General features: G+C 56.8%; 48 protein-coding genes. 18 read left to right on the forward strand and 30 right to left on the reverse strand.

Annotation, left to right across the window (positions count from 1 at the left end; all coding sequences use genetic code 11):
- The 3 genes from EK23_RS17585 to EK23_RS24875 form a co-directional block, all read left to right on the forward strand.
- A partial coding sequence (locus EK23_RS17585) for a transposase (protein ID WP_045226718.1) occupies positions 1–197 on the forward strand: 197 nt, incomplete at its 5' end.
- Between the two features lie 90 nt (positions 198–287).
- A complete protein-coding gene (locus tag EK23_RS17590) occupies positions 288–1,199 on the forward strand; it encodes a hybrid sensor histidine kinase/response regulator (RefSeq protein ID WP_052808302.1) in 912 nt (303 codons plus the stop codon).
- Between the two features lie 393 nt (positions 1,200–1,592).
- On the forward strand, positions 1,593–1,841 hold the full coding sequence (locus EK23_RS24875) for a DDE-type integrase/transposase/recombinase (protein WP_145998721.1): 249 nt from the start codon (positions 1,593–1,595) through the stop codon (positions 1,839–1,841).
- On the opposite strand, the gene EK23_RS17600 is transcribed toward EK23_RS24875, so the two are convergent.
- The 5 genes from EK23_RS17600 to EK23_RS17620 form a co-directional block, all read right to left on the reverse strand.
- A complete protein-coding gene (locus tag EK23_RS17600; RefSeq protein WP_045226721.1) occupies positions 1,804–2,496 on the reverse strand; it encodes a hypothetical protein in 693 nt (230 codons plus the stop codon). The two genes, EK23_RS24875 and EK23_RS17600, sit on opposite strands and share 38 nt — an antisense overlap.
- Positions 2,497–2,681: 185 nt before the next feature.
- Positions 2,682–3,377, reverse strand: coding sequence for an IS66 family transposase (locus EK23_RS24880; RefSeq protein ID WP_235282181.1), 696 nt, complete (start codon positions 3,375–3,377; stop codon positions 2,682–2,684).
- Entirely contained in the window at positions 3,374–4,114 is a 741-nt protein-coding gene (locus EK23_RS24885) for an IS66 family transposase (RefSeq protein WP_052808304.1), read from the reverse strand. The genes EK23_RS24880 and EK23_RS24885 overlap by 4 nt, the downstream gene beginning before the upstream one ends.
- A gap of 397 nt (positions 4,115–4,511) precedes the next feature.
- Positions 4,512–5,105, reverse strand: a complete 594-nt coding sequence (locus EK23_RS17615; protein ID WP_052808305.1) for a DNA/RNA non-specific endonuclease — start codon at positions 5,103–5,105, stop codon at positions 4,512–4,514.
- Between the two features lie 26 nt (positions 5,106–5,131).
- Positions 5,132–5,842: a nuclease-related domain-containing protein gene (locus EK23_RS17620; RefSeq protein WP_268748193.1), complete on the reverse strand. Its 711-nt coding sequence runs from the start codon at positions 5,840–5,842 to the stop codon at positions 5,132–5,134.
- Positions 5,843–6,464: 622 nt separating this feature from the next.
- Between EK23_RS17620 and EK23_RS17625 the strand changes: the two genes are divergently transcribed.
- The 4 genes from EK23_RS17625 to EK23_RS17635 all read left to right on the forward strand — a co-directional run bounded on the left by EK23_RS17625 (position 6,465) and on the right by EK23_RS17635 (position 8,981).
- Positions 6,465–6,833 (forward strand): DUF6876 family protein, encoded by a 369-nt coding sequence (locus EK23_RS17625; RefSeq protein ID WP_045226723.1) that lies wholly within the window; start codon positions 6,465–6,467, stop codon positions 6,831–6,833.
- A 362-nt stretch (positions 6,834–7,195) separates the two neighbouring features.
- Complete coding sequence (locus tag EK23_RS17630; RefSeq protein WP_200892185.1) at positions 7,196–8,011, forward strand: ArdC family protein; 816 nt, start codon at positions 7,196–7,198, stop codon at positions 8,009–8,011.
- Positions 8,002–8,115, forward strand: coding sequence for a hypothetical protein (locus EK23_RS24745; protein ID WP_369112146.1), 114 nt, complete (start codon positions 8,002–8,004; stop codon positions 8,113–8,115). The genes EK23_RS17630 and EK23_RS24745 overlap by 10 nt, the downstream gene beginning before the upstream one ends.
- 686 nt (positions 8,116–8,801) lie before the next feature.
- Entirely contained in the window at positions 8,802–8,981 is a 180-nt protein-coding gene (locus EK23_RS17635; RefSeq protein WP_145998722.1) for a hypothetical protein, read from the forward strand.
- Positions 8,982–10,075: 1,094 nt separating this feature from the next.
- Here EK23_RS17635 and EK23_RS17650 read toward each other — a convergent pair.
- The 10 genes from EK23_RS17650 to EK23_RS17695 form a co-directional block, all read right to left on the reverse strand.
- Positions 10,076–10,483, reverse strand: a complete 408-nt coding sequence (locus EK23_RS17650; RefSeq protein WP_045226727.1) for an ExbD/TolR family protein — start codon at positions 10,481–10,483, stop codon at positions 10,076–10,078.
- Entirely contained in the window at positions 10,483–11,247 is a 765-nt protein-coding gene (locus tag EK23_RS17655; protein WP_045226728.1) for a MotA/TolQ/ExbB proton channel family protein, read from the reverse strand. The genes EK23_RS17650 and EK23_RS17655 overlap by 1 nt, the downstream gene beginning before the upstream one ends.
- A 21-nt stretch (positions 11,248–11,268) precedes the next feature.
- On the reverse strand, positions 11,269–11,889 hold the full coding sequence (locus EK23_RS22715) for an energy transducer TonB (RefSeq protein ID WP_158002538.1): 621 nt from the start codon (positions 11,887–11,889) through the stop codon (positions 11,269–11,271).
- Between the two features lie 618 nt (positions 11,890–12,507).
- On the reverse strand, positions 12,508–12,969 hold the full coding sequence (locus EK23_RS17665) for a c-type cytochrome (RefSeq protein WP_045226729.1): 462 nt from the start codon (positions 12,967–12,969) through the stop codon (positions 12,508–12,510).
- Between the two features lie 56 nt (positions 12,970–13,025).
- Complete coding sequence (locus EK23_RS17670) at positions 13,026–13,754, reverse strand: cytochrome b/b6 domain-containing protein (RefSeq protein ID WP_052808308.1); 729 nt, start codon at positions 13,752–13,754, stop codon at positions 13,026–13,028.
- A gap of 36 nt (positions 13,755–13,790) precedes the next feature.
- Complete coding sequence (locus EK23_RS17675) at positions 13,791–14,411, reverse strand: redoxin domain-containing protein (protein WP_045226730.1); 621 nt, start codon at positions 14,409–14,411, stop codon at positions 13,791–13,793.
- 35 nt (positions 14,412–14,446) lie between these two features.
- On the reverse strand, positions 14,447–16,615 hold the full coding sequence (locus EK23_RS17680; RefSeq protein WP_082054315.1) for a protein-disulfide reductase DsbD family protein: 2,169 nt from the start codon (positions 16,613–16,615) through the stop codon (positions 14,447–14,449).
- A 50-nt stretch (positions 16,616–16,665) separates the two neighbouring features.
- A complete protein-coding gene (locus EK23_RS17685; protein ID WP_045226731.1) occupies positions 16,666–17,181 on the reverse strand; it encodes a rhodanese-like domain-containing protein in 516 nt (171 codons plus the stop codon).
- A gap of 218 nt (positions 17,182–17,399) precedes the next feature.
- The gene (locus tag EK23_RS17690) at positions 17,400–18,485 is read right to left on the reverse strand and encodes a peptidoglycan -binding protein (RefSeq protein ID WP_045226732.1); all 1,086 of its coding nucleotides are present in this window, start codon (positions 18,483–18,485) and stop codon (positions 17,400–17,402) included.
- The gene (locus EK23_RS17695) at positions 18,482–19,531 is read right to left on the reverse strand and encodes a MotA/TolQ/ExbB proton channel family protein (RefSeq protein WP_045226733.1); all 1,050 of its coding nucleotides are present in this window, start codon (positions 19,529–19,531) and stop codon (positions 18,482–18,484) included. The genes EK23_RS17690 and EK23_RS17695 overlap by 4 nt, the downstream gene beginning before the upstream one ends.
- A 649-nt stretch (positions 19,532–20,180) precedes the next feature.
- On the opposite strand from EK23_RS17695, the gene EK23_RS17700 reads away from it, so the two are divergent.
- The 6 genes from EK23_RS17700 (at position 20,181) to EK23_RS17725 (ending at position 26,667) form a co-directional block, all read left to right on the forward strand.
- Positions 20,181–22,757 (forward strand): DUF1549 and DUF1553 domain-containing protein, encoded by a 2,577-nt coding sequence (locus tag EK23_RS17700; protein ID WP_082054316.1) that lies wholly within the window; start codon positions 20,181–20,183, stop codon positions 22,755–22,757.
- 34 nt (positions 22,758–22,791) lie between these two features.
- Positions 22,792–24,228 (forward strand): DUF1501 domain-containing protein, encoded by a 1,437-nt coding sequence (locus EK23_RS17705; protein WP_045226734.1) that lies wholly within the window; start codon positions 22,792–22,794, stop codon positions 24,226–24,228.
- Positions 24,229–24,461: 233 nt separating this feature from the next.
- Positions 24,462–24,842 (forward strand): hypothetical protein, encoded by a 381-nt coding sequence (locus EK23_RS17710; protein ID WP_045226735.1) that lies wholly within the window; start codon positions 24,462–24,464, stop codon positions 24,840–24,842.
- A 6-nt stretch (positions 24,843–24,848) separates the two neighbouring features.
- Positions 24,849–25,508, forward strand: coding sequence for a c-type cytochrome (locus EK23_RS17715; protein WP_235282190.1), 660 nt, complete (start codon positions 24,849–24,851; stop codon positions 25,506–25,508).
- Between the two features lie 47 nt (positions 25,509–25,555).
- Positions 25,556–26,137: a peroxiredoxin gene (locus EK23_RS17720; protein WP_045226736.1), complete on the forward strand. Its 582-nt coding sequence runs from the start codon at positions 25,556–25,558 to the stop codon at positions 26,135–26,137.
- 62 nt (positions 26,138–26,199) lie between these two features.
- The gene (locus EK23_RS17725) at positions 26,200–26,667 is read left to right on the forward strand and encodes a c-type cytochrome (protein ID WP_045226737.1); all 468 of its coding nucleotides are present in this window, start codon (positions 26,200–26,202) and stop codon (positions 26,665–26,667) included.
- Between the two features lie 80 nt (positions 26,668–26,747).
- Here EK23_RS17725 and EK23_RS17730 read toward each other — a convergent pair whose 3' ends face one another.
- Positions 26,748–26,987, reverse strand: coding sequence for a hypothetical protein (locus tag EK23_RS17730; protein WP_045226738.1), 240 nt, complete (start codon positions 26,985–26,987; stop codon positions 26,748–26,750).
- A 373-nt stretch (positions 26,988–27,360) separates the two neighbouring features.
- On the opposite strand from EK23_RS17730, the gene EK23_RS17735 reads away from it, so the two are divergent.
- The gene (locus EK23_RS17735) at positions 27,361–28,326 is read left to right on the forward strand and encodes an SMP-30/gluconolactonase/LRE family protein (RefSeq protein ID WP_045226739.1); all 966 of its coding nucleotides are present in this window, start codon (positions 27,361–27,363) and stop codon (positions 28,324–28,326) included.
- A 66-nt stretch (positions 28,327–28,392) separates the two neighbouring features.
- On the opposite strand, the gene EK23_RS17740 is transcribed toward EK23_RS17735, so the two are convergent.
- The 9 genes from EK23_RS17740 to EK23_RS17785 all read right to left on the reverse strand — a co-directional run bounded on the left by EK23_RS17740 (position 28,393) and on the right by EK23_RS17785 (position 43,795).
- Positions 28,393–29,553, reverse strand: a complete 1,161-nt coding sequence (locus tag EK23_RS17740; RefSeq protein WP_045226740.1) for a pyridoxal phosphate-dependent aminotransferase — start codon at positions 29,551–29,553, stop codon at positions 28,393–28,395.
- A 53-nt stretch (positions 29,554–29,606) separates the two neighbouring features.
- Positions 29,607–30,245 carry a hypothetical protein gene (locus tag EK23_RS17745; RefSeq protein ID WP_052808310.1) on the reverse strand — a complete coding sequence of 213 codons (639 nt, stop codon included), beginning with the start codon at positions 30,243–30,245 and terminating at the stop codon, positions 29,607–29,609.
- A 245-nt stretch (positions 30,246–30,490) separates the two neighbouring features.
- Positions 30,491–31,360, reverse strand: coding sequence for a phage tail protein (locus EK23_RS17750; protein WP_045226741.1), 870 nt, complete (start codon positions 31,358–31,360; stop codon positions 30,491–30,493).
- A gap of 173 nt (positions 31,361–31,533) precedes the next feature.
- Positions 31,534–34,794, reverse strand: coding sequence for a TonB-dependent receptor domain-containing protein (locus tag EK23_RS22045; RefSeq protein WP_158002539.1), 3,261 nt, complete (start codon positions 34,792–34,794; stop codon positions 31,534–31,536).
- 446 nt (positions 34,795–35,240) lie between these two features.
- A complete protein-coding gene (locus EK23_RS17765) occupies positions 35,241–36,005 on the reverse strand; it encodes a superoxide dismutase (protein WP_045226742.1) in 765 nt (254 codons plus the stop codon).
- Positions 36,006–36,038: 33 nt separating this feature from the next.
- The gene (locus EK23_RS17770) at positions 36,039–37,214 is read right to left on the reverse strand and encodes an efflux RND transporter periplasmic adaptor subunit (RefSeq protein ID WP_052808313.1); all 1,176 of its coding nucleotides are present in this window, start codon (positions 37,212–37,214) and stop codon (positions 36,039–36,041) included.
- Positions 37,198–40,407 carry an efflux RND transporter permease subunit gene (locus EK23_RS17775; RefSeq protein ID WP_045226743.1) on the reverse strand — a complete coding sequence of 1,070 codons (3,210 nt, stop codon included), beginning with the start codon at positions 40,405–40,407 and terminating at the stop codon, positions 37,198–37,200. The genes EK23_RS17770 and EK23_RS17775 overlap by 17 nt, the downstream gene beginning before the upstream one ends.
- 242 nt (positions 40,408–40,649) lie before the next feature.
- Positions 40,650–42,023 (reverse strand): MBL fold metallo-hydrolase, encoded by a 1,374-nt coding sequence (locus tag EK23_RS17780; protein WP_235282182.1) that lies wholly within the window; start codon positions 42,021–42,023, stop codon positions 40,650–40,652.
- A gap of 344 nt (positions 42,024–42,367) precedes the next feature.
- Positions 42,368–43,795 (reverse strand): aryl-sulfate sulfotransferase, encoded by a 1,428-nt coding sequence (locus tag EK23_RS17785; RefSeq protein ID WP_082054321.1) that lies wholly within the window; start codon positions 43,793–43,795, stop codon positions 42,368–42,370.
- Between the two features lie 185 nt (positions 43,796–43,980).
- Here EK23_RS17785 and EK23_RS17790 point away from each other — a divergent pair, with 185 nt between their 5' ends.
- Together EK23_RS17790 and EK23_RS17795 are read left to right on the forward strand one after the other, a co-directional pair.
- On the forward strand, positions 43,981–44,511 hold the full coding sequence (locus tag EK23_RS17790) for a DUF3016 domain-containing protein (RefSeq protein WP_045226745.1): 531 nt from the start codon (positions 43,981–43,983) through the stop codon (positions 44,509–44,511).
- A 185-nt stretch (positions 44,512–44,696) separates the two neighbouring features.
- Positions 44,697–45,164, forward strand: coding sequence for a cupin domain-containing protein (locus EK23_RS17795; protein WP_097991027.1), 468 nt, complete (start codon positions 44,697–44,699; stop codon positions 45,162–45,164).
- Positions 45,165–45,242: 78 nt separating this feature from the next.
- Here the strand turns inward: EK23_RS17795 and EK23_RS17800 are convergent, their stop codons facing one another.
- Positions 45,243–45,839, reverse strand: a complete 597-nt coding sequence (locus tag EK23_RS17800; RefSeq protein ID WP_045226746.1) for a hypothetical protein — start codon at positions 45,837–45,839, stop codon at positions 45,243–45,245.
- A gap of 420 nt (positions 45,840–46,259) precedes the next feature.
- Here EK23_RS17800 and EK23_RS17805 point away from each other — a divergent pair, with 420 nt between their 5' ends.
- Together EK23_RS17805 and fae are read left to right on the forward strand one after the other, a co-directional pair.
- Complete coding sequence (locus EK23_RS17805) at positions 46,260–47,831, forward strand: vanadium-dependent haloperoxidase (RefSeq protein WP_082054318.1); 1,572 nt, start codon at positions 46,260–46,262, stop codon at positions 47,829–47,831.
- Positions 47,832–48,916: 1,085 nt separating this feature from the next.
- On the forward strand, positions 48,917–49,429 hold the full coding sequence (fae, locus tag EK23_RS17810; RefSeq protein ID WP_045226748.1) for a formaldehyde-activating enzyme: 513 nt from the start codon (positions 48,917–48,919) through the stop codon (positions 49,427–49,429).
- Positions 49,430–49,854: 425 nt separating this feature from the next.
- Here the strand turns inward: fae and EK23_RS17815 are convergent, their stop codons facing one another.
- From EK23_RS17815 to EK23_RS17830, 4 genes are all read right to left on the reverse strand, one after another.
- Positions 49,855–50,973 (reverse strand): efflux RND transporter periplasmic adaptor subunit, encoded by a 1,119-nt coding sequence (locus EK23_RS17815; protein ID WP_235282183.1) that lies wholly within the window; start codon positions 50,971–50,973, stop codon positions 49,855–49,857.
- Between the two features lie 98 nt (positions 50,974–51,071).
- Positions 51,072–54,245 carry an efflux RND transporter permease subunit gene (locus tag EK23_RS17820; protein WP_045226750.1) on the reverse strand — a complete coding sequence of 1,058 codons (3,174 nt, stop codon included), beginning with the start codon at positions 54,243–54,245 and terminating at the stop codon, positions 51,072–51,074.
- Between the two features lie 158 nt (positions 54,246–54,403).
- On the reverse strand, positions 54,404–56,026 hold the full coding sequence (locus EK23_RS17825) for a PepSY domain-containing protein (RefSeq protein ID WP_045226751.1): 1,623 nt from the start codon (positions 56,024–56,026) through the stop codon (positions 54,404–54,406).
- Positions 56,027–56,050: 24 nt separating this feature from the next.
- Positions 56,051–56,947, reverse strand: coding sequence for a dienelactone hydrolase family protein (locus tag EK23_RS17830; protein ID WP_045226752.1), 897 nt, complete (start codon positions 56,945–56,947; stop codon positions 56,051–56,053).
- Positions 56,948–57,671 lie beyond the last annotated feature (724 nt).

The following is a 57,671-nucleotide window of genomic DNA, read 5'->3' on the forward strand; positions in this document are numbered from 1 at the left end:
AATCGATGAAAGATCGCAAGAAGGTGGAAATGCTGTTCGCCCATCTCAAGCGCATCCTCAGGCTCGACAAGCTGCGTCTGCGTGGCTTCAGCGGCGCCCGGGACGAGTTCCTACTGGCGGCGACTGCCCAGAATTTGCGAAGAATGGCGAAATGGCTGATGCCAATGGCGCCAAAAGCCACCGAAGTACCCGCATAACGGCGGGACAGCCCGTCTCAACCCGCGAAAACCGATCGCCGTCCGTCAAAATGATTTTCTAATCGGTCAATCGGTATTCGCGACCCACGATTGGAAAGGCTGTTTTTCAACACAATCGAACTCTCCACTGCCATTCATCAAGCCGTGGAACTCAGCCTGCCCTTCATCACCGAGTCCGGACATACGCTGCACCTCGAACTTCCCGAAAAGCCGATCACAATAAATGCCGATCTGGTGCGGCTTGGACAGGTGTTCGGCAATTTGCTCAACAACGCCGCCAAGTTTACCCCGCGGGGCGGCGATATCACCGTTAAAGCCGAAGAGCGCAATGGTACCACCGAGGTCAGAGTGCTGGACAACGGCATCGGCATCCCCGCCTCGATGCTGGACCGCATCTTTGACGTCTTCACTCAGGTCGATCAATCGCTGGAAAAGCATTATGGAGGTTTGGGTATCGGGCTCAGCCTGGTCAAGAAACTGGTCACGCTTCATGGAGGAACGGTCGAAGCGCAAAGTGAAGGTGACGGCAAAGGCAGTGAGTTCATCGTTCGTTTACCTTGCAGGCCGCCGAACTCGAAGACTCCGGACTGCCAAAGCGACGAGAATCTCACTTCGAAAGTCTTCGTCCCTCGCCGTATTTTGATCTGCGACGACAATGCTTCTTTGACGAAAATCCTGGAAATGCACCTTCAGGCGATCGGGCATCAGGTTGCGACCGCCAGTAATGGTTTAGAGGCGGTTAAGCTTGCCGAGGCATTCCAACCAGAGTTGATATTGCTGGATATCGGGATGCCAAACTTGAACGGCTACGATGCATGCCGACAGATTCGTCAGCGGCCCTGGGGCCAGGACATCTTGATCGCCGCAGTCACGGGCTGGAGTGCGGAGTCCGACAGACAAAAAGGCGAGGAAGTCGGGTTTGACCAATATCTCGCCAAGCCGGTGGATACCTCAAAACTCGATAGGCTTATCGAAAAGCTATCGGAAAAGCCTGTCGAATAACTGCTGGCCGAAGCGCATGGAAGGGCGCAAGGGTTCGGTCAATTTGGCCAAATTTCCCAATATGTCTTGCCTGAGTTTCATTCGGTTCTACATTCGTTACCTGCTTTTCCTAGCGAAGCGTTGCCACTGGCAAGGTTAGGGCACGTTGCGTTCCGAAGATCGAACTCGGAGCTGACGTTCCGGAATGACCGTTGTGCGGAAGAGGTGAAGGGCAGGAATGGCCGATGGGTCGGCGTCCAGGTTGAGGTCAGGAAAGACAGCAATGCAGGCATCAGCGGCTCTTCCGGCGCGGAATGCCCGTTGAACACACAGTGGCAGTCAGTCGCTCGGATCGATTTCTCGGCGTCACGTCAACCTTTGCCGTCCTCCGACTCATACCGAGACCAGTCATTCATGGACGTCAGCTCCAAGGCAGCCCATCCGAAGTTCAAGTGCCCCGATTTGCCTGTGGGGCTCATTAATAAGGCGGGACTGCCCATCAGTTTCCTCCTCACCGCCCATCGCGACAAGGATGCCGCCCAGCGGTTTTTGAGGAAAGCGGTTGGACATCACGAGCTTCCGGAGAAGATTACCATCGACATCAAGAAAGGGCAGGTGATTATGGTCATGACTTACCGTGAGTCTGGTCTTCCGGAGAATTGAGGTGAGTATCTTTTGCCGTATCTTTTTCAGCGTGAGTGCGCCAATTTGCTGGATCTAGTACTTCACTGACAGAAAGGTCTTTTCCGCTCTCTATCCAATTGCGCAGATAGAGTGGGAAGTATCGAAGGACATCAGCCCCAGGACCTTCGTCAGAAACCCCTTTGTCGATATTGTCGAGCCCTCTCACCATCACGTAGACACCACTGGCAAGCGTTAGTAGGACCACTTTTTGGTCTGGGTCATTCACATTGACGGAAGAACCGATAATTGCACCAACGATCATTTCCAAGAATCCATAGAACACCCGATAGTAGCTCCGCACCATGAATATCCAGAATGCGATAAGGAACAGGAATCCAATGTTGATAATGGTCCGAAGTATTGGTTGCTTGTAATAAGTAAGAATTGCTTGAAAGAAATTGCCTTCCGGAACTTCGAGTCCCATAACAGAGGCGAAGCCGTACCAGATACCGAGAACAGCGGTGACGAGCAGGGCATATGAAAGGAGAGAGGAGTATGGCCATAGCAAGCAGAACGCCGCAAGATTAGCCATCCGCTTGAAGCGATTCACGGCTGTTTCATGGCGTGTAAAAAAAACTTCCAGTCTTTTCTCAATCCGCTTTATAAACAGGTCTCGCGAATAGTGATCGAACATGACATATCTCCTGACATGACAAACGCTACGTCAAAGTAAAACCATACAGGTATAGGACTCGAATTCAAAATCTCCGAAAATATAAGACGTCAGACGCTGAGGCATCCCGACAAAAACCGAAAGCCGTCGTTGATGAGGAATTGAAAGGATACGCCGAACGTCGGTAATGGTATCCGTTCACGCCCTTACGCAGCGTGACGATTTTCAAGCTGCCGAGTGGGCGGGATTCGGTAGAGATGATCAATGGGCAGGCGGAGGGCGATGGGCTGCTTGCGGATGCCCTGGTCGCAGACCTGACGCAGGAGGCTGTAGGCGCTGAGCTCGAGCCGTCGACAGGATTCGGTGACGGTCACGACTCGGGTGCGGAAGCGGTCGCCGCGTTCGGATTGGCTAAAGAAGCTGGTCTTGCGCCAGATCACATAGGGGCGCAGCGCGCGTTCGGCGGTGTTGTTGGTCAGGTCGAGGCCGGGCGAGTGGAGGAATTGCCACAGCATAGGCTCATCGTCCAGCAAGGCCTTGCAGGCATTTCCGGTGCGCTGGCCGCGATGCTGATGATAGCCCTGTTCGAGGGCGACACGGAAATTTTCGCGGGCCTGTTCGAGTCGCCGTCGGTAATGGGGGGATCGATAAGCGCTGCGCCGCCAGGCGTGTTCGAGGCGGATGATGAGTCGGGCGACGCGGACCAACCAGAGGCCCAGTTCGCCTGGATCGCCTTTTCTGCCGGAGATCCGTTCGAGATTGCGGATGACATGCGCCCAGCACAGCTGACGCTGGTGGGTCGGATGGGTGCCATAGGCGCCGTGCCGATCGGAGATCAGGATGCCGGCAAAGGGTTCCAGCAACTGGCGAGCGGCTTTCATACCGCGCGAGGCGTGGATCATGAAGAAGGCCAACTGCGGGGTGCAGAGTACCCATAGCCAGTGCGCTGTTGGGCGCGGAAATGGGTGGTTTCATCGGTGTGAGCCACTGGAGCCTGGCGGATCGTCTCGCCGACCTGTTGGTACAGGGGTTCCAGCCAGTCGGCGACGGGTTCCTGAGATTCACTGATGGCGCCGGTGCTGAAGGTGAGTCCCCACTGCAAGCTGAGGAGGCTCTGGATACTGCGGGTGCTGAGGCGAAAGTGACCGCTCATGAGGGCAATCCAGGCAATCAGTCCGGGTCCCATCTGACCGGAGGGAATCGCTTGGGGCAGTTTGGCGGTGACGCTCCAGCCACAGGCCTGACAGTGACCGCCGAAACGTTGATGCTCGGTCACCGTGAACGTGATTTCCGGCAAGTCGAAGACCTGATGGCGGTGTTGGGGTTCTTCGTCTATCCGAATCTCCCCGCCACAGGCGCAATGCGCCTCGGGGAAATAGCGCTCGATCTGATCGACGTCCGCTTCCGGGATACGGTCACGCGCATGTTGAACATGACCGGGCTGTGCGCCGCGCTGGCGTGTCGAGGGTTTCTTGCGAAACCTTGGATCCTTGGCCCTTCCCGAGAGGCGATACTGCCTGGGTGGGATCGAAGAATTGCCGGAATGTAGCCCCTGTCTTTCGAGGCTCCACTGAAACGCCTGCCAGAGCGTTTTGATCAACTCATAGGCCTCGTCGATCGTCTCGGGACGGTCCGGCAAGGCCCTGAATTGTTAGACAAATTCCTCCATGGGGCTATTGTAAGCCCGGTTTTTTTCAGCGATTTTTACCGCCTGATCGCCACGCACAGCGCGAATCGTCCGGCGGCAACGGCGGTCCCCAGACTTTCTGCGATTGCAACTTAAGGAGGACGACAGGGCGGTTGGGACATGCCTTCAGGCGGATCGCGGAATGTCGGTGAATTTGGCCATTTCGAGCCAAAAACCCTGTCAAGACTTTCTTGCGGGTTTACGGCTCTTTTTTTGTGTTGAAAGCGCCTGGCGGAGCGTTGCACTCACCGTCTCGGGATCACCCCCACCGCGGAGTGATTGCAGCGCCTGCCAATAGAGCTCGATCACGACTTCCGCCTCTTCCAAGCTAGAAGGCCGTTCCGGAGGGTCAAGCTGAATTCGAGGCTTTTTCATGGGAACCAGCATGCCCAGCTTCGCTCAGACACGCAAGGGCGTGAACAGTTACCCTGACGCCATGCGACTTCACGAAGTAATCGTTTTTCTTGTTCGTGCCCCAGATCACGCCGCCATAGACCTGCAAAGGCTCCAGGTCCCGATAGCATTCGACGATCTCCTCGGTCGCCAGCCAGGCTCCGGCATTCAACTCATGCACCTGCGGCAGGATGTTGGTCATGTAGTTGCTTTGCATGATGGCGTTTCCCGAGAAGTCCATGTGGTTGGCCGACACCAGATGGCCCCGGTCATAGCCGCGGCCGTAGCTGCGGGTGGACTTCTGCTGGCATTTCTTCGGCACATTGGGATCGAGCGCGTAATCGTCCAGACGGGGGAAGCTGCCGCTATCGGCGTTGGCCGCGTACTGAAAGCGGGTCTGTCCGCGCCGGGCGCAGTCAACCCAGGCCGTAAAGCCTTCATAGTCCAGCCGCTTGATGGGCTTGGCAAGGGCAATCGGGCTCTCCAAAAGAACCAGCGCCAGGAGGGTCAGAATCAATGGCGAGCGTGAAACGAAATTCGGTGTGGTCATGGCTTGCCCCTGCTGGATGAGTTCTCTCAGGTATTCTGAACGGCACGGCGCTTTGGATACTGTGAACAGCCCCAAAAGCTTTTACCGACATTGCCGCCCTTCTTGACTTCCCGCAGGACCATGGCGCTTCCACAGCGTGGGCACAGTCGGGGCGCCGTCACGTCATGGCGTGATTGAAGCTGGCGGACGTGCTCACGGTTCGTGTTGAAGCCGGGCTTCTTTCTGCCGGAACTGATCGCCGAAACCATCGCTTCGACCTGTTCTCGCGAAAATACCCGGGTCTGAAAGGATTGGATGTAGCGCACATAGCCGCCCGCATAAGTGACATTGGGTGGCATCGGTGTCTTGAAGGTGCTGCCGCCGACAAACACGATGACCGAGTGCAAGGTTTCCGGGGGGACATCCAGTAACGACTCCAGAGCCTTCAAGTGCTTGTAATTCTGGCGGAGCGGATTCTGGAACTTGTGGGTCGTGCGGTAGATCTTCTGAGTCCAGTTGGGTTGGTGTTCGCCGCCGAAAATCCAGCCTGAATAGTTTTTGGTTTCGACGACGAAAATGCCGTAGGGGGAGACGAACACGTGATCGATTTGCGTGGTACCGTCCGGAGTTGGCAGGGTGACATCGTGGATCGCATGGTAGACCGTCTTGTCCAGCCTGAGCCAGGCAGCCAATCGCACCAGTTGTTCGCCAACGAGTCCCTTGAACCAGGGCGATCTCAGAATCGCGCCCAGGATCACCAGGGGAATGAGCTACTGGATGGCGGCGATCAGTGGCATGGGCATCGGGTTCATGTCCATGGCAGTACGCTCCTTTAGTCCATGATAAAAATATACACAAAATCGGTGGATAAGCTTGTGCGCAATGGAACGCAGCGGTCGAATGCACGCGCATTTGCACCGGTGGCCTGGATCTGATCAGCGATAAAAGTTAGGCGGTTAATGCCCGACTCTCGGCGCCGAGCGCACAGGGGAATCAGGCGCTGAGTCCAGGCAGTCCCCGACGAGCCCCGTGGTTCTCGGCTTGGTACACAATATTTCCTCCTCGCGAATGGCGGGGTTGGCAAATGAGTCGAGCGCGTCAGCTGACTATCGCTGCGGCCAGGGAGTCGGTCCGGGTCACGACCGCCCCACGAGCCTTCCGTCAGGGTGCCCTGCTGTAGCGGCGGCGTCTGCCGGCGCAACCGCGGCTTGGGGCTTTTTCCCCGGCCGTTCGGCCTCCTCGCGGTCCAAAAAGCCCCAGACCGCGGTCCGCCACGTGGTTACGGCCCCTGCGGGGTGCGCCGTCTGCCTGGCCCCCGCTGATGCGCCGCCACCGGAAGGCCGCGATGGGCGCGGTCCCGGAACCGAAGGAGACGCACCCATGGCCACGACTCAGTCCTTTTCCAAAGCCGCGCTTCGTCAGTTCACCGGCACCACCACCTGGTACCGCCACGGCCTGATCCGCGATGTCCTGTTCACCGAGGGCGCCCAACACGTCGCCGAAGCCGCCGGCGCCTTCTGGCTGCTGGACGAGATCGCCTTCGCCCAGCATTACGAACGCCCGGTCGCCGCCGAGTCCTTTCAGCACTGGGAGCTTCAGGTCAATCCCGATCACACGGCCCTGCTCACCTGCGATGACGGCAACGGCCGGGTGGTCTTCTCCAAATCCATCCCCTACAGCGACTTCCCGCTGGATGAGATCTCTCTCTACTTCACTAACCACGTGATCCTGCTACCCAGCGAGTACTGAGTTATCGCTTCGCGCCCGGGTCGGCTGTCGCCGGCTCGGGCTTTTTCTTGGACAGTGCATTGCAAGCGGAGAAACAGACTGCGGACGCAGACTGTTTCCGCCCCTCTGGCCGGATCACCCGAACGTGTGAACCGGCGGGGAAGATCCTAGGGGGCGCCTGCCCCCACGCGCGGGACAACAAAAATAACGGCTTTCACGTCAGAAAAAGCGGCTTTCAGCCGGCGCTGCGCTGGGCCGAAGCTTCCGTTTTTCCGCCGTGAACCTTCCGTGATTTTTGCTTGCCCTTGCTACCCCCCGCGCTTCGCCAGCGGGTCAGGGGTGCCGCCGCACTGGCACCCTCAACCCGAATAGGAGCAAGCGCCATGAACACGACTGCGTCCGAGCCGAAATGCGATGTCTACACCCGCGTGACCCAGAAGATCCTGGCCGACCTGGAAAAAGGCGAGTTGACCTGGATGAAGCCCTGGAGCGGTGACCATGCCGCCGGCAGGATCACCCGGCCCCTGAGGGCCAATGGGACGCCCTACCAGGGGATCAATATTCTCCTGCTGTGGGCCGCGGCTCTGGAGCAGGGCTTTGGCTCGGCCACTTGGATGACGCTGAAGCAGTCCAATGAGCTCGGCGGCCGAGTTCGCAAGGGCGAGCACGGTTCGATGGTGGTGTACGCCGATGCCATCCGCAAGACCGAGACCGACCAGGACACCGGCGAGGATGTCGAGGTCTCGATTCCCTTAATGAAGGCCTATAGCGTGTTCAATGTCGAGCAGATCGCCGACTTACCCGAGCGCTTTTATGGGAAGCCGGAGGTTCCAGAGGTCAACCCGGATGAGCGGGATCAAATGCTGGACCAGTACTTCAAGAACACCGGCGTTACCATCCTCGAGATGGGCAACCGCGCAAGCTATTCCGTCGCGCTCGATATGATTAAAATGCCGCCCTTTGTGTCATCTCGGGACTCGGAAAGTTTCTTTTCCACGCTGGCGCACGAGACAGTTCATAGCACACGTCACCCCACCCGACTGCACCGGGATTTTGGCCGCAAGCAGGGGGGCGATGAGGCCTACGCGAAAGAGGAACTGGTGGCCGAGATGGGCAGTGCATTCCTCTGCGCGGATCTTGGCATCACGCCCGAACCCGTGAGGATCATGCCGCGTACATTCAGAGTTGGATCACCCTGATCAAAGAAGAAAAGCGCTTTATCTTCACCGCCGCCGCGCATGCGCAGCGCGCCGTTGAGTACCTGCACAACTGCCAACCCAAGGCAGCCGATCAGGCGGCCTGACACAGTCCGAGGAAATCCATTCAGAGAGCTTTGTTCCAAACATGCCAGTCCAATTGCTGCCGGGCTCCCGTAGCCCGGCATTCTTTTGGGCAAATCCTGGCATTCTCCCTGACGAAGCAACGTGACCGCCCAGCGGTTACTCGTTTGAGATTTACCCTGGCCGGTAAGGTCACACCAGGTTGATTCTCCTTGATCGGCGCAAAAATCACCCTGCGAGCAAGCAAAATCAACGGAAATCAAGGGCAGTAAACCCGGTAACCAACAATCAACGTCGGTAACCTCAAAAAAGCGGGCAAGACATGTGAAGTTGGCCAACCGGCGAGCCGATTGACCAACTTCACATGGACTTATTCGCACCAAGGTGCTCAACGGACACTGCAAAATGGGTCACCAGATTAAAACAAGCCCTTTGCCCTTGCGGTAAAGTGCTCGGATTTGCCAACCGCCAGTTGACGCGCGACATTTTGCGACGTTCCTTTTTAGGAACGAAAAGTTCTAACTTAATGCTAACAAATTATTTTTTGGCATAAAGTTCTTGTAATATGCTTTCATTCCGTGGATCGAGCGTAGTTAGAAGTCAGCCATTCTCGCGGTGAGAGCGAAATGGCGATACAAATCGAAAATTATAACGATCCAGTAACATCTGGCTTGCCGTTTCAATTTTCTGACAAAACTAGGAGATGATCATGCTAAACCGGACAGTACATCAGGCTGCTTCCTTTGTTCAGGTGCCAGTACCCTACCGATTGGCGCAGGAGTTCAAAGCCAAAGGTTACGATTTGAACATTCTTGTTCGTGACCTTCTTGAGAAACTGGCGGCCTCAAATCGAACGGATGACACGGCGCGAAAGCTCACGGAAGTCTGAGAGAGCTATTAAGATCAATAAGTTAATTTATTCAAGTTTTCGGTTAAAATGCTGTTAGCTACTTCGAAACCAGCTTAGTGTCCTTTGAGAAGATTCGCCGGTTCAAAATCCTTATTGTGGTGCGCCGGACTCCAACTGTATTAGATGTGGGAATTATAAGCACGCAGCAAGAGGCCACAGAGCAACCAACACCAGGCTGTTACTCGCTGAACTAACCGATCAGGGGTAACCGTCCTGCGTTGGGCAGTCTTGGCCTCTTCACCGAGCAACATTGACGATTCTTCATGCATGCCGCCATCGAAATGGCGTGCAGGTAAAGCCAAGGCAACGCCGCTTCCACGCGTTTAGCTTTGTGGACACACAGAGGTATCAGTGCCGAATTGGACTTGACCCCACTGCCGAAACGATCGCGCATCTTGGGTAACAGAAAAGGCGCTGGTCCCAATGCCTAAAGTACTCCACGCTTCGGTAGGTAACCAATTCGAACTACCAGATTTTACCCTGCAAGTTCCGTCACGTTGCCTTAACTGATTCGGCGGTCGTTCCACCTAGCCTTCACCGCCATGTCCATCAAGCCCCGTTCTCCCTGCCGCTGCAACTCGGTGAGCGCGTCGCAGATTGACCGTGGCGTTTCCAACCAAGCTGAGTGATTTTCAACGATAGCGGGTTGCCTCCCTTCAATCCGCCCGCTCCACCAGATTAACTTATATTTCATATTTCGATGGCAGACCTACGCATAGCAGGCGACCAGCGCTAACCGGACTGACCGACCATCCGCGCCCGTTACCGGCGCCTCAGGAGATGATCGGCTGAGCCTCAGTCTTGGGCTGGCCGAGAAAGTGGGTTTTGCACAGGTCGCGCACGTTTTTTGTCCAATCAAAGACTTCCTGCCGCATCGAGGCTGTTTTGGTGAAGAAGACGCCCGTTTTTCTTCGGAGCCAGATTTCAGAATAGATTTTGCCGTTGGATATTACAGTCCCAGACACCGCGCTGATCAAAATTTCTAAAGGTCTTGATTCGAAGCGCGGGAATGAATGAAGCTCAATAAGTGAGATGGCCGAGACAATTCACATGGTCTGTCCCGGCCCCAGGAGCTATTGAACGTTGGTTAAGACTGCGAGTTTGCTGATGCCGGCGCGCTCGATTGATGCCATCACTTTTGCCACGATGCCATAGTTGACACCTTGGTCTGCGTGCAAGTGCAAGGACAAGTCTGGATCATTGGCCTTAAGCGACTTTAACTCGGGTTCAACACTTTCAAGTGTGATTTCCCGCTTATCTATGAACACTTTACCTTGGTTATCGACACTCACGTTCACAGCCTCCTTGATTTCAGGCGGCGCTGTCTCGTCGGTCTTCGGGAGATTTACGTGTATCGCGTTAGTAAGCAATGGAGCCGTTACGATAAATACCACCAGCAGCACCAGCATGACGTCGACCAGCGGCGTCACGTTGATTTCGCTCATCACGTCGTCACTGTCACCATGGGATTGCATGGCCATCAGGCGTGCGCCCCCTGCGCGACAAATTCATTATTGTTATGGTCGCGAACGACCCTGGGCGCTTGCGATGCAGTAACTCCCTTTTCATTGTTCTCTGGTGATTTACCGGGACGGATAAGGAAGGACGTTTTCAGAGCCAAATGGACGAAGTCGGTAGCGAAATCGTCTAGCAGGGCCCAGATGACTTTGTTCCGGCGCAAGAAAAAGTTGTAACCGATGACGGCCGGGACCGCCACAGCAATGCCTATGGCAGTTGCGATCAAGGCTTCGCCAATGGGGCCAGCGACGACGTCCAGACTCGCTGAGCCGCTTTTGCTGATATCGGTCAGCGCGCCCATGATGCCCCATACAGTGCCGAACAAACCAACAAACGGTGATGTGCTGCCGATGGTCGCTAGAATTGCCAAGCCACTTTCCAATGATCCACGCTCTTTTTGCATCTGCTGCCGCAGGCGCCGATCTAAGAGTTCCTGTCGGTCGCCTGAGTGTTCAAGATCATGAACCGTTGTGGCACCGTCTGTCTCCTGCAAAGTGCTAAAGCCTGCAAAGGCTACACGCGCGACTGGGCCTGAATGGTCACGTAAGGCTGATGCTGCCTGAAAATCAATGGCACGCCAAAAGGCATTGGTATAACTGCGGTTATGGTAACTGACGCGCAGATGTTGGATGCCCTTGATCAGAATCAACAGCCATGTGATCACCGAGAAGCTGATCAGGGCCCAGAGCGTCCAGGTTACGATTACGGTAGATGAGAATGTCGGCATGATGCGTGGCCTCGAGTTGGTTTAGAGTTGAAAGACTATGGGAATTACGACCCAGACAGCCGTCGCCGTGGTTCCCTGCATATTGGGCTTGAACAGCCAGCCGCCGCGAACCGCTTTGACGGCGGCGGAATCCAGGGTTGCGTGTCCACTGCTTTTCTGCACCTGAACCACATCCGGCTTTCCGCTCGGTAGGATGCGTACTTTCAGCAGAACCTTGCCTTCCCATCCGCGGTCTTGAGCGTCCTGCGGGTAGTCCGGTGGCGGGTTGCGCAAGTAGTCTGCGCTGGTGAGCTGTACAACTTTCTCCACCGGTGGTGCTGGGGGGGCAACAGGAGCCGCGTGCACAGGAGCTGGTGGTGCGTCACTATCCACCGGCGCATTAGTCTGAACCGGCGGTTGTTGAATCACCGGCGGCGGCAGCTTTTTGGGCTTGGGTTTTGGTTTGGGTGGGATGGCATCCTTTACCGGTGCCGGGCGCGGTTGCGGCTGAACGACCGGTGGGGGCGGTGGTGGTGGGGCCAGCAAGGTGATTTCAACTTTTTCTTCCTTGGGTGGAGTCGAATCCACTGGTTGATGCTTAAAGTGGTCGATCACTGCAGCGTGCAATACGATTACTAGGCCGATGCCCAGCAGGGCGTCCAAAAGCTTCCTGTCGCTGCCGTCCGGGTCCCAACGAAACGTGCCAAGACCGGGAATACCGGCGACCCCATCGGGCCTTGCCGAAGCGACAGATTCGTGAACGAATGGCCTCAGTTCCACGACATGTGCCAGCGTTTTCTTGAAGGTCTTTGGCTGCCAGCTTGGGCTCCCCGCCCGGTATATGGGTAGGCTACTCATAGAATCCTCGTCGTTTGATGTTTGCTCTAAGCAGCTGAGATGCTGTCAGGAGCGCCAGGTGCCTCCGGCGTTCAACGGAAGTCAATGCCGTCATCTGGGCTTATGTATAGCGGTGCAGAACCTGTGCCAAGGGCTGCTGTGCGGAAAACGGTTCTAAAGTTCGCTGTAACAGGCCGCAAAACAAGGGGCTTTGAGGCCTCACTCACGTCTGGCCGTGAATTGGTCAAGTATCGGGCTGTATTGCGAACAGCAATGTGTGTATGGGTTGTTGCTAGGGCAGCAATTTGGGATTTGGATCGCGGAACCGGACCCGGCCATCTGCGCACCGATGGCCGACCTTGGCTGCGACGATGAAGCCGCTAGGAAGGATTTGCGGGGAAAGTATGAGAGTGGGGCGATGTGCGCGTAGGGAGGGACATGAAGTTATTCCTTGATGCGGAATTTGTCGTGGCAACTCTTGCAGGTATCGTTCAGTTTGCCGAGTTGTGTCTTGATTTCGTCGACACTGCCAGTTTCGGCGACTTTGGCAAGATTATTCGCCTCCGTTATGAACGCGATGCCAACGGTGCGGGCCTCGTCGGTTTGCTGAAAAAATTCAGGCTTGAGGCGGGTCTGTTTCCAGCCCACGCCCTTGTCAGTACCGGCGCCATAAAGGGCACCAAGCCCGGAATTGGCTGCCGCCGCGATGGCCCGTGCCGCCGCTATGACTTGGTCCTTGTTATAGGTATCTGGTTTGTCTGCAACTTGGGCTTTGATTTTGCCCACATTCCAACCGATGAACGAATAGGCGGACTGCCTAAATCGAATCTGATCTTCAATTGGGCCGGCCAACGCTGCGGCGCTGACGGCAATTGCGGCGACTGTGAATAGAAGTCTGCTTTTCACACTATTTCCTCTCTGCTTGGTTGTAAAGGTTGATTCAGCTGGCTTACGCGTTTAGGTCAGAACAGGTCAGGTTCGGGTTCAATCTCGACTTCGTCGGGGCCTGCGGCATTGGCGTCGATGGCCGCCACGAATCTTTCGGGGAGACCATTAGCGACTGTCCATACGGTTGCCAGGGATAGGAACGCTGCGGCAACAAACCCGGCAAAGCGAAATCCAGTGAACTGTCCTGCCTGCTGTTTAGGAACTTGTTTGTTGCCGGTGATCATTGGTAGTACGAGGTTGTGCCGTTTCACTCGGGAATAGAACACGATGGATAGGAGGTGCAGCCCAATCAGGGTTACCAATCCCCAGAAGATACGTCCGTGCAGGCCAGTCAGTCGGTCGCTCTGGGATTTGTCTACCAGGTGAAACAACGGTCCTTCGAAGGCAATGTCGTCATTGGCGTAAAGGCCTGTCGTCACCTGTGCGGCAAGGATCCCCAGCAGCGCAAACACCGATAGTGCGCCAAGGGGATTGTGTCCGACGCCGTGCCAGGCGCCCCTCAGATAGGCGAGGATCCGGGTCGGTGTGGGGAAGAAGTGACTAAACCGCGCTGTTTCCGAGCCAACAAAGCCCCAGACCAGCCGAAACACCAGAAGTCCCAAAACCATAAGGCCTGCGCGGCCGTGCCAATCTGCGAGCGAACCGCCGATCTCGCCAGTGATGATCGCCGCTGTAACCGAGATTACCAGTGACCAGTGGAAGGCTCTGGTCGGCCAATCCCAAACCTTCGTCTTTACAGTCATAGTTATTTCTCCTTGGGCAATTACGGCAAATTCGCGTCAACTGGCGTATTTCACGGCGCAGCCATAGGCCTTGGTGCTTGCCTTGCTAATCTTCTTTCCTGCAGACAATTCGTTCAGGGCGGATTTGACGTAGTTTTCCGCTTTGGCGATGTCGTCTTTGTCGGCAGACGGAATGCTGTCGATTCCGCCCTTGTAAACCAGCAGGCCGGAAGCATCGATGATGAACAGGTGAGGCGAGGTCTTGGCTCCATAAAGCTTTCCAATCGAGCCATCAGAATCGAGAATGGTGGCGGTGGGGGCGGAGCCGCGTTCGGAGTTGAGCTTGGCGGCAGTGGCTCCGTCGACGAATCCCTCTTTTCCGGGAGCGGAGGAAATGACTTGCAGCCACACGATGCCGTCTTTGGTCGCCTGCTTTTGAATCTGTGGAATGTTTCCGCTTTCATAGTGTTTGCGGACAAACGGGCACTCGTGATTTGTCCATTCCAGCACGACGGTCTTGCCTTTTAAGGATGCCAAATCGATTGACTTGCCATCGGCGGTTTTTCCTCTAAATGCGGGTGCCGGCTTGTCGATGTCGGGTTCTGCAAATGCCAGGGATGCTGTGAGCGTCAGGAATAGTAAAAGGGTGTTTCGGAGTAGGTGTTGAATTGCACGCATGTCGATCTCCTGTTTGAGGGTTAAAAAACGTAAATTCACTCTGCGCCGATGGCGGAAAGGACTGTCTGCGGGGTGAGTATTTGTGGCAGGACAATAGGCGCAGAGTTCTTGCCTGCCGGGTAGTGCACGTATAGTGGAACGCCACTGCGACCGAAGTCAGCCAGCTTTTCCGTGATGAGCGGGTCATGGCTTGTCCAATCGCCCTTGAGATAGACCAGCCCGGATTTGCGAAAGGCATCCTGGACGGAATCTACATGCAGGGCCACGCGTTCGTTGACCAGGCAACTGATGCACCAGTCTGCCGTGAGATTGAGAAACACCGGTTGGCCCTTTTCGCGCAAGGATTTCAGACGATCCGGGTCAAATGGTTCCCAATTGGCCGCCTTTTCGATGGACTGTGCTTGCCCTGAGCCGAACCCTGCGTTGTCAGCTACCAAGAAAACTCCCGCAATCGGTGTGCTGATGGTCAGTGCTGCTAACGTCGTCGCGATGCGCCTGTATGCCAACGATGATGTACGCGTGATTTGCATTAGCCAGGCGGCAAAGGCCAAGGCAAGCATGCCTCCCAACAGTAACGGCAGGTAGGTGCTTCCAGTCTGTTCCGCTAGAACCCATGTCAGCCAGGCTGCTGTTGCGTACATCGGGAAAGCCAACGCCTGTTTGAGCGTGTCCATCCAGACGCCTGGTTTTGGCAGCCGCCTCTGCATGGCCGGGCAAAAACTCAGAGCGAGAAAAGGCAACGCCAAGCCACTTCCTAGTGCCAGGAGCACCGACAGGAGCGGAATGGGCGGTTGGGCGAGAGCATATGTCACCGCGGCTGCCATGAATGGGGCAGTGCAGGGCGCTGCAACGACACTGGCGAGGACGCCCGTGAAGAAGCTGCCAATCATGCCGCCGCGGGTTGCGAGGTCATTTCCGATTCCTGTGTAGGATCCACCGAGCTTGATGATTCCCGATAGGCTCAGGCCCATTACGAACATTAGATTGGCGGCCAGCAGCACGAAAACAGGGGATTGGAATTGAAATCCCCAACCCAATGCCGACCTCGTCGACTTCATGATGACCAGGATGCCGCCCAGAATGGCGAAGCTGACCAGAACCCCGAGTGCGTAGGCCAGCCCTTGCAAGCGCGCTGCGCTCTTCGACTGCCCTGCCTGCCTGAGAAGATGCAGGGCCTTCAGCGAGAGAACCGGGAATACGCAAGGCATCAAGTTCAAAATGAGGCCGCCCAGCAGGGCTAGGCCAATGGCGCTTGGGAGGTTTAGCACTTCGCCATCGACTTTTTCGGCTGGATGAGCAGAGACTGGGGCTGCTGCTACTTCAAAAGCGTGCCTGATCGGTCCTTCATCCGTATCTTCCATGATCGTAAGCACTCCGGTCAGCGCCTGCTTGGCGGTGACCGGGGCCTCGCCAGGTTGGAGTGTGAGTTCTATGCCATTTTCAGTGGGACGCCATGTTTGCGGCGCGCCATGGTTAATCCGGCCCCAGGTGTCGGGAAAAAAACTGATCTCTGCGATCTTTGACGAGCTCAGATCCGGCCCGCCAAATTGCAAAGCGGTCGTATTGTGGTTGTCTCGTACCGTGATCGGCCATGGAGTATCCACCGGGAGACTCGCCTGAGCCTTGGCAATGAGAGGATTGCCTGTACCGACCGTCTGCCCATCGGAGACGATCGGCAGGTTTAGGCCCAGTTCAACCGTTTGTGGGATGCAGCTTTGCTCGCACACCAACCATTTGACGGTTGCCTCGATGGGAAAAAATGAACCCGGAGTTGCCGTATTAGGTACTGTGACCGAGGTAAGCAGAGTCACCTCGTTTGAGTACGCGTAATTGGTGATGGGGCCTGACGTGATGCGGGAAGGGACCGGCCAGGCGATTTCTCCGGCTGTGGCCCCACCAGGGAGCCGCCATTGAATCGTTGTAGGAAGCCCGGAATCGCCTGGATTTTTCCAATAGGTATGCCAGTTCGGGATGATTCGCTGGTTTACGCCCAATTGTAACTTCGCGCCCGGGTAAACCGCATCGATGGATGCAATCAACCGGGCCTGGACCTGATCGGTGCTCGCTGTGTCAGGAAGTGCCTGTGCGCTTTCGCTGGAGACCAGGAGTATCGAGGTCCACAAAAGTTCTTTGGCGCCATTCAAGAGGGAACGCGCATGTGGATTGGCAGCGCCTCTCCCCTTAATTGCTCGCGGCTTCGTCATCCCAGTTTCCCTTGTCCAGCAGCCAGCGCCAGATAAGATTCCAAAGCATCTCAGTTCACACTCGTGGGCGTGCTGCCCTTAGCCGATGCGGCGCTTTCAGGTTTCGGAGGAGGGGGGGCAATTCGCGATAGGGTGCCACCTTCTTCCTCATAGTTCTGCGCGCCAACGGCTCCTACCACCTTGTAGCCTTTTCCGGCTAACAGATCGCCGGCGGCACCGGCGCGACCGGCATGATTAGAAACCGTGACAATCTTCCGATCCTTCGGAATGGATGCCAGATGTTTTTCGAGTTCTGAGGACTGTATGCTCAGAAAGACGGGAAAGCCGCCAATGCGGGTCAGTTCGTCCGGCCGCCGCACGTCGATGATTAGAAGATCCTTTGGATGTGCCAAAAGGGCATCGAATTTTGCACGGTCCAGCTTGGGAGTTTTGTACGTGTAGGGACGTGGCTTGGCCTCAGGCTGGGTTGCCGTTTGCTGAGCGCTACTTCCCTCTTCAGCATGCGCGGTTGAAACAGCGAGCGCTGCAAGGAGAAGCAGGGTGGCAAGCGCTTTAGTTTTAATCATTGGTATCCTCATTTAAATTTTATGGATAAGTCAGAATCAGCGATGTTGTACAGGTAGGGGATTGCACATCCCGTGCCAAGCCCTTATTGCCTGTTTGTAGAGGGGATTGACGGCGAGCAAGCCTTACTTGTGGACGTACAGCAGCATGTGTGTTGATTTCCCTGTTGACCTCGCAACAGAGTGGACGCAGATATGTCCTTGAGGCAGCAGAGCGGGAATCAGCGGTTGGTCAGTTGAAGCTCGATACGGCGGTTGCGCGCCAGTGATTCACTTCCAGAGCCCGGATCGAGCGGTCTATACTCGCCAAACCCATTGGCGGAAAGCCGTTTGGCAGGAATACCTTGTTCAATCATATTTTTCACGATGGCCACGGCGCGAGCCGTGGACAATTCCCAATTGGACGGATAGCGTTCTGTGCGGATCGGTATTTGGTCGGTATGACCGTCGATACGCAACACCCAATCAATGGACCCGGGAATCCGGCTACTTAACTCGCGCAGGGTTGAAGCCAATCCAGTCAGGCTTGGAATCGCGGTCGGTTCCAACTCAGCGGAGCCGGACAAAAACAAGATATCGGTAGGGACGACAAATCGGTCGCCCACAGCCAGGACATCGTTCCGATTGCCAAGGGCCTCGCGAAGTCTTCCAAAGAAATCCGAGCGATAGCGTTCCAAACTGTTCGCTTTGGCTAACAAGGCCGTGTCCAGTTCACGGCGCAGCCCCGAAAGCTTAAGTTCGCGCGCCGACTGCAGTTGCTTTGCGGCCGCAAGCTTGGCTGCTAGCCGTGCCACCTGTTCTTGGGCCAAGCTCAGTTGTAAGTTGAGCCGGTCGGATTGTTCGTTTTCTGCGACCTGGCCTGTTGTCTGTGTCTTTAGCGCAAGCCGGATTCGTTCCGATTCTGCTGCAATCAGCTCGACCTTGGTCTCCAATTGTCGCTTAAGCACCATTAGAGCCGCGACATCCTGGTTTAGGCGCATGCGCTGAATATCCGCTCCTTCCTGTTGCGTCTTGAGTGTCTCGAGCTCATGGTCCGAAGCGGCAATCTGAAATTCCAGCCGTTCGGCTTCCGAGGCTTTCAGACGCACCTGTTCATCGCTAAGAACCAACTGGTCCGAGAGTTCCCTGATGCGCGCGCTCAGCTCCGCAAGCGCCCGGGACTTTCCGCCCAGGCTTTCGGACAGAACCGCTTGCTCAAGGGCGAAGACCATCAGAACGAACACCATAACCATAAGCAGCGAGGTTAGGGCATCGACGAATCCAGGCCATATTTCGAGACTTCGGCTGAGCTTAGACCGAGGTCTCATGCGCGGGAGCCGTCCAAGGCGACGGCAACAGTGCGTGCCAGCAAACGGAGTTCCTTGCGCAAGTCGTCCGGCAGTTGGCTTTCCCGTTTAAACTGGCTCGCAATCTGGCGTAACACGTTTTTGAGTTCGTCTTGAACTGCGCAGCTGGTTTGGCGCTGCACTATGTCGCGCTCGAGTAGTTCATTCAGGCGTTCAAACTGCGACGCAAAGATGTCGACGCGTTCGTCGGCGTCGCGGTGGGATCGTTCCAGTTGGGACAGCGTGCGCTGCATGCGCTCCAGATTCTCTGCGGTTTGTGCGAGTAGCGCTTGAACAAAAGGGGAGACGAAGCTATCGCTTGCGGGGGCGGAAGCCGGGGCCAGGTGGGTCATGCCGGAGAGCCACTCTTCCAGTTCATTGTAAAAGCGATTCTGGGCGTGGCCGGCTTGCAGATCGAGGAAGCCGACGACTAAGGAGCTGGCTAGTCCAAAGAGTGAAGTCGAAAAGCTGGTAGCCATTCCCTTGAGAGGGTGCTGCAGGTTTTCCTTGAGCGCAGCAAAAATATTGATGGCATTCTCGCCGCTGCTGAGGGCGCCGATGATGTCCGAAACGGCGCTGATGGTAAGCAACAGCCCCCAGAAGGTTCCCAGCAAGCCCAAAAAGATGGCCAGGCTAACCAAGTAGCGGGACAGGTCGCGCGACTCTTCCAGCCGCAATTGCACACTGTCCAAGATGGTTCGCATGGAAGCGGCTGACAGGGCTGAGCGTCCTCGATCACGCCCCGCGAGCATGCGAGCCATGGGGGTCAACAAGCGTGTCTCGCCGACCGGGGCCTGGTCTGAGCTGGAACTTCGAAAAGAGGAAATCCAGTGAACCTCCCCGGACAAGATCAGGATCTGTCTTGCATTGATGGTGATTCCCGCGGCGAGCACCGTGAGGATAACGCCATTAAAAAAAGGGTTGGCTTCGAAAATTGCGAGTAAGCGTTCGCTCACCAGCAGCGCGAGTGCGCACACGCCCACAAGAAATACGCCCATCCAAATCAGGCTGGGTGCCGGGCTGCTCATCAAGTTGCGCGTAGCGAGTGGCTTGCTGCGAGGATGCTTTTGGGCGGGCAAGACTCGTTTCTCCATAGGTGTTCGGCGAGAAGGTCCACACATTGAACCAGCGCCTCACCCAGAGCAGGACCTTTGGGCGTATGGCGGGACACGGGCGGGATGTCTCCCATGCCTTAATCAAATGATGTGCCAGGGCGGCAGACGTCATTTCCCCTGGGGTCCCTACGTGGGCCCGCGGCTGCCCGCTGCGTGTCGTGTTGCCCCGCGATCAGGTGTGGTGGCGGGCTGCTTGCTGGACAACAATAGCTTGCGGGGGGTGCCGCCATGGCACCGTCCAGTCCGCACCCGCTCCATTCGATCGATTGGTCGGAATTTCAGCAGCAATCCAGCAATTTGATGCTGAGGCACCAGGGTTCTGCTCCCGGTTCAACACTTCCAACGTTCTGACGGTCGATCATTCAGGCATAGATCGCCATAAGTCGACACAACTCGTTGAAAGTCCATCGTTTAAATTCAGTAATGCAGGCGAAGGCACGTCTCTTGCCTTAGTCCATTGTGTTACGCCTCCCTGGATTGGGGCCGGAGTTTCCGCTATCGGCGGTAATCCTCCGGACTCAGGGGTATTGGATGGGTTCAAGCAGAATGCGGAACTGAATCGATGAAAACGAAAAAACATATTCTCGTGTTATTAGGGCTGGCCGCTGCCGTCTCTGCTGAGGAGAAATCCCCGGCCGAGGCAGCCAGGGCCATAAATGAGTGGCAGCAGGTCATAGGCGCCACAGGTGTCAATAAGCCGGCCGAATCGGCCAAGGTGAGCACCGATGCAGACAAGGCCATTGAGGCCTGGCAACAAAGTGTTGGTGCGGATCTGCAGACGGCGCAAGTGGCGGCTAAGCCGATATCGGATGTCGATAAGGCCGCTGCCGAGTGGCAGCAGAAGATCGGCAGCGAAGGCAAGCCTTCGCAGTCCGGTGCATCATCGGAGAAGGCTGCAGAGGTTGCCAGTAGTTCGCCAGCCCCGGCTTCCGGCGAGGTCAAGCCGGCCGCGACCAAATTGTGGTCCTGGCAGCCCGTGGTCCGGCCCGAAGTTCCGCAGGTTCAGCAGAAGGACTGGGTCCGCACGCCGATAGATGCGTTTATCCTCGCCAAGCTTGAAGAGAAAGGGCTCAAGCCATCAAAGGAAGCGGACAGGGCTTCCCTCATTCGCCGAGTGACTCTTGACCTTTGGGGAATTATTCCGACTCCGGAAGAGGTCAATGCCTTCGTCAACGACCAGTCCCCGGACGCTTATGAAAAACTGGTCGACCGACTCTTGGCTTCGCCACGCTACGGAGAGCGCCAGGCCCGCCATTGGCTGGATCTCGCCCGTTATGCCGACAGCGCTGGTTTCCAGAACGACAACACCCGTCCAAACATGTGGCGTTACAGGGATTACGTCATCAAGGCTTTCAACGATGACAAGCCTTACAGCCGTTTCATTCAGGAGCAAATCGCCGGGGACGAAATCGATCCAAACAATCAGGAGACCCTGGTCGCCACAGGATTCCTGGCTAACTACCCGGACAACTCTAATTCCCGTGATTTGGTGCAGCGCAAATACCAGATAACCACCGACATCGTGGATACGGTGAGTACCGCCATCCTGGGATCAAGTTTCCAGTGCGCCCGATGCCATAACCACAAGACCGACAAATTCACGCAGAAGGACTACTACTCGCTCCAGGCCTTCTTTGCAAACACCAGTTTCGACGAAAAGATCCCCGTCAAGCTGAAAGGCGAAGTCGATCTGAAGTACGAGGCTGACAAGGCCAAATATGACGAAATCGTCAAGGAAATTAAAGACAAGCAGAAAGCCATTCTGGCCCCGGTCTACGAGAAAGCGGTGAAGTATCAGAAAGAGCGTTATCTGACCGATAGCCGTGAATCACTGTTCAAGGCGCAGGATCAGTGGTCGCCACACGACCGCTGGGTCAACCATCGTTGGAAAAGTGTGACGTCGGATGATGAGTTCTCCCAGTATCTGCGCGAGACCATTGACAAGAACAGCCCTGTCTACGACCCGGAAAGCCGTGACCGTTGGGAAGCGTATAAGGAATTGACGGAAGAGTTAAAAAAATTCGAGAAGCAGAAGCCGAAGAACTCGAACACCTTCACGGCCGCAACTGAGTTGGGTCATGCTGATGCACCGCCCACCTTCGTGTTTTTTGGCGGCAATCATGAGCGCCCCCTAGACGAGGTTCAGCCGGCGTTTCCAGCGCAGATTACCGACGAGAAACCGGCAATAATCCCGACGGCTAATTCATCAGGCCGCCGGACTGCCCTGGCCAACTGGCTGACCAGCGAGAAGAACCCACTCACTGCCCGCGTCTTTTCCAACCGGGTTTGGAACAACCTGTTCGGCACCGGCATCGTCCGTACCGTGAGCGATTTCGGCAAGGCGGGCGACAAGCCAATCAACCAGGCGCTGCTGGACTTTCTTGCGGATGATTTCGTCAAGCAGGGCTGGAGCGTCAAGCAACTGCACCGGGAACTCGTCTTGTCGAGCACCTACCGCCAGGCCTCCGAGCCAAGAGAGGATGTTGCCAAAGCGGACCCCCAAAACCAGCTTCTCGCGGTGTTCCCGCGTAAGCGCATGGAAGCCGAAGAGATTCGCGATTCCTTGCTGGCGGCGTCCGGCCGTTTGGATAACAAGATCGGCGGACCCAGCGTTTACGCGCCGCTGCCAACCGGACTTGAGGCAGGAAACCTATGGGCTGCCGATAAGGCCGACCAGGAACCCTACCGACGCAGCCTGTACATCTTCACCCGGCGCAGCGTGCCATACCCGCTCTTGGAGACCTTCGATATGGCCTCGGCTCAGCAAGTGCACAGCAAGCGCGACGTGACGACTACTCCGCTTCAGGCACTGACTCTTTACAACAACGATCAGGTCTTTCAGTGGTCACAGGCGCTGGCCGGGCGGGTGATCAACGAGGCGGGTAAGGATGAGGCCGCGCAATTGGAGCGTTTGTACGAAATCCTGTTCGGGCGCAAACCCGACGAGGAGGAAAAGTCCACGTTGCTGTCCTTCTTGAACAACCACGAAAAGGGGCTTCTGGAGAAGTCTGTCGATGGAAAGTTCGCATTGGCGGTGCCCACGGGGGTGCCCAGGGTCGAAAACCCCCTGCGTGCTGCCGCCTTCGTCGATCTGGTGCACACCGTGGCCAACTCCAACGACTTTGTTTATCGCTTCTAGCCGCAACCCATTGAACATCGAGAGGACAACATAAATGAAACAATCGCGCAGACAGTTTTTGATGACTACCGGTGTCGGCATAGGTGGATTCGCCGTTAGCGGTCTCCTGCCGGGTGGCGGCATCATTTCTTCAGTGCTGGCGGCCGACGTTGTCGATCCACTGGCGCCGAAGCAACCGCACTTCCCCGCAAAGATCAAGTCGGTGATCTGGCTACACCAAGATGGCGCTCCGAGTACGCTCGACCTGTTTGACTACAAGCCGGAGTTGGTCAAACGCGCAGGTCAGGAGGTACCAGCTTCATTTCTCAAGGGTATCAAAACGAGCACCCAGGGCGGTGTAGGCAAGCTGTTCGCGTCTAATCGCACTTGGAAGCAGTATGGCGAGAGCGGAGCCTGGTTCTCGGACCTGGTTCCGAACATTGCGCAGCACGCGGATAAGATTGCCTTCATAAAATCGAGTACGACCGTAGGTGCAACCCATGACATCTCAATTCTGAAGTTGAACACTGGCGACTTGCAGCCAGGCCGTCCATCTTTGGGTGCTTGGATCACCTATGCACTGGGTTCGGCAAATCCGGACCTGCCACCCTATGTCGTGCTGTATAACGGGAAGAAGGAACCTACTGGGGGCTCCGTGAACTGGAGTTCCGGCTTTCTCCCGGCCGTATATCAGGGCACTGCCTTTCGGCCCGGTCCTGTACCGATCCTTAATGTAGAACGCCCCGAGTTGGTAGGGGCGGGTCAGCAGCGCGAGAACCTGGATCTTTTGGCGCGGCTGAATCGCCACCAGGCGTCGCAACATCCCGAAGACACTGAGCTTCAGGCGCGCCTGAATTCATACGAACTGGCGTATCGCATGGAGACCTCGGCACCAGAGGCGGTCAATTTAAACAAGGAAAGCGATGCAACCAAGGCGCTGTATGGATTGGACAACGAAGCGACCAAGGCTTATGGCACCAACTTGCTGCGTGCGCGGCGCCTGGTAGAACGCGGCGTACGCTTTATCCAGGTGGTCACAGGACCTCAGGACATTAAGGGCCAAGAGCGCAATTGGGATGCCCATGAAGACTTGGAGGACAATCATGGCACACACGCCCGCTCCGTGGACAAGCCCATCGCGGGTCTGCTTGCCGATTTGGAAGCGCGCGGCCTACTGGAGACCACTCTGGTGGTTTGGACCTCTGAATTCGGACGGACGCCGTACGGTCAGAGCGGCAATGGCCGGGATCACAACCCCTGGGGCTATACGCAATGGCTGGCGGGCGGCGGTGTCAAGGCGGGCTATACGTTTGGTGAAACAGATGAATTGGGCTTGCAGTCTCAAGGCAAGAAGGTGGACACCTACGACTTGCATGCGACCGTGCTGCAACTGTTTGGACTTGATCATCTAAAGACCATCTACATGCAGAAGGGCCGTGCCGAGCGTCCGACGGTGGTCTACGGCGAGGTGGTGAAGGAATTGCTGGTCTGACTTAATCACCACTGCGCAGGGTGATCCCAAAGGACCCGGCGGACAGGATGTCTTCCCGGTCCATTCCCCTGCCACAAAGGATGTTGCCTGGGACCGCCGCTTGGCGGCCCGGGGGCCTCGTGCTGCTTGTGGCTATCGGCTGAATTTTAGGGGCACCGTCGCGTCCATAACCGGCGCGAACGGTCTCCTGCTGTTACTGACGGGGCAAAGTCCCTGGTCCATAGGTTTTCTCGATGTTCAAGACCATCATTGTTACCAGCTTGTTCTTTGGGCTGGCAAGCCTCGCCGGGCCGGCCAGAGCGGAAGTTGACGAGGATTTCATGCAGACGGTGGAAGACACCCACAAGAGCCTGACGTCCAACCTGACCTTGCAGAACGCGGAGTCCTCAAACACGGATGCCAACCTCCTGGCCGGCTATTTCGCAGAGATCGAAGAATTCTTTGTGAAGAAGGGTGATGCCCAGGACGGAGTCGATCTCGCCCACAAGAGCCGTGAACTTGTGGCGGCCATTCAGCAGACAATTGCAATCAACGATTTCGGCACGGCGGTTCAGACTTCCGCGGAGCTTGGACGTACCTGCAAAGCCTGCCACAAGCTCTATCACGACGACTGATTGACCGTGAAGCTGAATACGATCGCGGCGCTGATGGCGCTCGCCGGGATTTGCTCGGTCGGCGTCGCCGCAGAATTGGCGGAGGATCCAGAAGCAATCCGGTTGCGGATCGGCACTGGGGATCCTGTCGCTGGGAAGGCCAAGTCGGAATCCGAGTTGTGCCAGGGATGTCATGGTGAAGAAGGCGTGAGCAATGTGGTTGGGGTTCCAAACCTGGCAGCCCAGTTCGCCCCCTATTTGATTAAGCAGTTGTCGGACTTTCGGACTCAGTCGCGACGCCACCGAATCATGAACGCCATGGCAGAGGGCCTGTCTGAGACCGATTTGCCCGACATCGCGGCGTACTTTGCGAGCCGTTCCAGGCCCAAGGAGGATGGCGCGGGTGGCCCCGACGCCAATGCCAAAGACCTGTTCCTCTATGGAGATGTGGAGCGGAACCTTGACGCTTGCGCCAGTTGCCATGAATCGGATGCCCGTGGCCGAGTCTCCCGTGGTGTTGCCTATCCAGCTTTGGCTGGACAACAGAGCGGCTACCTGCGTGTTCAGTTACTGAACTGGAAGGCCGGGATACGCAACAACAGCCCACAAGGAGTGATGAATCGTGTTGCCAGTCAGCTCACTGAAGCCGAGATTTCAGAGTTGGCCAACTATCTGTCGGGACTTTAGCTTGATTCGCGAGTTACCCCCTAAATTTTCAAACCGAAGGAGATACCATGAGACGTCTAGTTCTGGCCGGAATCGTAGCCGGCATTTTTAGCCAATCGGGGCAAGCGGCGCTCAAGGAGGGCGATGCAGCGCCAGATTTCAGCACTCTGGCCTCCCTGGCAGGGAAGGCCTTCGACTATTCCCTGAAAGATTCCCTCAAACACGGACCTGTCGTTGTTTATTTCTATCCGTCGGCATTTACCGGCGGGTGCAATATCCAGGCGCACACGTTTGCCGTCAATCACGAAAAGTTCACCGCGGCGGGCGCCAGCATCATCGGCGTCTCGCTGGATAGTATCGCCCGGCTGAACGACTTCTCCGCCGATCCGCAGTACTGCGCAGGGAAAGTGGCAGTTGCCTCAGACCCCGACGGAAAAATCGCAAGGTCCTACGACCTTTCCGTTCGTGACGCAGCGCCCGGCAAGAAAGACAGCCGTGGGGTGGACATTGACCATGGCTTTGCCGAGCGCACCACGTTCATTGTCAAGTCGGATGGAAAAATTGCTGCGACTCTGGGTGGTCTGAAGCCCGCAGAGAACGTCGAGAAGTCCTTGGAGATCGTGCAGGCGTTAAGCGCAAAGAAGCCTTAATCGGCAACTGCAGATTCTTGCCGTGGGTATGACCCAATTCGACCAATTTGGAGTAGCACTTGATGACCGCGAGATTCACTGTACTAGCTTTACTGTCCACTGCTTATAGCGCTTCCTTTGCTGGCCAGATCGAAGATCAGATTCGCTTTCGGCAGTCGGCATATTCTTTCGCCGCTTGGAACTTGGCAAAGATTAAAAATCAGGTCCAGCATCCGGACACGTTCAACAAGGAACAGGTCGGCGCTGCTGCGTCGGCCATAGCCGCAATCGCCGGTTCTGATTTGAATTCGCTGTACGGTCCAGGAACGGAGCAGGGAGTGGGTTGGCAAAAAACAAGGGTGAAGCCGGATTATTTCCAGAAACCGGACGAAGTCAAAAAGCTCGCCGAGGATTTTCGAAAGGAGTCGCTCGAACTTGTCAAGTTGGCGTCCGGCGGCGACGTGGCGGCGGTCAAGACACAGTTCGGAAAGCTCAGCCAAACCTGCAAGAGCTGCCACGACTCCTTTCGTCTCAAAGACGTCGAAGAGTAATTCAGCCTGAAGCTTCCAACCGCGTGTGCCACCGACAGGTGGCACCGGGGGATCCGCGGAGTGTCGAGCCGGCTCCAATTTCAGACGACGCCATAGATGTGCGATGCGAGATTGTCGTTTTCCAGATCCGCGATCATCGCATCGACCAGGGCCTCGGCGTGTTGCCGTTCTAGACGATTGAGCTTTGGATAGAGTCTTTGGTAGGCAAGGTTGAAGCGAACAACCTCCCCTTTTCCGTAGGGTCGCTTCAAATTATTGAACAGGTCATTAAGTTCCTTGATGTCTTTTGAACGTAATGGCGTCACGGTTGCGGTCTTCATGGTCTGGCTCGATTTGGTTGTGATGCAATTGAATTAGCAACCACGATGCCAGTCCTCATCGATCACTGGATTGCCACAAAAAGCAACGTATTTGTGGTTCGCGAAGTGGCGTCTCGCAGTCCGCCGTTGCTGATTTGGCAGCAGCCGCCCATCAGAATCGTCTCCGAGTCAACATCTGTTCGAAAATCATGGAGTCATTGGGGTCGCAGTACATCGCTGAAAGCGCCTAAGCGCCGCGAATTGCAGTCGTCCTGCGCGACGCCTGCCTCCGGCATAGTTACTGCTGAAAGGGCTATGGGGAGCACGGCGCCCCCGAATCATCAATCATCATCGCGCGCCCAGCGCGATCCCATCACTTGAAAAGGAGAAACGTATGCCGATCAATCGCGGTCTGTGCCATCTTTTGCCATTGGTGGCTTCCATGGCGTTAGCCATTCCAGTATTGGCGGAGGAAGTCGTAACTCCGCCAATTCCCGGCGTGGCGGGGGCCAATACAAAAGTCGAGTTGATCAAGGACGGCTTTACCGGCACGGAGGGTCCCATCGGACTGACTGACGGAAGCCTGCTGTTTACGGAGACCCAGGCTAACCGGATCGTGCGCATTACCCCGGACAACAAGGTAGCTACCTTCTTGGAGAACAGCAACGGCGCAAATGGCTTGGCGTTCAATAGCAACGGCGAACTGGTTGCGGTGCAGACGCTTAAACCTCAAGTGGGCATCATCTATCCGATAGGTAAGGAAACGGTGTTTGCTGACAACTACGAGGGGAAGCCGTTTCAACGCCCAAACGACCTGGTTCAGGATAAGGAAGGTGGCATCTATTTCACGGACAGCGGGACACGTCCCTCTAAAGACAATCCCAATCCGCCCCCATCGACACCAGGTGTTTACTACCTCTCACCGGCGGGGAAGCTTTCTCGCCTGGTTAACGACATTGAGCGTCCCAATGGTATTCAGTTGTCCAAGGATCAGAAAGTGCTGTACGTGGCCAACACGCAGGGTGAGTCCATCCTTGCCTATGATTTGGCGTCGCCCGGAAAGTTGGGCGCCAGGAAGGACTTTGCCAAGTTGAAGGGCTGGTCAAACGGCGAGGGCGGTTGGTCCAGTGGCGCGGATGGACTGGCCCTGGACGACGCAGGCCGTCTTTACGTCGCGTCAAACGCCGGTGTGGAGGTGCTCTCAGAGAAGGGTGATGCCTTGGGCGTCATTCCCATCCCTAAAAAGCCTCAGAACTTGGCCTTCGCCGGCGAAGACAAAAAGACCCTCTACGTCGTTGGACGGGGAGCGGCCTACAAAGTGGATCTGTTGACGCCGGGTATCAAAGGGCGCCTCAAGTAGATCTACCATCGCTTCGGGAGGCAGGGAACGCACTTTCGCTGTTTCCCGAGGTGGTGTGGGACGTTGTCAGGCTGCCCGAAAGCGCAGCATTCGCTTCGCCGCCTCCTGCAAAGTTCCGTCGTCTTTGGCGAAACAGAATCGGATCAGAGATTCTCCTACAGTGCTGCGATAAAAGGCGCTTCCCGGAATGGCTGCTACACCGGCCTGTTCCAGCAACGCCAGAGCAGCTGATTTTGCATCGGAATAGCCAAACTTTGAAATATCAGCCAGGACATAGTACGCGCCTTCTGGGACGATGGGCGTTAGGCCGGCATGGTCGAGGCCTTCACATAGGATTTCCCGTTTCCGCTGGTACTCGGTCGCAATTCCGCGCAAAAGTGCCGGTGGCGCGGCAAAGCCTGCGGCGACCCCGTATTGCAACGGGGTTGGAGCACAGACGTATAGCAAGTCGTTGACCAGATTGATGGCTCTTGCAATTTTCTCCGGCGCGAACAGGTAACCCAGGCGCCAGCCGGTGACACTGAAGGTTTTCGAGAATCCCATGATACTCACCGTGCGCTGCCCGAGGTTTCCAACCGAGGCGGGCGAAATGTGCTGGCGTCCGTCGAAGGTAATGTACTCGTATATTTCGTCGGTAATGACCAGGAGGTCGCAAGCCTCCGCCACCCGCTCTAATGCGCGCAGTTCAATTTCACTGAACATTTTTCCGCTGGGATTGGATGGCGTGCACAAGACGATGGCGCGGGTGTTTGGCCTGATGGCTGCGCGCAGGCGCTCTTCGTCGAGGGCAAAGCGGGGCGGCTCTAGTGTTAAAAACTGTGGCTCTAAGCCGCTGAGCATGATCGTATTCAGGTGGTATCCATAGAAGGGCTCAAACAACAGTATTCCATCACCTGGATTCAGGAGAGCCGCCAAAGTCGCCGCAAATGCACCCGTCGTACCGCTTGTGACAACGATTTGGGATTCCGGATCTGCTTTCAAGCCGTTGTCCCGCAGGAGTTTTTTCGCAATTTCTTGGCGCAGTGGACGGATGCCCTCGGGAAGTGCGTAACTGCTGTGGTCGTCGCGAATAGCCGTTATCGCGCCGAATTGGACCTCCAGTGGTGCGGGCAAGTCACCCAGCCCTTGACCAAGATTGATGCCGCCCAAGTGCTCACACAGTCGAGTCATGTGGCGAATGTCAGATTGCGAAAGGTTGGCGATGCGGTGCGCAGGCTGAACAGTCATGGATAAAGTTCCTCGCAATTTCTTCGATGCATGATGAGTGTGGACGGAAGTGTTCAGTGGGGGTGACTCGAGTTCCTGCATCGCATGGGCGTGTAGCCCAATTCTTGTAGCTTGCGGGCATTTCTCGGACTGCCGGTTCTGGCCCAGATTTCGTAAAGCCTGAGAGGGTCATCGGGGGCTGCGAGCCGGTTTTGCTCGGCTACGTCTGCGAAAACATCAACCAATGCCAGAAACTTTCGCGATAATTCCTCGAAAATGCCCCTGAATATAAGGCTTTGGGGCGGTCGACGGCTGTGTTCACTCAGGCGGCCATAGGCCGCTTTCCCCACGACAACGAAGTAATCCACGTCGATTAACTTGCGAGACAGACCTCCTGAAAACACGCCTGCGACGAGCAGTGCGACATCGCCTAGGCGCTGCAAGGCTCGATTGCGTTGAATTGGGCTGCGGGCTTGTGTGGCTTGCGAAAACATCGCTGCCAACGGCGTTTCCACTAAACGGTCAGGCATCGTTTCGAACAGATTTTCTGGATGGTTAAAGTGAACCAGCAGGCTGACCAGGTACCCGACGGTCGCATCATTGATGGCGACCCGGTTCTTGGCGATTGCAAGGTCCAGACAACTTCTGAAATGGGATTTTAAGTCCACGTCGGTCATGATGATTGCGCAACAGGCTTCGTCTGGTTCGGACATTCGACATCTCCAAAATCTTCCTCTAGCAATCACTTCAGCAAGTGCAAGACCAATCCGCCGTGGGGCGTGAAGATATATTGCCCAACGGATTGCTTCGGGCGCGTTTACCCGCGCTGGTCGGGTTCTGTCTTGACGTCAATGACTGCCTCTGGAACAACACCCGTCAGTCAGACACTGTTGTCTCGCAAACAGGGCAGCTGTCGGCCGCGCAGCGAGGGCACAACACATTCAGGGATCGCCGTCCTTCAATATTTGATGATCCAATAAACTCCCGCGTTCTTTGGGCGTGTCTCCTCGCCGCCGACAATTGCGGTCGTGTGTTTGAAGGGACTGCCCGGTGAGTTATCGATATCTGACCGTCCTGAATGACCCCACGCGTTACCAGCGGTGCCCGTGTTTTCGGAGAATGTATAGTCATCGAATGGGTGGGCGTGCGCTTTGAAATCGTCCAACTGAAACTCACCGAGACGTCGCGTCACATCGCCTGGATATCTGTAGCTAGACTGTTCGTGCTGTCCCAGTCCGCGAAGGAACAGTCCTCGCAAGTCGGGAACCCGTTGACCGGTCAATTGTTTGAGCTTCTCGTACTGGGGGCCCTCAGGTATGTTCGATCCGTCGCACGGAAGCCAGCCTGCCGGTGCTTGCGCGTTCCAATAAGCGATGATGCTCCCAACCGGAACGCTAGGATTCGGAGGATCAGGCCGATCAGGAGTCGCAGCGGTACTGGAAGTCTGCGATGCGGGTAGTCCGGAGAGCGCTGCGAGAAGTCGTTGTCGCGGTTGCAGTTCGCGCCCGTCCACCGTAATAGCGAGATAGCGGGGTGCCGAGCCTGACAGGTCCGGCAAGGGGCGGCCGGACGTATCGGTGGTGCCGAGGAGAACGTTAAATCGTCCGTTAAGGATGGCGACATTGTCGAACTGTTGTGGTCCCCATGACGCTGTCTGTGCGTCCTGCGTGTCGTACAGGCTGAAACTGATGCGTTTACTCAAGGCAGGGCTCTCTGTTTGCGGCAGGAGGCCTTCATAACTCACGATCGGCAGGGGCCCTTCTGCATGGGCGCGGTTCGCCATAACCGCGGCCGACACGCAGGCCAGCAATAACAAGTTGGTCTTCATTCGAGTTCTCCGCTTCGGCTTGATGTGCCGAAATTCATGTGGGCCAGCTTTCTTTCGTCGTTCTGAGGCTCATGGCATTAAAAAAAGGGCCCGCTAGGAGGGCCCATCAAATACCGGCAGGGACGCCGAGGAGACATGCACGGTGTTACGCCGGGTCAATCCGGCGCTATTGTTTAGAACTGTCCGCTTAAAACCACGCCATACCAACGAGGCGCGGTTTGCAGAGTTCCGGTCTGGGACCCTTGGGCGATTGGTTGGGTATCAAGCAAATTGCGAACCAAGAAGCTAATGTCGATGGTGCGATCTTTACGGCCCAGCCCGATAGCGGCATCAAGTAGGCCGTATCCATTCACCCAACCGTATTTTGAAAGCGTGACGTCGGCGTTGTAGCCCGTTTGAAAGGCGTAATTCAGGCTGGTGTGGGCATCGTAGCCGTCGAACACTGGATAGCGGTATTCGCCGCCCACGTTGAACGAGAATAGTGACGCTCCTGGCAGCCGCTTGCCGGACAGATCCTGGTAGGGATTATTTTTGTATTGGGGAGACGTTGGATCCTGCTCGGGTGCCAAGGGAGAGTTCTTAAAGTCCGCATACCAGGCATCGTTGTAAGCCGCGGCGAAACGCAGGGATGTATGGGGGAGCCCCGTGTACACGCCGTCCAACTCGACACCCCAGGCCTTGACCTTCTTGGCGTTCAAAGTCGCGGTCGTGTAGTAGAGGGTGCCATCGTTGTTGAGGTCCGTGGTGTACTGGTCGACGACCTGGATGGCCTGCTGGTAGTCGGATATGTCCATATAGAACACATCGGTATTGATGGTCAGGGCATTATCAAAGAAGAAGGATTTCAGGCCGATTTCGAAGGACTCGGTCACTTCCGGTTTAGCCTGCATGGACAATCCGTTGACGATTTGTGCGATACCGGCCTTTTCTCCATGTTGCCAGGTGCCGTAAGCCGTCATTTCCTCATTGATCTTGAACTGAGGACTAAGCAGGGACGTGAGCTGGACTTTGCGGAAGGGCTCTGCTGTGACGGTGTTGTAGACAGGGCCGATCTGGGCCTTGCGCAGGTTCTGGGCATCTGCAATCTGGCGCTTTTGGGCAGGGGTCAGGGTGTCCCATGTCTTGTCCGTACCAAAGTATTTCTTCGCAGCGCGGTTGGCCGCTTTCAGAGCCTGGTCATAGTGAGCCTTATCCGTGGTGATCGCGGTGCCATTGGCTCCGGAGACGACACGGATGATATTGCTTTCACCCTCGACCTTGGAGGCGTTGCTGACATCGGTGCCCAGCCCCTTCTTCTGACCGTTGGTGTAAAAGCCGTCGTTGGTGGCATAACTCGTGGCGTCGTTTGGTTTCCCCGCTTTGACCCACTTTTCCTTGCTGACGATCTTGTTGTTTACGACATACGTGTTGAAATCGACTTTGGGGTTGAAGTCCTTGTCGTAGTTGTAGGTGTGCCAGCGACCATCGGGGCCGATGGCATTGTATCCACCTGCGGATGCTGCCGAAACGTTGATGGAATCGAAGCCGCCCAACTTAACGCCGAAGGTCGAGACACTCGGGTTGAGAATACCGCCATAACCATTGTCGGTAATCTGTTTCCAACCGGTGGTGGTGCGGTCTTCATAGGTGGCGCGCAGGCCCGTGGTGACGGTCAAGTCATTGGTGACGTGCCAGTTGGCAGTGCCGTAGACGGCGGGGCTTTCGTTCTTGATCTGTTGCTGACCATTGGTACGCAGCCCGTTCAATGCGTCGCCTAACAGATAGCGCCCGCCCGGTGTGGCAGTCAGACGGCCATAGACGCCTGCATATTCCAGGCTCTTGCCGTTCGCCAGTGGATCGTAAACATACTTGGTGTAAACGCGTCCGGTAATGGGGCCGCTATGCACCTGGGTGCCGGCAGGGTTGTCATACAACTGCGGGTTGCCGCCTGCAAACCAGTAGCCGGCATCGGATCCCCAGCCGTTTTTGGCGTCCACTTCGGTTTGCGTCTTGATGTAGTAAAGACCCGTCACGTAGTCCAGCAGACCACCCTTTTCCGAGGCAAGCCGCAATTCCTGGGAGAACTGTTCATAGCGTACGCCACCGCCACTCTGCAAAGTGACGTCGTAAGGCGTGCCCTCGTCATTGCGCGCGTCGAAATCGAAGTCTTTCCAGCCGGTGATCGAGGTGATGGTATGAGAACCAAGGTTCCAGTTCATGTCGCCGGTCACGCCATGCATGCCGGTCTGCAAGGGCTGCTGGTTGTCGTTGTTCTGAGTGCCGTTGTAGTAGTTGTAATAGCTCGTGGTGCCATAACCCGGCAATTGTTTGAAATAGCCGCGTTGCAAGCGGTTATCGGCGGTGGCGGTGGCGTTCCAGCCATTGCCATCGGTGTAGGTCGCGGGTAGCGGATGAAAAAAGTTGAGACCGTTGAAATTCTGCTGAGTCTTGGGCTCCACATCGACTCGCAGGCGCGCGGTGAAATTGTCCGAAGGAGTCAACAGAAACTGGGTACGTCCTGAGATCTGGTTGGTGTCGATATAAGTGCGTCGCCCGAGGTCGTAGTCGTTTTGATAGACGCCCGCTTGCTTGTGGACGAAGAAGGTGCCGCGCCACGCGAGCAAATCATCGATCAGCGGACCACCGTATGAAGCGTCGCCGTAGAATGTGTCGTTGATACCGTATCGCATGGCATAGCGCCCCCCAGAAGTGAAGGAGGGTGCCTTGGTTGTGATGTTGACACTGCCCAGGCTGTAGTTCTTGCCGCCATAGGTTCCGCCGGGCCCGCGGTTGACTTCGATCGACTCAACATCCACTTGATCCCATGTGGCCAGTGAGTTGTAAGCGAAACTGATGCCGTCGACTCCAGTCAGTACGCTGGGATCTTGTGCTTCGGTGATGCCCTTGCGTCCGACGCCGCGTATGGACAAGGCCAGTGTACGGGGATTTCCGGTATCACGACTCAAGTTGGCGGAGCGTTTGGAGAAGTCGGCAAGGTTATAAGCGCCCGTTTCCTGCAATTGTTCGCCGGTGATGACCGAGACCGATTTGGGCACATCATGCAATTTTTTTAGACCCCGGTTGGTTCGGACGACCACTTCACCGAGTGCCTTGGGTTCTTCTGGAGGAGCCTCCGCAATAGCAGGAGTTCCGGGTGGTTCGCTAACAGGAAGCTCAGAGCCGGGCGGGGCCGATACCGGAATTTCTTCGCCCTGTGGAATCGGCGTAGCTGACTTTTGTGCCGCAAGCTCTTCGTCCTTTTTTTTGAGGGCTTCTTTCAAGCGTGCGACTTCCGCCTGCAAGTCCTCCACGACTTTGTCATTGGCGGCGAATGCCGGATCGCCTATCGCGATTGCCGAGGAAACAGCCAGGGCGAGTGCCGAACGGTGATTGGTGGTGGCTTCACGCCGGGGATGTCGTCGAGACTGCGGGATTGATTTTCCGGGGCTGGTCATTGGCTCGATGCTCACGCTTGTTATAAGGACACGTGATGCCCTCATCGCAATTCGCGGGCCAGCTTTTCGGCTCTCAGCCTGGATGCTGAAAATGACCTGGGTTCTTAAATAACAATCGAATTAACAAATAGATGCATTGCTTTTATGGAAGCATTTCGCGCCCCTCCGACACTGCCGGCATGAAACGCGCCAGACTCAACTGCTGATGAGCGAGCATGCCTTAAGCAGGGGTGCTGGAAACGATACAGGGAAGGGGGCTGACCGCCCCGGCTTCCAGGAATTTTGGTGAGTTGATGAGGCAGCGACGTCAAGGCGTTGCCTCGACCTGGCTTGGGCGGTAAACGAATTGGTGGCCGCACTCCAGATGGCTGGTGTGGAAAGGCCCAGTCACCGAGATCTATCTCCCCGTGACTGGGCCCGCGACGAGCAGCTTATGCCAGATGATTTCAGCGGGAGTTATCCATCAGCAGGACTGCGCGGGCCCGCCGGGCCTTGTCCAGGCGTTGAGAAACGATTTCCCAGTTGATGTTGCGAAAAAATGCGTCGATGTATTGCTGCGCCGCGGCACCGTAATCCATCTGGTAGGCGTGCTCGTATAAGTCCATGACCAGGACCGGGAGGGTGGCACTGGGCGCGTGCTGGTGGTCCCATTGCCAGTAATTTTCCAGCAGACCTGTGTGCAGGTTGAGCCCCAGCACGACCCAGCCTGACCCCCCGCTGAGACCGTTGCCGATGCGCTTAAATTCCTTTTCCCAATTTGCCGCGGATCCAAAGGCTTCGTTGAATGCCTTCTCGAGATAGGCGTCCGGTTTGTCGCGCCCCCCGAGATTGCCGAAGTAGAGATCATGTAAAACCACGGACCCATTGCGAACCAGTTGCTCTCGTTTGATGTCGTTGTAGAAATAGGCCGGAAGGTTGGTGTCCTGAAGTAGTTCAGCCAATTTTTGCTTGACGGCGTTGAGAGCTTTTACAGCCCCACCGTAGTTGTTTTCCCAGTGGGACTTGATCAGTTTTTCAGAGATTCCGTCCAACTTGGCTGGGTCAAAAGGCAAAGGCTTCGCCTGGTGTTGGCTTGCGAATGCAAGTTGCAGGGGAGGGATCGCGACGTCGGCATCGCTTTTGCTTGCCAGTGCGCTTGGCGACAGGGCCGCGAGGGTTGCGCCTGCTGCGGCGGTGGCCAGGAACTCGCGGCGTTGGAGGTCTTCGTGCATGTGGGCTACTCCATGATTGGTGAGATGTGATGATCAGCCGGCGGCTCCTGAATTGACGTCGGCCACGCGGACCTCATCGCCGCTTGCGACACCGTCGGGGGGATTGTCGATGATCCTCTCGTCGGCACGGATGCCGTCGGAGATTTCAATGGTCTTGCCCAGATCCCGGGTGATGATGACCGGCTTAAGCAAGATGCGGTTGTCGATGCCCAGCGTCGCCACTTGCGCGCCTCTTGCATCCAGGACCAAGGCGCTGGCAGGAATGCTCAGTGCCGATGTGTTGCCAGGCAATTCAAGTTTCACGTTAGCGTAGCCGCCAGGTAGAAGGTTCCCTTCCGTATTGTCCAGTAACAACTGGACCAGACTGGTGCCACTTGCGGCGTCGATGGCACCTGCGGTGGCGGCGACTTCTGCACCATAGCTGCGGCCTGGCTGATCCGGGACAGTGATTCGCGCACGTATGCCCGTGTGTACTTGAGGTGCGAAACTTTGCGGGACGCTCACATATACCCGCAGCTTCTTGACTTGGGCCAGGGTGAACAACTCTTGGCCTGCACCCGTGCCCGCAGCGATGAGTGCGCCGACATCAGTGTTGCGTTTGGTGATGATGCCGTCGAAAGGGGCGATCAGGCGGGTGAATCCCTTCATTGCGGTATACCGCTGCAGGTTGGCCCGGGCCGAACCAAGAGCTGCCTCTTTCGCCGCTGCGTCGGCCAGCTTTTCGTCAACCTCTTGTTGAGCGGCCGAGTCACTGTCCAGCAGCATCCGCCAGCGTCGTGCCGTCGATGCAGCGAATTTGGCATCGGCTTCGGCCGTGGCGACATCGGCTTTGGCCTGCATCAGTTGCTGATCGAGATCCGGCGTTTCTATTTCCGCCAGAACCTGTCCGGCCTTCACCGAAGCGCCAATATCGAGATTCCAGTATTTCAAATAGCCACTCACGCGGGCGAAGATGGGTGCCTGAGAGAAGGCTTCAATTCGGCCAGGCAGCTCCAGGTGCGCCGATTCGGTTGCCGCGGTCGGATGGACAATGGCGACGTTCGGCGTGGCGTGCATCTCTGTCCATTGCTGGAGTTTAAGCTGGTCTTGAGCCCGACTGACCAATCCGAAGCAGACGGCGAATGCAGCGAAAGAAGTGAGTACGATCACGCTCCGGCCCAGTTTCGGCAGTTTTGCGGATGAAGAAACAGTGTCAGGCTGTGGCGGCATGCGAGTCTCCTGAATGGGCGCTGGTCGGGGCGGTGTGATGCGAACGGGTATGTGCGATGGAAAACAGGACGGGTACGAAAAGGAGTGTGCTAATGGTGGAAAATAGTAGGCCTCCGATGACGGCCAGCCCCAGAGGCGCGTTTTGTTCGCCTCCTTCGCCCAGACCCAAAGCCATGGGCACCATTCCAATGATCATGGCGAGTGCCGTCATCAACACCGGCCGGCACCTGACAACTCCTGCTTGGATGGCGGCACTGGTGGCCGGAACATTTTGCGCAAGGCGCTCGCGGGCGAAGCTGACGATCAGGACAGCGTTCGCGGTTGCAACGCCCATGCACATGATGGCGCCAGTCAATGCGGGTACAGACAAGGTTGTGCGGGTCGCGAACAGCATCCAGACGATTCCGGCCAGGGCGGCGGGCAGGGTGCTGATGATCACCAGTGGGTCAATCCACGATTGAAAATTTACGACAATGACCAGATAAATAAGGACGATTGCGGCGACCAGCCCCAAACTGAGTCCGGAATAGGCAACGCTCATGGTCTTGTACTGTCCCAACAAGACGGCGCTACTGCCCTTGGGCAATTCGGCCGCGCTTTCATTGAGGACGGTTTGGATTTCCTGGGAAACGCTGCCAAGGTCGCGGCCTTGAGTCGTGGCGTAAATCTGTACGAGAGGCTGAATGTCATATTGGGAAACCACCGAGCTTGATACCCCACGGCGAATGTCGGCGATCCCTCCCAGTACCTGGCGCGCAGGGGCCTCCGTTGAATTTACCGGCAGATTCTGCAAGGCGGGTAACGAGTCCACGGCATACTGCGGCGTCTGCATGACGATGGGGTAGGAAACGCCATTTTGCGGGTTGAGCCAAAAGGCCGGAGCTGCCTGCCCGGAGCCCGCCAATTGAACCATCAGGCTGTTTGCCACATCGCGCTCAGTTACGCCGGCAAGCTGCGCGCGAGTCCGGTCCACGTCCACATTCAGCAATGGGCTATTGCGCGCCTGCTGAATGCGGGCATCGGCGACTCCGGGAATGTGCCTGATTTTGTCCAACAGCCTGTGCGCATATGCGAAATTCCCGTTGAGGTCATTGCCGCGAATCTGAATGTCGATGGGGGCTGGAGAGCCGAAGTTGAGGATCTGGCTGACCATATCGGCGGGCAGGAACGCGAAGCTGGTTCCGGGGAAGCGCCGAGGCAAGATCTCCCGCAGATTTCGAACATAGGCTTCGGTGGGGCCGTGCCCCGGACGCAGGGAAATCTGGATGATGCCGTCCTGAGAGCCAACCAGACCATTGTTGGCAAAGGACATGTTGATGGAAGAAATGGGCATGCCGATGTTGTCCACGAGTACGCTCAGTTCGCTGTTCGGAATGGCTCCGCGGATAACCTCTTCGATGGCCGCCAGCCGGTTTGCGGTTTCCTCGACGCGGGTGCCGTTCGGAACCCTGACATGAATTTGAATCTGCCCAGCGTCCACCGACGGAAAGAAATTCTGTCCCAAAAATGGGACGAGCAGGAATGAGGCCAGAACGAAAACGGCGAATCCTGCGACAAATCTAAAACGGGACTGGATAGCCATTTCCAGGGTCGCTGCATATTGACCGCGGAGGCGTTCGAACCCTGCTTCAAAGCGGCGTTGGATTATAACGAGGGCCTGCTTGCTGGGCGGCATCGCCAGGTCATTTCCGTGCAGATCGGTGTGTGGCGCATGGGGTTTTAGCCAATACTTGGCGAGAGTCGGCACCAAAGTCCGCGAGAGAATGAATGATGCGAGCATGGCCAACATCACGGCTTCCGCCATGGGCACGAAGAGGTAACGCGCCACGCCTTGCAGGAAAAACATGGGTACGAAGACGATGCAGATGCACAGCAGAGATACGAATGCGGGCACAACGATTTGATCAGCCCCGTCCAGGATGGCTTGTTCGACTTCCTTGCCTTGCTCAAGATGCCAGTTTATGTTCTCGATCGTGACTGTCGCTTCATCCACCAGGATCCCGACCGCTAACGCCAGTCCCCCCAGCGTCATGATGTTCAAGGTTTCCCCGAGTTCGGCCAGGGCTGCGATCGCAGCCAAGACCGACAGGGGAATGGAGATCGCGATGATCAGTGTGGCGCGCACATTGCCAAGGAAGAGCAGAATCATCAGGCTGGTCAATCCGGCTGCAATGAGACCTTCCTTTACTACGCTGCTCACGGCTGCACGCACAAAGAGCGATTGATCCGCCAGCGGTTTCACCTCCAAGGCGGCCGGAAGGGAGGGTTTGATCGCCTCCACCATGTTTTTGATGCCGGCGATGATGTCCAAGGTGGATGTCGCGCCGTTCTTCAAAATCTGCAACAGTGCCGAACGTGCGCCATCCACGTGGACGACATTGGTCTGGACGGCGCTGCCATCACGCACAGTGGCCACGTCTCGAATAAACACCAGCGCTCCATTCACATTTCGAATGGGTATTGCGCCGAGAGCGGCCAAATCGACTGGGGCATTATTGAGTTGGATAAAGTATTCGAACTCCCCAATCTTTTGCGTGCCGGCGGGTGTGAGCAGATTCTGCGACGCCAGCGCGTTGGCCACATCTTGTCCGGAGAGTCCGCGTGCGCGTAATGCCTCCGGGTTGAGGTCTATCTGCAATTGCCGAGATTTTCCCCCGAACGGCCATGGTATTGAGGCGCCGGCAACCGTTGTAAGCCGCGCGCGCAGGGCAAACATGCCCAGGTCGGCCAACATTTGTTCCGTCATGCCTTTTCCGGACAGTGCCAGTTGGAGAATCGGCACCGTCGCGGCACTGTAGTTGAGGATCATGGGCGGCGTTGCGCCGGGCGGAAAGTTTTTCAGCATAGTTTGCGAAACGGCTGTGACCTGAGAGTTCGCGACGCTGATGTCGACGTTGGGATGGAAGAAGATTTTGACGATACCGATACCGTTATAGGAGTTGGCTTCAATGTGCTCGATGTCGTTGACGGTAGTAGTTAGCACTCTTTGATAGGGCGTGGTTATGCGTCCTGACATCTGGTCTGGTGAGAGCCCCGTGTACTGCCAAGCGACCACGATGACCGGAATGTCTATGCCGGGGAAAATGTCCACGGGGGTCCGCAAGGCAGAGAGTGTGCCGGCGATGAGAATTGCGATGGCGAAGACAATGAACGTATAAGGCCGCGAGAGGGCCAGGCGGACGATTCCGGTCATGAACGGCAATTCAGGCGTAGAGGGCGTCCTTGTTGACTACAGCATCCGAACGTTGGATGTTCGGGTGTGAGTAATGGAATGTCAGCGCCGACAGTGTGTTTCCCCAACAACCCCGGTGGAACCGGGACGGCTGGCTTCACACCATTGATACGGAGCTTGAATGTTGCCATTTGATGGGTCTCAAGGCGATTCCACACTCAGAAGTGGCGGGGCCATTGGTGGCCCCGCCGACACGGGGCGTCCTATTTCGCAGCCGTGGTAATGCCGATCGCCTTGCGCAAATCCGCTAGCGAGACAACCCCGGGTCCATGCAGCGCCGCGATCTTGTCTACCTTCAGCTTCAGCTTGCCGATGTTCTCATACAAGTTGACGGTGTAAGGATTGGGCGTTTCGGGCGGCGGCGCATTTGCCGGCAAGGGGGTGTAAGCGTCGGCTTCGATCAAGATTTTTTCCTTGGGCAGGTAAATCAGATCAAAGGCGTCGTTGTGGCTATTGCCGGCGATGGAATGGATTTCGATCGTACGCTTCCCATCGGAGAGTACATGGGAGCCCGTGTATGACGAAAAGACTGGGGTCGCTTTGGATTGTTCCAGGCGGTCGGGCTTCAGGCTGTGAGGATTCTTCCAGACGTGCTGGTAGTAGTCCTTATTGGCGTCTTCGGTCACGATGGTGGCGCCGGTGTCCACGAAGCTGCGCAGTCCGCCGGAGTGATCGAAGTGAGCATGGGTGTTCACTACATACTTGATGGGCTTACCCGGTATGATTTCCTTGATCTTAGCAATCAGGGCTTGTGATCGTTCCTCATTGAGCGGAGCTTCTACCAGCACGATGTGGTCGCGCTGCTCGATGGCGACGCTGTGGTGGGTGCCACCAGTCAGGTAAAACACCCCATCGGCAAGCTTCTCGCTCTTGACGGCGACGGTCGGCGTGGACGCAGCGGCAATCTCCAGAGGCACGGAATAGTCAGCCTGCGGGTTTGCTTTGACTTCGGTCACGTTCAAGTCAAGCACTGGATGCCCGCCCTGGCTGCGCGTGATATGAGCGGGAAAATGGATGCCACCAAAGTCCTTGTACTCGGAAAACTTCGTTTCTACCAGGGTGTCGCCCAGTACCGGGTTATCGATCCAGGTCTTGACGCTATCCAATTGATTTTGGCCGTTGATATGCCCGACATACTTGTATTTGCCGCCAACAGCAAAGCTTAGTTCGATCCCCTGGTCTCCAGTTGTCGCAGTCGCGTTGTTTGCCACAGCAGCCTTAAGGAAGCCCTGAGGAGTTGACCAAATTTCGGCAGTGCGTTCCTCCACGGCGGCAGCCTGCAAAGTGGTGGCAGGCGGGGTGCCCGGCGCCGAATTATTGGGTACCGCCACATTCCATGCGGTGCTGCCGTTGATGGACTGTTGGACCTTCTGCTCCACCGGAGTTGGGCGCGAGCGGCCCGGTTCGATGATCTGTTTTCGGGTGATCTGCACCCGGGCGGCAGGCGTCGCATAGTCGATGTCTGCCAAGTACTGGCTAAGTTGATAGGGCGGCCAGGGCAGAGTCGGGTTCGGGGCTTGTCCGAATTGATACCATTGGCCATTGCCGGAAAACTCCAAACCTTTCACACCGGCCACGTTCAGTGTATGCGCGGTTTCGTGTACCCGGTCTTCGGGAGTTGTGGCGCATCCAGTCACAATCAGGGCTACGGCTGAGGCTAGGATGGGATATCTTGCTGCTCTCATGGGTTCTCCAAAATTTGGTATTACCGTTGAATCGGTGTTGTGTGTCGCAGGGGTCCAATGCGAAATCCGTACCTATCTGGTCTCTTTCGGACGGGTTCCTTATCAGACCTGGGTTGAACTTTGGTTTGTGGCCGGATTCGATTCGCAACAAACCTGGCCCGCATGTTGATGACCGGACAGTCGGTGCTGCCTAAACAACAGGTCTGATGGCGGGCGAACAGTTGGAGCCGAGACTATCAGGGCTTGGTCTGAGAAACGCGGAACAATGCCGTTACTGGCGCTTTGACTGACTCTTCTGAGTGTGGCGTAGCATCCGGCACCCAGTCATATGGAACGGGTTGGCCGCGATAAAGTTGATTGTTGTACGTGGGCCTGCCGGTAACCGGGTCGGTCGCGGTCTTGAAATAGGGATTCACATATTCCCACACTATGTCTCCCTCGCGTGTCACCTGGAACAACCGGCCGCTCTGTCCCTCGTCGATAAAGGTATTTCCGTTGGGAAGCCTTCTGGCGGCGCTGATGTGAGTGCTACGGAAGGACCAGGCAGGGCCGCCGGAGCTTTCCCCGGTGTATTGCCAGACGATCTCTTCGTTGACCGGATTGATTTCCAGCACTCGCGAGCCGCCGGTTCTCGGTAAGTCCGCAGTCGGGTAGCCGGCCAGGCCTTGGTTGTCGAATACCAACAGGTTTCCAGCCCCAGGTAATCCCTCTGGGATAATGTGGGCGTCGTGTTGGGCGCTGATCTGATCCACGGGCCGAGGTACCTGGCGCGGGCTTTGTCCTTCGGCGGAAGCCGCGGGATAGTGGGGGCCCAGTCGCCAAACCACCTTTCCGGTTTTGCGGTCTATGATCGCAATGAAATTGGCGTTGCGGGCATCGAAGATCAGGTTGTCCGGGTGAAAGCGAATGTCACCCTCTTTAAACCAATGATTGGGCCCGACGGGTTTGAGGTTGTTCACGTGCAGATAGTCCGCGGTGCGCGCCCCGCGGACCAATTTCAATTCTGCCGCACTAAAGCCGAATTCAGATAGATGGTCTGACGCGACCCAGCGCCAGACAACCACACCCGTCGGATCGACTTCATAGACCACATCGTCCAGGACTTGAGGCTGTTTGAACCCTTTCACAGGGTGAACTAGGTTCGCGAGCACCACGGTGTTTCCATTGGGCAGACGCGCCCAGTCGTGGTGCTGCTGAGCAGCGCCGCCGGGCGCCTTGGCGCCAAAGGTCCAAACTGGCCTGCCTTGCCAATCCACTTCTCCAATGGTCTTGGCGATGCGCCGGTTGATTTGCCCCGGGATCAGGCCAGTTCCTTTGCCTTCAGCCATTTCCAGGGTCAGGAACACATGGCCTTTACGCCCGCCATTGAGGGCCGGGTCAATGGCCGTGCTGTGGCCGGCGGCGTCTTGCCATTCGTGCACCGAATTGCCGTTGAGGTCTATCAGGTGCGCGATGTTGTCGCCGCCGGTGAATAGCACGAAGGAATTGTAGGCGCGGATGGGGTCATAGAGCGTTGTTCCGGTGGGGTAGACGCTGGGAGCGCTTGCCGCGAGATGGGGCAGGACTGCAATTGCGAGTGCTGTCGCGCCGCCGAGGGCGAGTTGGTTCAGTCTGGCGAAAGACTCGAGGCGAGACCTTTTCGCCCCGTATTCGACGCTTTGCATGCCGCCTCCGAAAGGCATTGGGATTGGTCCTTCGGCTTAGCAGCTATCGTGCCGAGGAACTGGCATGCGTAGTGCTGCCAGCTCGACGGGAGGCACTTTTTTTACGGAGGAAGTGTCAAAGCGATGTATTTCGAGACTTCTTCGACTGCTTACTGCCAGGGTCCACGCCCTGTGGAGCATTCATTATGAGCAGAGAGACGACGGCCAGTTTGTTGCTGATAGCGTGTTTGGTGGTTGCCCCGGCGGTGCGGGCGGATGTCTCGGTGAGGTTCGAGCACCCCGAGAATTACAAAGATCTCCAACTCAGCGCCGGCTCAACGCCGAAGATCCAAGCCGACCTCATGAATCAGTTCAGCAAGTACTTCAAGCAGTTGGGGGAGTTATACCTGCCCAAGGGCGACAAGTTGGAGATCGTGGTATGGAATATCGACATGGCGGGGGGATTTGAGCCATGGCGGAGTCCCAACCTCATCTGGACGCGTATCCTGAGTGACTTGTATCCGCCGAGGTACGATCTTCAGTACCGCTGGACCGATGCGGCGGGGCGAGTCAAGGCTGAACAGCGGGAACTGGTCACGGACCTGAATTACCGGGCCATGGTCGGATTCACCGAGTTCAGTCCCCAGGACGCTCTTCGTTACGACAAGGCGACGCTCAAGCGCTGGTTCCGGTCGCGCTTTGCCGGGGAGGCGGGACAGCCGCTGCTCGGCAAGTGAGGAAACCTCATTTTCGCCGCCGCTGATGCCCCAGGTGCAGCCGATGCGCAAATCTGTTGGTGGAAAGGCAGTCGCGCATCTCAGAGCGGACTTGAACGTCGAGGTGTGGTGATTCGAGGCCTTGACCTCTTCTTCGGCCTCGACTTTGCAAGCTGCGTATCTCTGTTTGAACTATAGGAACTTCCATGAATCTGAGAACAACTTCCGGGCGATGGGCCGGCTTCGCCGCTGTTGCTGTGCTAACGGCCTGCTATTCCGATGGCAAGGCCGCGGAGCTAGACCCCAAAGCCATTTCGATTAAACTGCCGGAACAGATCAAATGGGTGGCAAATCCGGGAGGGTCCGAGTCTGCCGTCCTGGTGGGGGATCCCGCCAAACCGGGCCTATACGTGGTGCTCAACAAGTGGAAGGCGCATCACAACAGCAAACCGCATTCGCACCCGAACGACCGATTCATTACGGTGATTTCAGGAACCTGGTGGGTCGGAACAGGGTCCGATTATAAGCCTGATGAATTCAAACCAGTCCCTGCCGGCAGTTTCGTGACGCACTTTGGCAAGGAAGTACACTATGACGGCGCCAAGGAAGGTGATGTCATTTTGCAGATTGTTGGGATCGGACCGGCCACATCGACACCGGCGATCGTTAGATGACAGGCCTTGGCTAAAGGAGCGGGTCGGCGTCCGCCCGACCCGCGTTTGCCGTAGAGAGAGATAGTTGAGCCCGCTTGCTCAGTTGCCTTTCAGGATGCCTGCCGCAAACCAATTGTTGTTAGCCACATTGCGTATCAGCAGGATGGGGCGATTGTCCTCCGTATCCCCCCATTCTGAGGGCGTCAAGCCATTTCCATCGCGCAGCACTCCTTGAATATTGAAATCTCCATTGGCATCAAGATCCACTGGATCAGAATTGTAAGGACCGGAAAAGGTCGGCACGGTTGCGGGCGGCACAGGCAAGTGCCGAACAAACAGCGATGCGTAGACCTGACGCGGCCCTCCGCGTGAGCCGATGTTGCTGCCACCGCCGAGAAGCAGGCCTTTCCCCTGTGCGGAAATGCTCCCATCATCCTGAATCTTCGCCTTGAAGTCATCGATGATCCATACCTGTCCGCCCGCATTGACAATGGGCGCGTCGGCAATGCCCGCGAAAAAGTTATTGGGCTCCGGATAATCATCCTTCAAGTCCGCGGGTGTTGAGTTGTTGTTCACCCGGAAGGGCAGGGCGGAACCAATCCCTCGGTCGAACTGCAGTACGGTGTCAGCCGCAATACAAGGTGAGGCCGAGACCAGAGCCGTTACTAAGAGTGCGGTTTTGGTGGCATTTATCATTTTTGACTCCGAATTGGTGTGTGAATGGCACGCGGGTACTGATATCAGTGCCGCGCATGCCCAGGTCATCTCACAAGATCGGTGCCATCTTGGAAGTGTTTGCAAAGCAATCACATAAAGTGTTGAAGCCTGAGCGGCTGTGGTCTGGTGTGCAGAATTGTGGGATGCCTGCTGTCTTGCAGTCACGGAATCGATGGGCGGCACACTGAAGCTGTTGGTCGAGGGTCAGAACCGCAGCAGGTGCTGTCTTTGGGCAGTCAGGGGAGCGAGAATCCTTTTTGCCCTTTCGTTTCCAGTCCAATCGTTTGGCACTTGGCACGCGATGTGTGAGGAAAAATCGACCTGATAGCCAATGACAGGCTGCCATCCCGGGGAGGCCAGTCCGGGCAGGGACTTTTCAACACCATTTTGGAGTCATTCATGTCAGAGAAAGCCAAAAGATTGCCTTCTACTTTGCGCGTCGCGGTCGCATTTGTACTGGCGTCGATGCCGCCCTGTGTTGTCTACGCGGACGCCGTGACAGACTGGAACGAGATCGCAGTCAAGGCAACGAAAGGTTTCAATGGCACAACCGGTAGCGGAGTTGCGCTGAACTCAAACCTAAGCACTCGCATAGAAGCTATCGCTGCCCGGGCGGTTTTTGATGCCGTCAATTCGATTGACCATTTTGCGCCGAAGGCTTACTACTATGAGGCCAACAATGCCGGTTCCGCGTCAGCTGCAGCCGCGCAGGCTGCGCACGATGTGCTGCTCAATCAATTACCGGATCCTGCCATTGGCGCCGATGCCCGTTGGTCCGGGGTGCGCGCTTGGTTGGATGGACAACTCAACTCGTATTTGTCGGAACAGCAGATCGAACCCGACAATCCCGGCCTCACGGCGGGCAAGAATGCAGCCGCCGCAGCCATTGCAGCGCGCCGTTTTGATAATGCGGCGCCGGTTACGGTCTATGGCGCCGCATTGACCCCAAGTTCGAATCCTGGCTTGGGACTGTGGCGTCAGAGTAACGCCGCGGGAGTGGTCAATCCGGTTACGGGCGCCCCCACAGGTTTCGATGACGCGGGCAAAATTCAGGGTCGCCCAGGCATAGATCTGAATTGGCGTGACGTCACGCCCTTTGGCCTCAGCACACTGCAGAAGGCCGGGTTGGTCGCTAAAGTGCCGCTTTCGCCGCAGCTGGGTAGTGCCGAATACCAGCACGAGCTGGCCTATGTTGAAGCCTACGGCAAGGACGATTCGAGTGTGCGCAGCGCCGATCAGACCGCCCAGGCTTTGTATTACAAGATCGACGCCGAGCTGTTCGTGAATGAAGCTGCCCGGATCGCCTCGATTTCCCGCGGTTATACCCTGGATCAGAACGCTCGACTGTTCGCTCTGCTTGACTCAGTCGTCGCTGATGCCCGCCTTGCCGCCTTTGCATCCAAGTATGAACAGAAGTTTTGGCGTCCTATCACCGCATTGAATGCTGATGCGGATGGGGCGGTCCGAAATGACTACAGCACTTGGCGCCCTTTGGCCTCCACTCCGTCGCACCCTTCCAACACTGCCGGGCATAGTGCCACGGGTGCGGCGGGCTTTGAAATCCTGCGTGCGTTCTTCGGAGACCGCGTCAAGCCCGATGGCAGCGCGGCGACCCTGGGGACGCTCGATTGGCTGACAGGTACAAACAACGGTACCGGCGTCAATACGACCCGGCAGGTAGGCACATTCAGTCAGGCCCAGTTGGAGAACGGTGCCAGTCGGCTTTATCTGGGCGTTCATTTTGGATTCGACAATCTTCAAGGGCAACTCCTGGGGCTAGCGGTCGCGGATGCCATTTTGGATTCCAGTGATCCTGCTGTAGGCAATCTGCGCCGAAACGATACTTCTCCGGCGTCAGCCAAAAGGATCAAAGCGACGCTGTTGAAAGCACCTGAACTTTACGGCTATTTCGGCCTTTCTACGACGGCCGCGCGAGGCGGAAACCGGATTGAAGGAGAAGGCCTAAACTGAGCGAATGTCACCCGGCCCAAAGCGGCCGGGTACTTGGTCTGTGAGATGGACACACAGCGGAGCAAGGCAACCACTGTCGCTGGCTAGGCAGGACCAATTCTCCTCTCGCTCATTTTGTTAAAGGACTGTCGGGGCGCCTCGTTGGCTGGAGGGCCAACGGGGTTGATCACGAACGGGTTCCTGAGCATGCAGGCTTCGGCAGTATGCGCGTGCATGCGCGACAAAATTCAAGATTTCAACGGCACTATAGATCGTACGATTCATGCCATAGGCTTCCCATATTGCCTTCGCAATTTCCACCTGAGTTTCCGGAGCGGATCCCGTGTCCCGGGAGACTGCTCGCATGACCTCGGCATTGCCTGGTATTACATGAAGGACGGCGATGGAATCCGAGTTTGCAAAGTCAAGCTCGTAGATCCGCATTGGGCTAAGGCAGTCTCGCAGGATGGATTTAGCGAGTTCCAGTGCAGAATCGATCGCTGTGCTTCGCTCTCGTGTCGTTCCTGTGGACCGTGCGGTCGGGCCACGCCTTTCAATAACGAGATACCCTGGCAAATAGATGTTCCTCGCCTGGGATATGCGCAAGTCATCTGATTCCCATATGGTTAGCACATCCATAAGTAAACCCTTTACAGCAGTGTTTTGAATTGGCGGCACGGGCATCGTGCCCTTCGCGCGACTTTGGTAATAGGCCTGTCAGCAGAAGCCATGCCACCGGTTGAGGGTCTGCAAAGTGGCGTGGTGCTTGGCCCGGTTTCGCTTCGGGAGTGTTAGGACATACGCCTGGCTGCCTGACTACCAGCAAATTGAGTCTTGGCAGTGGGCCATGCAACAGATGCTCATAGGTCTGGGGTGCGCAAAGCGCTGCAATTTAGTTGGCTTGTGCCTACGTGCAGTCACTCAGGCAGCAGATACTGCTCTTCACTGGACAGCAACTATGAATTGGTGCCGGAAAGGCGCGGAATAAACCTAATTATTCGTGGCATGCATATTGCCATTTTACCTTTGAGGCGGCGCGTGCCTACTTGCTGACGCCGCCCATCTTTCAATTTGAAAATCCCATGGTTTTTTGGAGTAATTTCTAAATGGCTAAGATCAATAAACTATTGGTTGGCGAGGCGCTGGTCGGTGACGGCAACGAGATCGCACACATCGATCTCATTCTTGGGCCCCGGGGCAGTGCGGCGGAAACCGCGTTTGCCAGTGCGCTGGTCAATAACAAGGACGGTTTCACAACACTTCTGGCGGTCGTGGCACCCAACCTGGCGGTGAAGCCGCATACGGTCCTTTACAACAAAGTGACCATCAAGAATGGAAAACAGGCCACTCAGATCTTCGGACCCGCGCAGCGCGGCGTCGCGCTGGCAGTCGCGGATTCAGTGGAGGATGGCACGATCCCGGCCGAAGAGGCCGAGGACATTTTCGTCTCGGTTGGTGTGTTCATCCATTGGCTGGCCGAGGACGACACAAAGATTCAGGATTTCAATTACGAAGCAACCCGGATTGCAATCAAACGTGCCGTGACCGGAGAGCCCAGCGCTGCAGAGGTCGTTTCTAAAAAGGCCATCACCGATCATCCGTTCCAGGCGCACAAGTAGTCGAAGCACGCTGGAAAACCCGCCTGCGCGCCTGCAAGCCGGCGTGTGCCGCGCGCGCGGGCAGGGTTCTCCGGACCGTATGCTGGGGAGAGGTGAGGTGATGGCGCAGGGGGTTGTCGAGGCCTCACAGAGCTTTCTTGGAGTTGTGCAAGCCCATGGCTTTTGGTTGTCGGAGCATGACTGAAACGTCGGCAGAGATCATTCCGTTTCCGGATGCCAAAAGCTGGGATGCAATAGCTCGGCGTTATGCGGACTACGCTTTGAGCGGAGACCCGAGGGCAGCCTGCTTTTATCTTGAGCACGTACTCGGCGAGTTTCGCCTTTCCAGGCCACCAGCCAAGCTTTGCAGCGCTATCCAGGATGAGTTCAGACGGCGAGGGCTACGCGGCCCCCTGCGGTTCTAGGGATGCCCGGGAATCGTCGGGTTAACGACCGCCTGCTGTTTTCAAAGTGTCGTTGCGTTCGGCCACTGGCGCCGTACTGACACTTTCGCCATCCACGAGCAAGTCGGACGGACTCGCTACCAAGGTATCGTCCAGGGAAATTCCTTCCAGCACTTCGACTTCCCGGCCGAAGTCTCGCCCAATGCCGACTCGACGAAACCGGATTCGATTTTCCCCATCGACCGTCACGACACGGGTCCCTTCAGCCTCGATGACCAGGACGTTGGCAGGCACGATCAGGGCGCTCGAATTGCCCCTCATTGTGAGGCTGACATCGGCGTAGGCGCCAGGGAGCAAGCGGCCATCCTTATTTTCCAGGATGACGTCGACCTGTCGGGTGCGGGTCATGGGGTCCAAGGCGCCCGCGATGTGCTCGATGTGCGCTTTGCGGGGCTTGCCTTGGATTTCCGGAAAATTGATGGTGACTTCCCCGCCGAGCTGGATGTCCGCCGAGTAGATCTGGGGTACTTGTACGGTTAAGCGAAGAGGATCGGTCTGTGTCAGAGCGAAGAGTTCCTGGTTCCCGGCCGTGATCAGATTGCCGACATCGATGCTGCGCCGTGTAATGACTCCGGCGAATGGGGCGATAATGTGCCGATAGCCCTCGAGGTTTTGCAGCCTTTTCACGTTTGCCTCGGCCGCTGCGAGGTCGGCCTCGGCCTGCAGTGCGGCACTGCGCTTTTCATCGTATTCCTGCGGAGTAGCGCTATCGTTCTGGCTCAAAATCTTCCATCGCTTCCAGGTTGAACGAGCCAGATCCAGGCGGGTTCTGACCTGGGCAACGGTGGCTTTGGCTTGCGCCAGTTCTTGATCCAGTTCCGGGACATCGATGACGGCGAGAAGCTCGCCTTTGCTGACCTGGTCGCCGATGTTCTTGTACCAGGCGCTCAAATAGCCGTCGCAGCGGGCGAATATTTGAGTTTCGGTGTTGCCTCGCAGGGTTGCTGGCAAGCCGATACGCCGGCCACTTTCTGCTGGCTTCGGGTGAACGGTGATCACGCTACGCGGGAGACTTGCCAGGGTGCGCTGGCGTAGCTCTTCCCCGTGTTGCTGGTTGATGGCCAGCCGCGCCACGCCGCCTGTGGACAGTGCCAGGAGCACGGTGAAGCCGATTCGCTTTGACCACGCCAGTGTTCTATGCGCGTGTGTTCTGGAGGCGAGCGTACCGGCCGATGTCGGGTGAGAGTTCATGAATGGGTTCAGGACGTTGCTGAAAGGGCGCGGGTTGAGTAGCGGTGGTCGAGCCAGCGATGGGCGCCAGCAAAAATCAGAGGTACAAATAACAGTGTCGATGCGGTGGCGAAGGCAAGGCCGCCTATCACCGCCCTGCCTAATGGGGCATTCTGCTCGGCGCCTTCCCCAAAGCCCAAGGCCATGGGAAGCATGCCAACGATCATGGCGAATGCGGTCATGAGCACGGGCCGAAGGCGAGTCGCCGCGGCTTCCAGTGCAGCCGTGACTGGAGGCACGCCCTCCGCCAGGCGTGTGCGCGCGAAAGACACCAGCAGGATGCTATTGGCCGTGACTACACCCATAGCCATGATCGCGCCGGTAAGGGCTGGTACGCTCAATGTGGTTCCGCTGAGAAACAGGGTCCAGCAGATCCCAGCCAAAGCGGCGGGAAGTGCGCTGACGATGATGAGGGGGTCCAGCCAGGATTGAAAATTGACCACCAACAGCAAATAAAGCAGCAAGATTGCAACGGCGAGCCCGGTTCCCAGTCCGAGGAATGAGCTGCGTAGGGTCTCGATCTGCCCGCGAACCGCGATTTCCGCGCCTTTCGGCAGCAGGGACACTGTCTCCGCCACCAGGGCGTCAATTTCCCGGCCAACCGAACCAAGGTCCCGGCCTGCGACATTGGCATACACGTTGAAGGAATTGTTGGCGTTAATGTGGGTTACCATGGCAGGCTGCAATGAGCGCTTCAGGCTGACGAGGTTCCCAAGGACCTGAGGCTCCTTAAGTGTGCTTCCCGCAACCGGCGTCCGCATCAGCGCGTCGATGCTATCCAGGTTCAGGGGGTTGCCCATCACACCGATATTAACCGTATTGCCATTTGCCGGATTCAACCAATAGGACGGGGCCGTCTGCATACTGCCGCTCAGCGTGAGCAATAGATTTTGCGCCACATCCCTGGCAGACAAACCCAATTGCTGAAGTTGTGTCCGGTTCATTTCGAGGTCCAAAGCCGGCTTATTCAAGCGTTGGTAGACATGGGCATCGACAATACCGGGAATTTCGCGTAAGCGGTTATTAAGGTCAACGACCAGGGGCATGACTTGGTCTGGCTTTCCGCCAACAAACTGGATATCGATGGGGGCAGGAATGCCGAAATTGAGAGTCTGGCTGACTTGGTCCGCCGGCTGAAAGAAGAACTCCACACCGGGAAATCGGTGCGGAAGCTCCATGCGCAGTTCGGAGATGTAAGATTCGCTTGGCCCGTGAGTTTCTGGGTTGAGGGAAATCATGACCTCGGTATCTGCGGCATCCACGGTACCCGAGTTTCCAAACAGGGTGTTGCGCGTGCTGTAGGGACCGCCAATGATGTCAACGATATCGCCAAGTTCGTCCGCCGGGATGCGTTCGCGGATGACGCGTTCCACCGCATCCACCAGCCTGGGCATTTCCTCGATGCGGGTGCCGGACGGCGCGCGAACATGCAGGCGAATTTGTCCCGCGTCCACGGCAGGGAATAAGTCCTCTCCCAGCAGGGGGGCCAGCCCCAGGGACAGCAGGCAGATACCGAGGAACAAAGAACCGAAGCGGGCCTTGTGTTTGAGCAGATGGCCGAGAAGACTCACATAATGATCGCGGAAGCGTTCGAATCCGCTTTCGAAGGCATGGTGAATCCGGCGAAACCGGCCAGACTGCGCGATCCTTGTCGGGTGGCTGCCGTGTTGGCTGGACATCGAATACATCACCAGCGTCGGCACCAGGGTCCGCGAGAGCACATAGGAGGCCAGCATGGCGAAGACGACGGCTTCCGCCATGGGCACGAACAGGCTATGGGCGACTCCGGTGAGGAAGAACATAGGGACGAAGACGATGCAAATGCATAGCGTCGATACAAAGGCTGGCAGCGCGATTTCCTGGGCTCCATCCAGGATGGCCTGATGCGGGTTCTTTCCCATCAGCATCTGGCGCTCGATGTTCTCGATCTCCACCGTCGCGTCGTCCACCAGAATTCCGACCGCCAGGGCAAGTCCACCCATGGTCATCAGGTTGATGGTCTCCCCCATGAGAAATAGGAGAATCAGCGAACTCATGATGGATAGCGGAATTGAAACCGCGATGATGCAGGTGCTCCGCCAGTTACCGAGAAACAGCAGGATCATGGCGGCCGTGAGGCTTGCCGCGATCAGGGCTTCGTGCAAGACGTTGCCGATGGCCGCCTTCACGAACAATGACTGGTCGAACATCAGACGCATGTCGATACCGTCTGGCATGAGTTCCAGCATCTTCGGAATCGACGCCTTGACATGCTCCACCACGTCCAGGGTGGAGACGCTTCCCACCTTGAAGATTGAATTGATGATCCCGCGCTCGCCATTCTGGCGGGCGATGGTAGTTACGGGAGTCGAGCCGTCTCGCACATTGGCGACGTCCTTGACGAGTGTGGTGGTGCCTTGCATGGTGCGCACAGGCAACTCACCCAAGCGGGGGATGGCGGCGATACTGCCATTTAGTGTCACGTCGTACTCGGTCGAGCCAATTTTTAGCGTTCCGGTGGGCAGGATCAGGTTTTGCTCCGCCATGGCATCCACCAGATCGGCCGGCGCAAGGCCGCGTGCCAACAGGGAGGTTGGATCGACATTCAAGGTGACCTGGCGGCCTTTGGATCCATAGGGGCTGGTTAGGGCGACGCCGCGCTTGGCTTGCAGGACATTTCGCACGATGTTGTTGGTGAGGTCGTTGACCTCGGTTTCCGGCACGGTCGCGCTGGAGATTCCCAATTGAACCAGGGGCAGGTCCGCAGCGGAGTACTGGATGATCTGAGGCGGTGAGGTGTTCGTGGGGAGAGATCGATAGACCGAGTTACTGCTGGACATCACCTGCGCAATGGCGGTGCGGATGTCGGTCCCGGGGTGGAAAAAGACCTTGATGACCGAGGCTCCCGCGAGCGACAGTGACTCGCTGTGCTCTATGCCGTCGATGAGCGACATGGATCGCTCCACGTTTCCAGCGAGGCGGTCGGCGATTTCCTTTGCGTTCATGCCCTTGTAGTCCCAAAGCATGGCGACGACGGGAATGTCGATACGGGGAAAAATGTCCGTCGGCATTCGTGTCAGAACGTAGGGCATGGACAGCAGGATGAGTAACGCCGCGACCACAAAGGTATAGGGTCGGCGCAAGGCGATATTGACTATCCACATGGGCAGCGCGGTCGGGGCGGTCTCAGTTGGGGCTAAGGGGATCGGTTATGAGGTGTCGAAGGGCACTGACCAAGTTCAATGCCCATCGTGGCGGTTGCCGTCTGGGGATTCATACACATGTTCGGGACAGCGGGCGGCACCGCGAACACGGATTCCCTTCAGCCCGCTGATGTTTCAGGCAATGGCGTGGCACCGACCTGGATCGGCGTGCCCGCGCGCCTCTTGACACGGAAGGTGAGCTTAAGCCGTTTCCAGGCGAGCCATACCGACGTGACGCTCAGCACCAACCCGAGACCGATCCATGTAAGCATCCAGGCGTCCCACAAGGGACGGACCTGCAGCCAGGCAAGATCCCAGTAGTGCAGCAGATTGAAGGCCCAGCGAAAGACCCGGCGGCTTTGGTCCTGCTTAACCAAAATGCGCCCGTCCAGCGGATCGACATAGAGTCTGCTGCCGGATGAGTCCGCGACATCGACCCTGGCGGCGGGTAGCGGCCGGTCCCAGGTTCCCCGGCCACGGCGCGGATAATAGTAGCTGTCATAGTCGTCCAGCGCTGCCGCGGTGATGCTTTTCTCAACTCCGTACAGTCTGTGTGCGGCGTCCAGCAGAGCGGCTTCGCTGAAGCGCTCCGCGCCGCCCTGGGTTGAATGGACGAAACGAGCACCATCTGCGGTATAGGCCAGCAAGATTGCCTCCCCACCCAGACGGCGCCAATTGAGTTCCACAACCTCGGATTCATCCAATAGGCCGGGCTTCCAGTCGCGCATGGTCTGCGGCAAGTCGCTTCCAAGGTACTGGACCAATTCTGCTCGGCTGGGATTGGCATTTGAGAACATCTGCCAGGGATTGGTCGAAAGATATCCACTCAATCCCCAACCCAAGGCAACCGTGCCTCCAATCAGTCCGCCCCAGAAGTGCCACTTCCACCAGACGTCACGGTATGGCTGAGTGCGGCCCCGAGAGTATGTGGGTTTGCCAAACCAACCGGGACGCCATCTCAGCCAGCCGATGATGAGGCCAGTCAAGCATGCGGCAGTCGCGCCAAATCCCAGCCAAAGCTGCACATTGTGACGAGATTCCCCCGGGCTGATCACATCGATGAAGCGCAAGAGGTGGATCCAGTTTCCAGTGTAATAAAGCGCGCGCTCGAATTCAGTCGACGCACGAATCACTTCGCCGGTGCGGGCGGAAATCAAGAGTTGGGTTCCGTGTCCGTCCTCGACCGCGATGCGATGGAAGGGCTTCCAGGATTCTTGATTGTTCAGGGTGCTATCAGTTTCAATCGTATCCAGGTAGCTTACCGCAGCCGGGCCGCCTTCGCTGCTGACCCAGTGCGCAGCGGTGCGCAGGGCATCTTCGACGCTGATCCGCCGCAGGGTACCGTCCAGGGCCGATATGGCGAACCGTTTACCGGGGCCATTTTCAATCAGCCAAACCGGCTGTCCAGCCTCGCGCAGCAATCGTGCATCGACAATACTGTCCGCACTTGCGCTTGCTTTAGCGCCAGTCTGCGCCGTTGGCTGGGTTTTGCCCTCTGTTAAGAGCGCTTTCTCGGCCGTTGCCTGCGCCTTTCTGGCGGCGGCGCTTCGCTCCCAGGCCTCACCCAGACTGAGCCAATCGGCCTGCGGTTTCAAAGGTTCCGCGTGCTGCAACTGCGCTTCACGGCTCTCATTGAGGTTCTCCGTGTACATGATGACAATGCCCGAGGCAAACCAGACAGCCATGAACAACGCCAGAAGCACACCTATCCAGCGATGAATCCAAAACAGCGTACTTTTCATTCCGGTGTTTCCCCTTTTGCCGAATCAGGCGCGTAGATACTTGTTGAAAAATTCGATGGTTCGCTGCCACGCCAGCTTGGCGGCGGCCTCGTCGTAACGGGGTGTGGTGTCATTGTTGAATCCATGCTGAACACCTGGGTAAATGAAGGCCTGGTAATTGATCTTGGCGGCCTTTAAGGCTTCTTCATAGGCTGGCCAGCCGGCATTGATTCGATCATCGCTTCCGGCGTAGTGAAGCAGGAGCGGGGCCTTGATCTTGGGTACGTCAGTCGTCGGCGGCTGATTGCCATAGAACGGCACCGAAGCGGCGAGTTCGGGGATTCGGGTCGCCAAGTAATTTGAAATGCCTCCGCCATAGCAGAATCCGACGACTCCAACCTTTCCATTTCCCTCCGGTAGGTACCTGAGAATACCGGCAGCCGAAACGAAGTCGGCTCGTGTTTTGGTCTGGTCCAATTTCTGGAATAGTTCGCGGGCTTTATCTTCGTCTCCTGGGTAGCCACCCAGCGGAAACAGCGCATCCGGAGCAAAGGCAATGAAGTTGTCCAGCGCCAATCGCCTGGCAATGTCTTCGATATGGGGGTTCAGCCCGCGGTTCTCGTGAACGACAAGGACTGTCGGCAGTTTCTTTCCTTGCGCCTGAGCCGGGCGCGCCAAATAGCCTTTTATTTTTCCATAGCCCTCAATACTGGTTGCGAATTCCACATAGCTGGTCTGGATGCGCGGGTCGTCGTTAGCCACCTGTTGGGCTTCGGCAAACCTGGGGCTCAATGCTTCAAGGAGGCCGGCCGCTGTAATTCCGCCGATCGCGAATCGCGCGGCACCCTCCAGGAAGCCACGGCGGCTGGTTGCTCCATGGACATAGCTGTCAAAGAGTTTGAGGACTTCCGGATGAAAGTCGTCGGCGGTTTTGCGCGGCATCGTAAGGTTCCCCCATTTGGCTTTGAAGATGTGCGTGTTCGGGAACCTGCGGACACCGATGTGATGTTGGTTGGCAGTTCCCTATGTGTTCGTAAGGAATCAGCAGCCATCGTGCCAGAGCTGGCCAATTTGGCGATTGTGCCCACTTTCGAGCATGGAGCGGCGTAAGACTCTGATCGAATGTTCCATGCGCAACACATCAATCAGGCCTTAGCTCATCCATTAGGCCCTGACCTGCTGCTCAGGCACCATTTGGTTGTTTGCCTGTTGATGGTGAGACAGAGGGAGTCATTGAGGGCATCAGCATGGACAAATCCAGCGGCGAACCAGTGCCCCGTCGGAGAAATTCAGGTTTTGTCCCAGGGAAATGGAACCGGGATTTGGTACCTTGAACTCGGTTCTTGTAGGCCGAAGCAATTCCGCTTCCAACGCATTTCAATGCGTTCAGGCGCGCAATCGAAGGAAAACTTGTGAATATTGTGGTGAGGTCGCCTGCTGGCAGTTCCATGGCCATGTTGGGGATGGCGCAGCTATTGCAAAACTCCAAGACGAGCTTGCAACGGCACGGGCCGACGGCTAGTGGCGTCGACGAGCCGGGTTACTCGTGCACTCGCGGGACGCTCCTATCAAATCACGTGCGACCGGGCACAAATATTGGGGTGCCTGGTTGCGCAATTTCCGTTGGAGCAGATGTTCTCAATATGGATACTGATTCAGGCGATAT

The organism is Methyloterricola oryzae (genome assembly GCF_000934725.1).
GTDB classification, from domain to species: domain Bacteria; phylum Pseudomonadota; class Gammaproteobacteria; order Methylococcales; family Methylococcaceae; genus Methyloterricola; species Methyloterricola oryzae.

Excerpts from the sequence above, each read along its gene's own strand:
- EK23_RS17685 (WP_045226731.1), bottom strand. The coding sequence starts at position 17,181 with ATGATTAAAACTAAAGCGCTTGCCACCCTGCTTCTCCTTGCAGCGCTC.
- EK23_RS17725 (WP_045226737.1), top strand. The coding sequence starts at position 26,200 with ATGACCGCGAGATTCACTGTACTAGCTTTACTGTCCACTGCTTATAGC.
- EK23_RS17825 (WP_045226751.1), bottom strand. The coding sequence starts at position 56,026 with ATGAAAAGTACGCTGTTTTGGATTCATCGCTGGATAGGTGTGCTTCTG.
- EK23_RS17805 (WP_082054318.1), top strand. The coding sequence starts at position 46,260 with ATGTCAGAGAAAGCCAAAAGATTGCCTTCTACTTTGCGCGTCGCGGTC.
- EK23_RS17710 (WP_045226735.1), top strand. The coding sequence starts at position 24,462 with ATGTTCAAGACCATCATTGTTACCAGCTTGTTCTTTGGGCTGGCAAGC.
- EK23_RS17790 (WP_045226745.1), top strand. The coding sequence starts at position 43,981 with ATGAGCAGAGAGACGACGGCCAGTTTGTTGCTGATAGCGTGTTTGGTG.
- EK23_RS17740 (WP_045226740.1), bottom strand. The coding sequence starts at position 29,553 with ATGACTGTTCAGCCTGCGCACCGCATCGCCAACCTTTCGCAATCTGAC.
- EK23_RS17635 (WP_145998722.1), top strand. The coding sequence starts at position 8,802 with ATGCTAAACCGGACAGTACATCAGGCTGCTTCCTTTGTTCAGGTGCCA.
- EK23_RS17745 (WP_052808310.1), bottom strand. The coding sequence starts at position 30,245 with ATGTCCGAACCAGACGAAGCCTGTTGCGCAATCATCATGACCGACGTG.
- EK23_RS17775 (WP_045226743.1), bottom strand. The coding sequence starts at position 40,407 with ATGACCGGAATCGTCCGCCTGGCCCTCTCGCGGCCTTATACGTTCATT.
- EK23_RS17700 (WP_082054316.1), top strand. The coding sequence starts at position 20,181 with ATGAAAACGAAAAAACATATTCTCGTGTTATTAGGGCTGGCCGCTGCC.
- EK23_RS17750 (WP_045226741.1), bottom strand. The coding sequence starts at position 31,360 with ATGAAGACCAACTTGTTATTGCTGGCCTGCGTGTCGGCCGCGGTTATG.
- EK23_RS17630 (WP_200892185.1), top strand. The coding sequence starts at position 7,196 with ATGAACACGACTGCGTCCGAGCCGAAATGCGATGTCTACACCCGCGTG.
- EK23_RS17765 (WP_045226742.1), bottom strand. The coding sequence starts at position 36,005 with ATGCACGAAGACCTCCAACGCCGCGAGTTCCTGGCCACCGCCGCAGCA.
- EK23_RS17655 (WP_045226728.1), bottom strand. The coding sequence starts at position 11,247 with ATGCCGACATTCTCATCTACCGTAATCGTAACCTGGACGCTCTGGGCC.
- EK23_RS17690 (WP_045226732.1), bottom strand. The coding sequence starts at position 18,485 with ATGAGACCTCGGTCTAAGCTCAGCCGAAGTCTCGAAATATGGCCTGGA.
- EK23_RS17680 (WP_082054315.1), bottom strand. The coding sequence starts at position 16,615 with ATGACGAAGCCGCGAGCAATTAAGGGGAGAGGCGCTGCCAATCCACAT.
- EK23_RS17785 (WP_082054321.1), bottom strand. The coding sequence starts at position 43,795 with ATGCAAAGCGTCGAATACGGGGCGAAAAGGTCTCGCCTCGAGTCTTTC.
- EK23_RS17615 (WP_052808305.1), bottom strand. The coding sequence starts at position 5,105 with ATGACCACACCGAATTTCGTTTCACGCTCGCCATTGATTCTGACCCTC.
- EK23_RS17735 (WP_045226739.1), top strand. The coding sequence starts at position 27,361 with ATGCCGATCAATCGCGGTCTGTGCCATCTTTTGCCATTGGTGGCTTCC.
- EK23_RS17705 (WP_045226734.1), top strand. The coding sequence starts at position 22,792 with ATGAAACAATCGCGCAGACAGTTTTTGATGACTACCGGTGTCGGCATA.
- EK23_RS17720 (WP_045226736.1), top strand. The coding sequence starts at position 25,556 with ATGAGACGTCTAGTTCTGGCCGGAATCGTAGCCGGCATTTTTAGCCAA.
- EK23_RS17800 (WP_045226746.1), bottom strand. The coding sequence starts at position 45,839 with ATGATAAATGCCACCAAAACCGCACTCTTAGTAACGGCTCTGGTCTCG.
- EK23_RS17820 (WP_045226750.1), bottom strand. The coding sequence starts at position 54,245 with ATGTGGATAGTCAATATCGCCTTGCGCCGACCCTATACCTTTGTGGTC.
- EK23_RS17730 (WP_045226738.1), bottom strand. The coding sequence starts at position 26,987 with ATGAAGACCGCAACCGTGACGCCATTACGTTCAAAAGACATCAAGGAA.
- EK23_RS17650 (WP_045226727.1), bottom strand. The coding sequence starts at position 10,483 with ATGGCCATGCAATCCCATGGTGACAGTGACGACGTGATGAGCGAAATC.
- EK23_RS17675 (WP_045226730.1), bottom strand. The coding sequence starts at position 14,411 with ATGCGTGCAATTCAACACCTACTCCGAAACACCCTTTTACTATTCCTG.
- EK23_RS17830 (WP_045226752.1), bottom strand. The coding sequence starts at position 56,947 with ATGCCGCGCAAAACCGCCGACGACTTTCATCCGGAAGTCCTCAAACTC.
- EK23_RS17695 (WP_045226733.1), bottom strand. The coding sequence starts at position 19,531 with ATGAGCAGCCCGGCACCCAGCCTGATTTGGATGGGCGTATTTCTTGTG.
- EK23_RS24875 (WP_145998721.1), top strand. The coding sequence starts at position 1,593 with ATGGACGTCAGCTCCAAGGCAGCCCATCCGAAGTTCAAGTGCCCCGAT.
- fae (WP_045226748.1), top strand. The coding sequence starts at position 48,917 with ATGGCTAAGATCAATAAACTATTGGTTGGCGAGGCGCTGGTCGGTGAC.
- EK23_RS24880 (WP_235282181.1), bottom strand. The coding sequence starts at position 3,377 with ATGATCCACGCCTCGCGCGGTATGAAAGCCGCTCGCCAGTTGCTGGAA.
- EK23_RS17770 (WP_052808313.1), bottom strand. The coding sequence starts at position 37,214 with ATGCCGCCACAGCCTGACACTGTTTCTTCATCCGCAAAACTGCCGAAA.
- EK23_RS17795 (WP_097991027.1), top strand. The coding sequence starts at position 44,697 with ATGAATCTGAGAACAACTTCCGGGCGATGGGCCGGCTTCGCCGCTGTT.
- EK23_RS17625 (WP_045226723.1), top strand. The coding sequence starts at position 6,465 with ATGGCCACGACTCAGTCCTTTTCCAAAGCCGCGCTTCGTCAGTTCACC.
- EK23_RS17670 (WP_052808308.1), bottom strand. The coding sequence starts at position 13,754 with ATGACTGTAAAGACGAAGGTTTGGGATTGGCCGACCAGAGCCTTCCAC.
- EK23_RS22045 (WP_158002539.1), bottom strand. The coding sequence starts at position 34,794 with ATGACCAGCCCCGGAAAATCAATCCCGCAGTCTCGACGACATCCCCGG.
- EK23_RS17600 (WP_045226721.1), bottom strand. The coding sequence starts at position 2,496 with ATGTTCGATCACTATTCGCGAGACCTGTTTATAAAGCGGATTGAGAAA.